Origin of the sequence: Photobacterium ganghwense (assembly GCF_017329545.1) — a bacterium.
In the GTDB taxonomy this organism is placed as follows: domain Bacteria; phylum Pseudomonadota; class Gammaproteobacteria; order Enterobacterales; family Vibrionaceae; genus Photobacterium; species Photobacterium ganghwense.
In genome coordinates this window covers 980416-1035300 of record NZ_CP071326.1, presented here as the reverse complement: position 1 = coordinate 1035300, position 54885 = coordinate 980416, and the positions used below count along the sequence as shown (strand labels likewise).

Sequence of the window (54885 nt, the reverse complement as noted above, 5' to 3'; positions counted from 1 at the left end):
GGTTGCTGAAGATCTGGCGTCTTTGGATAACTATCAGACACTGGCCGAATTTGACGGCCCTTTATTGGTGCTGATTGCTGGAGAGGATACGCAGGTACCGGCTGAGTTGTCTGCACGATTTTTTGCCGCGCAGCGTTCCTGGAAAAAATCAGTCGCCGTGATTGAAAATACTGATGAGCATGCGTTGTTGCACTCGGATGATGCATTAGCGGCTTACACCCAGTTTGTGAGAAAGCATGGCTGGGAAAATACACCGGATACAGTGAATTGATCGTTTGCGCTGTTTTGTATGTGAACCGTTCTGTTTGCCACGTGTGGATTGGGTTTCTTCTCGCCTCTCTTGGCATTGAGCGTGTTTTAAGAGACGGCATGATGATAAAGGGATACCAGAGGCCAAGGAAAGACGAGAGGACAGGGATCCACAAGGACATGATTAAAGCGAGAGTCGGCAAGGATACTTGTATGTCAAGGATGCTTATATAAAAATGTATGTCTTTCTTTTTCTCATATAACTAAAACCTCTTTGATAGAGTGAAAGCGAATTTCTCAATGCGTTGTCTTTGCACATAATTTCCATCAGAGATAACGCAGAGAAAGGCGCACAATATCGTGATACACGTTTGGTTAAGTATTGTTTTCGGATTATTGGCTATGTCGGTGGCGACGACAGGTGTGATCAGTGCGGTTTGTGTCATGCTGGCTTTCTTCATCGTGATATTGATCGCAGCGCTCGGAGACAGGGCAAGATCATCAGGAAAATAGTCTGAAAAATAACTGGCAAGTGAATCTTTTTCTTAATATGTAAAGCGGCTGATGGCTAACGTAAGAAAGTGAAAAACGCGAGGAAAAACGCGAGAGGACGAAGAAGATTGCCTTCAAAAAAACGGGCTACTGAAGATCAAAAATAGCCCGTTTTATCAGAGGATAGGTATCAGAAGACACATGGCCCGCTAAAGATATAGGCCTTGAAGGTAAGCCCCCCATTTTATGCTCAGAAACTACACGGCGAACTGGATGTAACAGAGGGAGCCGACACCTATACCCACCCAAAGCAATACACCTAAAAGCAGCGGTTTTAATCCTGCCGCGCGCAATTTCTGAATAGTGATACCAGAGCCAATCAGGAACAAGCAAACCACAAGCAGTCTTTTTGACGCTGAGAATATCCCGTCATAAATTGGTTGCAGGCTCGGCACAAAATGCGCGAACACAATCGCGGCACAGTAAAACAGAATAAAATAAGGCACGCCAATTTTCTTGCGGTTACCTTTGAACAGCATCGCACTGAGCAGGGCTACTGGAATGATCCACAAGGCTCGGGCCAGCTTCAGTGTCGTCGCGGTCTTTAGCGCTTCATCACCATAGGCGCCAGCTGCTCCAACCACGGATGAGGTGTCATGAATGGCAATGGCGGCCCAGGTGCCGAAAGCCTGCTGACTCATATCCAACGCATGGCCGATAACCGGGAACAAAAACAGGGCGATCGCATTAAGAACAAAGACCGTAGCCAGCGCCAGCGAGGTTTGATCATCTTTAGCATTGATGGCCGGCGCGACAGCGGCTATAGCGCTGCCGCCGCAAATGGCTGTTCCTGACGCAATCAAGTGGCCGGTTTTAGCTTCCAGGCGCATAGTACGGGTCAGCAGATAACCGAGTAATAACGTGGCAAAAATCGAAGTAACGATCAGGCCCAAACCATTCTGACTGGCTTCGATGGCTTGATTTAGGTGAATCCCGAATCCCAGCCCGATAATGGAGTAAGAAAGCAGTTTTTTGGTAAAAGCAGCAACATTAAACCGGTGAGGCACTAATCCAAATGTTGCCAGTGTAAACCCGAGTACAAGGGCAATGGGGGAACTGATGATGGGCAGCAGACAGAGTAAGGCAACAATATAGAAAATGGCGTCAGATTTGTTCGACTGCGAGAGAAAAGTGCGAACTGTTATCATAGCTTAGTCAATGCGTAGGGTAATAAAGCGCACAGTATAAGGAGATTTGGTGTTAAGAAGAATTATAAAAATCTGATGCCAGGGTTAAGGGAATCTGAACATTGGCTTTTGATTGCTTTTTACTTAAAGTTATTGCCTGGAGCAAAAGTTTATTTTTTGACCCACATTCCTGAAGGGTCCTGATAGTAATGTCCCGGTTCTGTTTTTTCCATCGCTTTTTTATGCGCCAAATGGCCGACCTCACGCACCGTGAGCCCGTGAGTGACGGCGATTTTCTGGTATTGTTCCTGTCGAACACGGTTAACCGCATTGACCAGATCCCTGATGGCGGGTGACGGTCGTGACGTAACAGGCGCGACAAAACCTGTATTGGCCTCACCAATGAGTCCCTGATCTTTTGCCTGTTGCAGGTCAAGCGCGTAGGCACTCAGCGCGAAAAACATCGAAATGATAAAAATCAGTATGTTTCTCATGGCCAAATCCCTGCCCACTCAGAAAACCTTATCATCTTTGAATAACTCATCAATTTCCTTATCGACTTTAATACGGATTTCGTGTTCGATTTTAACATTCAAATTCACTTCGATAGGTTTATCTGACGCGGCAACCTGAACGGTTGGGGTACAGCCGGGAAGGCTGATAAGCAGGATGAGTCCGAAAACGACCACAAACAAAGGTATGTAAGAAAGCTTCAATTGGATGTCCATTGGCTACAACCTTCAATCGGGCGATACAACTTCCTCAATTCAGTGAAAGAGTTAAGTGATAGCGCAGCCCAAATTTGAATACAAAAACAGCGCAACATAAAACGCTAGTTATCCACACCAATCTGCTTTAAAAACAAACTTTCCAGCTTAGAAGAATTAATGACACTGAGTGTCTTGAGTAGTGCCGGAATGTTTTCCTGAATGTTGAGGTTCAAATTAACGGGTTGGCCGGACAGCACGTCCGGATTATGCCCTTTGAACATCGCACTTACATCCAGATTTCCTTCTTTAGAATAGTCTAGAAGAATGGTGAGATTGTGGTAGTTATAATTTTTGAGAATCTTACTCACGACCAAGAGACTATTTTCGCCTGCGTTTTCTACATTCCTGTCTATATTTGAGCCTTCCTTGTATTTCAGTACCCCCCCGGATAGCGTGCATGCAGCTTGCCATGCTCGATAACGGGTTTGCCATTTGAAAAACTGAGGGGCAAAGTGCCGTCGAGAATGCCTGTCATGACAATATCTTTTCCATCCACGGCATCTATCAGCTGATTCAGCCTGATGCCATGAATCAGGATAGGGATAGCGGGAATTGTTTTCAGGCTGTTACTGGTAATCTGGTGGGTGCTGACAGAGCCGCCGAGTGTATTGGCATTGGCTCTATCTAGTCGGTAGAAAGATTTTTCAGTGTCCAGCTCAAAAACGGCATAGAGGTTTTCCAGCAATACTCCCATGTTGAGGTAACTGGCGTGCAGGCTAATAGGTTGCAAAGAGCGGAATCCGTTCGGCGTAAGCTCCGCGAGCAGGGACACGCTCAGATCGGCAAAATGAGTATTACCGACGTAACCGCCGAGTTCACTGGCATAAAGACCAAATCGTCCTTGCCACTGATATGCCTGTGCGCCTTTGGGCGGTCGGCTTCTGTTGTTCAGGTGTGCGTGATTCGAAAAATGGGCATCAAAACTCAGCGTACCGGAATGCAGGTCATAATCGATTGGCAGACCGGGCAGGTAATGTTTTTTCAGAGTCATCTTAGGGCTGAAATGGATTGAGTGACGCTGTAACGTGATGTCTGTGTTGTGCGTCGGAAAGTCATGCTGGATGAGAAAGCGCGCCAGCTCAGCATGCCTACCATTAAGGAGATTGGCTGAGATATTCACTGTATCGGGAACAAACGATACGTTTCCTTCACTGCGAATCATGGGAAGACGCTGGCCATTTTGGCTCAGCGTGATTCCGGCTTTGTACTGGGATGTCAAACTGACTGGTTTTTGATCGTCAGCCCGGAGAGTCGATTTCGCATTGGATCCGCGGGGCTGTCCTTTTGGCTTTGACGGGTGTGTGCCTTTGGGTCGGTAGGCAAGCTGTACTGCATTGAACTCGGCATTAAACTCACCGTCGTACTTCTGGACCGGTAGCTGGCTTTTGTCATCAGGTTTACGTCGTTGCTGACGTTGAGAAGGCTTGGTGAAAATTGTGGAAGTCGTGGCGTTGGTCAGATTATCGGATGTACCGCTTCCGGAAACTTCGGAAGCATTACTGGCCGTGTCCTCGGCAATGATTTGCTGACCGATCCAGCGGGCAGATACTGTCAGCGGAGAAGTCTCTGCGGAAGAAAGTGTGAGTTGCTGGGTTTCATCATCACGAAAACGCTGACTTAGTGTAAGGGCGTCTGCCTGTGCCACCACATTGTCCAGCTGATTTTCCAGCCAGACTTGCTTACGCGGCAACAGTATGTGTTTAGCCTGCAAAGTCGGCTGTTTCAGCACCATTGTCAGGGCGTTGTCACTCCATCGGCTTTCGAGTGTCGACTTGAAGGTCACGTTTTCTACCGTAACATCTTCTGTCGGATATAAGGCCTTTATTTCAGCCGCTAGCTGGCTGATTGAGTGACATTGTAACGTGCCAGGTTGACTGAGTTGGCTTGGCTGATGTGGTTGTTTTTGCTGAGTTGGCGAAATGGGTGTCTCCCGGATAGCTGATGAAACCAAAGAGGTTGTCGTATGAAGTGGCTTAGACGATTCGCCTTGTGTGCGGAGAGTGACCGCGCAGATTAGCTGATCAAAGACAAGATCGAGTTTATGGCCAAACTCTGTGTTGCTGAAGGACAGAGATTCATTTTGCGGAGCCAGGCTCAGAGAGAGCGTATCGCTTTGATAGTTGACATCAAACAGTAGTCGGCCATCAGTATTGAGTAACAGTGACTGTAGCGGTTTTTGTCTGACTTTCGTCAGGAGAGAATGCTTAAGCGCCAGCGCGCCCAGATTCACGCGAATGGCTTTCGGTAGTGTCAGAGAGAGTCGATAACTGGCCTTTTCGACTTCTCGGAACAGTTGAATGCCGGATCTGTTCGATTGAATAGGATCTGAAGGGTTCTCATCTGGTGTGTTGTCCGGATCCTGGTCAGATGCTGGGGGGATCTTTTTGCGTAGCTGAAGATCCGTCTGGACGGCAGATAGGGTGATGGGTTGATCCAATGTGGCGTCAGGAAGATCAAACAGCTTGAGCTTCTTGGTCAACGCCGCGGTCTGTTTGACATTGGCTTCGCAGAACAGCGACTTCGGTAGTGGGCTGATAAATGAAATATCTCCCTGACACGAAAGCCGATGGCCCTCTGGCGACGTCATTTCGCCTGTCAGATGGGCATCATTGGGGCCGGTATGCTTGATCTGAATACCGAGATCATATGGATCGGGCGCCAGCGCTTTACCGTTTAACTGGAATGTGGCTTTATGCGCGGGTTCATTCATCAGATAACGCGGTGTTTCAAGGTCCAGCCGGGCATCGAGAATCAATGAGCCGTAGGTAAGCTGGTTCACTTTCAGTGTCTGCAGAGGCAATTGAGACAAACCTGAAATCAGTTGTCCCAGATGCAACCCTTCATGAACCTGTTCGGGAGGCTTAATAAATTCCGGTAATTGTTTTGGGGGGGCCAGCATGAGCTTATCGGCCAGTATCTGAATACTGGTGGTGGGCTGCTGCAGGTTCATCATCACCGAAATATCACTGCCGGATTGCAAGACGTCGGCATCAACGGTTTCCCAGCCAGGCAGGACTTTCGCCAGATGCACCGTCAGTGGTGTTTTAAATGGTTGCCAATTGAGCGAAAAATGTCCCTGTTGTAACACCAGCGGATAAGGATAGTGTCGGATATCATGTGGGTGAATCAGCGTTAGATTTGCCTGGTTTACCATGCCTGTCAGAGCCACATAGGGAGAGGTTGTGAGAACCAGGCTCACGCCCTCCAGATGCTGAGGCACTTCATTGTCCCCATTGATAGTCAGCAACATATCGGCGGTTTCGGCCTGAGCACTGAACACATACGGCTGGGTGAGGTCGGTCAGAACGAATGCCGTATCCTTCAGCGTTATTGGACCAAAAGACAGATTTTGTTGCGCCAGTGCCGCCTGGATCTCGGGTGCAAGTCGAATGGTGAGGTTGGGCGAGAACAGGCGCCATGACGAATCGGCGATTGGGCTCTCATCATCGACAAAATGCTCCAGCGTCAGCTTTTCTATTGTCAGCAATGTTTTGTTGATGGACAGACTCAGTTTCTTAATAACGATGGTCTTGCCCAGTGAGATACCGGATATGGCGTTTATTTCGACCCCGCGGGATGCCAGCCAGGGAGGGATAAGAATGGCTGGTATCACTATGATACAGAGCATTAAAAAAATCCCATACGCAAACAGGCGTACCTTGCGATAGCGCCCATTACGTCGCCTTCCAGGCTTAGGCATCGCTTTCTTTGGGATCTTTTCCATTAACCGATTCGCGCAGCTTCCAGACTTTAACTATCTTTACTAAGCATAATCCGTGCTCAGCAAGTTGGAAATTTATCGCTTGAATCAAACACTTTGCTGAAATCGATATTGCACAATTTTCTCCTGATCACAAAAGGCTTTAATTGGTAGAGTAAAATTTTGTGATCTCTCGAAGTTTATGAAATAGCATGATTTTTTTATTGTTTTTTTCTACTGGTTTTCTGCAGATCTGGATAGTTGCAGTGGTTGGAAATGGAACATTCCTCCTTGATGTGTAAGGTGGTTGGTTTAATCAACTAAACATGCTGTCAGGCCATATTGATTATTGGTCGTAAAACTGAGAGAAAGGTGAATAAACAACCACAGTAAACACAACAAACATAAAAATCATCAGGAAGTGATTATGTCAGATAGCGTGCCAGTACAGCCAGTGGCTGAAAACAGCAGAAAATCCTATACACAACTTATCAAATCTTTAGGGCCGGGTATCATGATGGCGACGGCAGCTGTGGGGGGATCCCATCTGGTTGCCTCAACCAAAGCCGGCGCCATTTATGGCTGGCAGCTCGCCGGACTTATCCTGCTGGTAAACTTATTAAAATACCCATTTTTCCGTGCAGGTGTTCAGTACACAATGGGAACGGGCAACAGTCTGATTCAGGGTTATGACACCATGGGGCGGGGTTATCTTTGGGTGTTTACCGGTCTGAGTGTTATCTCCGGTATCGTCAACACCGCAGCCCTGTTACTTTTCAGTTCCAGTCTGCTGGGGTACTTTCTTCCGGTGACGCTGTCACTTCCTGTGTTATCAGGTATCGTGGTGACTTCGTGCCTGATCATTCTGGCCGCCGGGCACTATAAGGCGTTGGATGGGCTTTCGAAAATTATCATGAGTGTGCTGGTCATTGCCACCTTGTCTGCGGTTGTTATCGCAGCGGGTAAAGGCAGTGCCGCACCAGCAGATTTTCAGGCGCCATCTGCATGGAGCATCGCTTCTATCGGCTTTATTGTGGTGATGATGGGCTGGATGCCAGCACCGATTGAGATTTCCTGTCTGACCTCACTGTGGCTGAAAAGTCAGTGCAAAGAGCAGCAGGTGACAGCGCAGTCTGCTTTGTTCGATTTTAATGTTGGCTATATCGGAACGGCGATTCTGGCTGTTGTCTTCTTATCACTAGGTGCATTGGTATTGCATGGCACAGGGACGGAACTGAAAACCTCAGGGATTGGCTTTTCCCATCAGTTGGTGAGTATGTATGCCTCAACAATCGGTGAGTGGTCTCGTTACCTGATTGCACTGGTCGCTTTCTTCTGTATTTACGGCAGTACTATTACCGTTATTGATGGTTATGCGCGCTCTGTTGCCGAAGCTCAGTTATTGTTGCAGGGGAAACCGGTTGGACAGCGTAAATATCACAATGCCTGGATGGTCATTATGGCTGTGGCGGCAATGGGGATTATTCTGTTCTTCAGCTCTGCATTGATGCCGCTTCTGGACTTCGCCATGATTCTGGCCTTTATGACCACGCCGATTTTTGCCCTGCTGAACTACCGGTTAGTGTCTAAAACGGATTTGCCAAAAATACTGCAATGGAGTCGCAGTATGAAGGTACTGTCTTGGATTGGCCTGACTTACTTGTTTGGCTTCCTGGCGGTATTCATCTGGTGGAAATGGCTGATGTAAGCTTGCGATAGTTATTTATTGATGACATTTATTTAAGCAACCCTTTGTTTAAGAAACAATTTGATTAAGTAGCAACAGAAAAAGGCCGGATACCAACAAGATGACTGATGAAATCTGTCTGTGTATCCGGCAAATCACCGTTAATGTGAAACTGCGTACTTGAAATCGTATGGGTTACCCGAACACCGTCGGGCTGCTGAGTTCAGATTTTTCTTCCTCTACCTATAAAGTGCATTTATATGGCATGGGCGTGCTGCCTGATGGTTCACTGCATGAATCGCCGAAGCCAGAGATTGCAGTGCACTTCAGATATCCCCAATTAGCATTGCTTGCCGTACCTTGCCTGGTACGTTCTCTAACGCCTGCTACTGACTGAACCGGTTTACTGACGTGATCCACAGCAATCGCATAAATAGATATCCGTTCCTGTATCCAGTAAATAGCTGCATCCGCTGACTGGATGACCTACTCTGGCTGGTGGCCAGGGGGACGGACTATGTTTCAGATACCGTAAGCTGTCAGTCAGTGATTAAAAACATCAACCTGAATCAGACATTAAACTCAGACATGAATAAGCTTGGCTGAATGTGAAGCAATGTAGAGTATTGTTTGGACTGTGTTATTAGCTCAGATCAATTTTTGGCGTTTAATTTGGATGACATTCAAATGCTTAGTCATAATTTTGATTAATGCATCACTTTGGTATGAAATTTCTCGGGGATATAACACATGATTTTGAATACATATTCTTTTGACTGAATGGTTAATAATGATGTTATGTTTAAGTGGTTGCCAGCCTTGAACGGTCAGATAGAAGAATCAGCCGGATATTAGAAACAGACAGACACAAGGAACAGCTAGCTTTCATCGCCAGCAACGGTTTAATATCAAGAGAAAGAATATCAAGCATTTACTGGGAGAATGCGTGAACAAACTATTATCATTTGAAGCTTTGATGGTGCTGGACGCGATTGATCGACGTGGTAGCTTTGCAGCAGCATCGGAAGAGCTGGGTAGAGCGCCTTCATCACTCAGTTATCAGGTTCAGAAACTGGAACAAGATCTGGATTTGGTTATCTTTGACCGTTCCGGCCACAAAGCGGTGTTTACCAAAGCCGGTAAGTTATTGCTTGAAAGAGGGCGTTTACTTCTGACGGCTGCAGACGAGATGATTTCTGATGCCAGCGCACTGGCCCATGGCTGGGAGCTGGAACTGACTATCGCATATGATGGTGTGATTAAAGTCGATACCTTGTTTCCAATTGTCGAAGCGCTGGCTGAACGAAGTAAAACAAAGATCCGTTTTCGTGAAGAAATTCTGGCCGGCGCATGGGAGGCATTGGCGCAGGATCGTGCAGATCTGTTGATCTCACCTAACCCGAGTGTGGCACCGCATGATGTGAAAATTCAGCCATTGGGGAAAATGGACGCCGTGTGGGTTGCGCACCCGGATCATCCAATCCATAAACATGATAATCCTTTGGATCCTGCTGTTCGCAAACAATATCGCGGGATTGCCGTTGCAGATACGGCCCGTCACTTGCCGCCGTTGACCCACAATATTTTGGATGATCAGCCGCTGCTTACAGTTACTTCGATGCATGACAAACTTCAGGCACTCAAAGCGGGCCTGGGTATTGCAACCATGACATATAGTTACGCGCAAGAAGCCATAGATAAAGGCGAGCTAATGGTGATAGGTGATAACCCGGTGTTTGAGCTGGATATTGTACTGGCCTGGAACCGTAGCCGGATGGGTAAAGCGAAGAGTTGGTGTATCCAGTACATTGAATCAATGTGGAAGAAGCAACAGCACTAGTTTTTGTCGGGGTGATAACTCCGGTTTGCCTTATATCCAGTGCTTAGCTGGCTCGGATCGGCAGGGAAAACCATGCCGATCCTTGATGAGCAACGAAGTATCGAGTTTCTGTGTTTCTGTACGATCTTGATGTATCGACAGGTAGGTCAAATGATCAAAAGAAGCTTAAATCACCAATAGGAGAGCATGATTTACTCCAGCGGTAACAGCATCTCAACAATCCCGTCTTCCATTTGCACGTCGATCTCAAAACCCACTTTCTGTGCCAGCATGATCATTCCCCGGTTTGAAGGCATCGTAATACCAGTCATTCGCTTTAAGCCTCGCTCACGACTGTAACGAATGATCTTATTCATTAAAATGCTTCCCAATCCGATCCCCTTCAGATCTGAACGAACCAGAATGGCAAACTCGGCTTCAATGTTGTCAGGGTCGGATAATGCACGAGTCACACCGATGATCGACGGCACGGCTTCACCGTTTTTATTGATCTCTTCGCGAACCGCGACAAAAGCCATTTCCCGGTCGTAATCAATCTGGGTGAAATTGGCCAGCGCTTCGTGATTGAACTCACCGACGTCAGAGAAAAAGCGCTTGTATAAATCGTCCATAGAGACCCGCGAAATGAACTCGGCATGCATAGGTTCATCTTCAGGCAGAATCGGGCGCAGAAGGATCATGCTGCCATCTTTGAGGGCAACCTGTTCCTCGTATTCTTTTGGATACGGCCTAATGGCGAGTCGACGCTGGCGATCCCCTTCAAATTCACGCAGGGTCATGGAAGCGTCGATAACCGTCATTTCTTCTCCGGCAGCCAGCAGTGGGTGAATATCCAGATCCTGAATTTCCGGACAGTCGATAATCAATTGTGAAATTTTCACCAGTAGCTTGCACAACGCTGGTATATCTATGCGTTCCGGTAGGTTACGTTGACGAATCTTGCCGGTTTTAATGGCATTTATCACCATATAGCGCGCCAGCGCCATGTTGAGTGGCGGAATCCCAACAGCGGCATCCTTGTGGATGTCCCATTCAGCGGCATCTTCACCCAGTAAAATGACAGGCCCGAAGATAGGGTCATCGTAGACAGAGATTCGCAGTTCCTGTGCGCCCGCACGGCGAGCCATACGTTGTACCAGCAGGCCATCAATACGTGCATTAGGGTATTCGAGAGAGACGCGATCCAGTATGGCCTGCGCACCGTTAGCCACTTCAGCGGCGGTACGCAAATGCAGTAATACGCCATGTACTTCGGATTTATGACGAATGTCCGGTGAGCGAAGTTTTACCGCGACCGGATAACCAATTTGTTCCGCGATGTAAGCAGCTTCAGCCGGGTCATCGGCAATCCACGTCGGGAGTGTCTGGAAGCCGTAACTTTCCAGCACCGGACGTATTTCATGTGTTTCCAGCTGGTGGATACCCTGCGCCAGCAGGTGGTTAACAACATCCCTTACGTGTTTCGGGTTGGCTTGAATTTCACCGAAGGAAACCGGGGTTTCCATCAGTTGTTTCTGGTTTCGACGGTATTCCACCAGGTGCATGAAGGCTGAAACGGCACTTTCCGGTGTCCGATAAGCAGGAAAACCGGCATCGGTAAAAATCCGGCGAGACTCTATCGCTTCGTCTTCCCCAGACCAGTTAGTCAGAATATTAAATTTCCGTTTTCTTGGGTGCTGATTAATCACCTCAACCAGTCTTTTGGCGGTATTGTTTCCGCGGGCAATGGCGGATGGTGAGTGCATGATCAGCAGGGCATCGAAGTCATCGCTGTCCAGCAGGATGTTAATGGCTTTCTCGTAGCGCTGAATGTCTGCGTCACCAATAATGTCTATTGGGTTGGCCTTTGACCAGGTTGAGGGCAGGACTTCAGATAATTTCGCGATGGTTTGTTCGCTCAGCTGCGCCAGTTTACCGCCGCGGTCGGCCAGCGCATCAACAGCAAGGATGGCAGGGCCACCACCATTGGTCAGAATGGCCAGACGCTCACCACGTAATGGCACGGAGTGGGCAAGGGTTTCGACCGCAGCAAACAGCTCATGAGTGTTGTTTACCCGGAGCATACCGGAGCGTCGAATTGCTGCATCGTAAACGGCATCTAATCCCGCTGGCCCACCGGTATGCAATTGTGCCGCTGCGCTACCAGCTCGGGTACGACCGCTTTTTACGACCAGAATACGGCGGTTACGGGCGGCGGCTCGTGCTGCAGACATAAAACGGCGGGCATCTTTAACCGAGTCGATATACAGCAGAATGGCTTCTGTTTTGCTGTCGCGACACAAGTAATCCAGCAATTCAGCGAAATTCACATCGCAAGCGTCGCCCAGAGAGAGGAAAGTCGAAAAGCCGATATTTTTGTTTTTAGCCCAATCGAGAATGGTGGTGCAAACCGCCGCCGATTGTGAAATAAACGCAATATTACCCTTATGGGCTGAGATCGGAGAGAAAGACGCATTCAGATTCAGCCAGGGTAAAATAAGCCCCATGCTGTTCGGGCCGACAAGGCGCATGTTGTATTGTCTAGCAACCGCGTACATACGTTCTTCATCGGTTTCACCATCATGGAGGATTTGATTCATTCCTGCGGCCAGCACGATGGCAGCTTTTACGCCTTTTTCTCCGAGCTGCCTGATGATTTCTACGTTACGATGAGCATTGGTACAAACAATGGCAAGGTCTGGCACCCGAGGCAGGCTGTCTATGGTCGGGTAGGCCAAAACACCAGCAACCGCTTCGTACTTTGGAGTGACGGGCATGATGGGGCCATGAAATGAGCCTGATAATAAGTTTCGGATGACGACATTACCGGCGCGATTGGGATTATCAGAAGCGCCGATAACGGTGATTGATTTCGGTTTGAGAAGCTTATCGATTCCTTCCATGGCACCACTCTCCAGACAATTTCAGATGAGTGTAACGAATGCCGTCAGGAGTGTCTGACTAAAGTGCAGGAGCTGTGATCAACGGCAAGATATCTGGGTACTGTCAGCCTCTCATATCTATGAATATGCACAATAAAACAGGATCAAACTGCTAATGTATATTTGGTCGCCAAGCTGAAAATTGACTCGCTTCTCTGGAAAACACCTATCAATAATATCTGCCAATAAAACCTCTCGATAAAACGTCTTAGATACGCAAGAGAGCAGGATTACACTTCATAGCGGGATTTGTCCCCAATGTCGTAGTGCAGGGGCATACGCCATTTCGAAAAAGCCGCGACAGCCAGTAAGATAGCTCCAGCCATGCTGCAGGCAATCATCAATTGGGGAATGCTTAGCACTAAGCCGGCCCAGAATCCGGCCAGAACCAATGGGGTGATCAGCAGCACTTTCAGCTTGAAGCAGTAATACTCTTTGACCGCTAAGGCGCTGAAGGCAAACAAGGCCGCTCCCAGTCCCAGCGGAGCCCACAAGCCAGATAATTGCCACAAGGTGGCAAACAAGGCACTGCCGAGGATAAGCCAGCGGAAACGTTTGTCATAAATATGGACGGTGGTGGTTGCTATTAAAGCCGCCATAATCAGGCCGGTTGCTGCAAAATCGTTTTCCCAGGCGGCAACTGACATTAATCCGCTACCGGCTGTCAGCGCCGAACGATATAAAATAACGGTAAGCTTATCAATCGCATCCAGTTGGCACTGAATTTGTGGGTCAGCCATGGTAAAAGCTCCTAGAAAAGTGGTCCTGATACGTATCACGTGCAGTCAAAAGTCCGTATGCTGCAGTGGAATTTAACGTTACTTATTGATCTATCTTAAAGTTAGGGTTGAATGGGGCAAAATACAGCGGCAGAATAGTGAAATTCCACAGACTCTGGCCATATAACATGAAAAAAATCGCCGTATTCGCTGCAGCCGTTGTTCTTACCGGTTGTGCATCTGAGAATCAATCCACCCAGATTGTTGTATCGTCGGTTATCGAAGATACCCGTTATGATTTAACTGCCGAAACACAGCAAACCACTCCGATTAGAAAAGAGGATCTTGTTGTTCATCGTGCGGTTCAATTAAGCAAAGCGGCGGGTGTCATTGAGCAGGCGGCAGAACAGGAACGTACTAGCAGCACTGCCTTATCAGGATATACCATTCAAATATTGGCACTAAGGAAGGACGATGGACTACCTGATTACGCCAGTAAATTGCCATCTGGGCAGCCTGTTTGGTTAAATCAAAAGCAGCTCGATGGTGCTCCTTGGTTTACGTTGCTTTACGGCCGTTACGCAAGTAAAGAAGCTGCGCATAAAGCGTTATCTTCTTTGCCTGATTCACTTCAGACTTTTGGCCCCTTCATTCGCCAGCTTGATAGCATTGAAGATTCCGCTGCTTCATCAACGATGACACGCCTGAATTAATTTATTTTTTAAAGCCGCTTTAGCGGCTTTTTTGTTGTTTCAGCGGCCTGGTAGCCTATAAGCACCTCCACTGGACTGTCTCGCAACAAATCAGATTTATAAGCCCTCATTCATTAAAACAATTATTTATAAAAGGCAGCTTCCGTCACCTAAGCGATGGTGTATACTTATGACTATTGTTTCAATAGTTCTTGTAATATTGAAGTTATGAATACTGAACAAGCAACCACCCTTTTTGATTCTCTGTCATCAGGCGTACGCCTTGATGCCTGGCGTTTACTGGTTAAAGCTGGTTTTGAAGGCAAAGTGGCGGGAGAGATGGCCCGTGAAATGGACATCGCTCCGAATGCATTGTCGTTTCACCTTAAAGCGATGTTACATGCTGGGCTGGTATCCGTTGAACAGCAGGGGCGATTTCAGCGATATCGTGCCAATATTCCGGTGATGATGGATCTTATTGCGTATCTGACGGAAAACTGTTGTGCCGGAGAAACTGACACGGAATGTCATCCTGACAAGCTATCAGCCTGCTGCCCTGACAATCGTTCAAAACGTAACTGAGGCGCACTGACTTGGGAACAAGATCTTAGGTCTTTGGAATAGAAAGACGTTTGTTACAACGTGGGTTCAAGTGAAGCCAATGCCTAAGGGCAACTAACAACCGAATGAAAAAGATATAACGAGAGGATGACAATGGGCATTTTTGAACGCTTTCTGAGCGTGTGGGTCGGCTTGGGTATGCTGGCGGGGCTGGCAGGGGGTATGCTGTTTCCTGACGTATTTTCGCTGCTGGGTGATATGCAGTACGCGCAAATTAACCTGGTTATTGCGGTACTGATCTGGCTAATGATTTACCCCATGATGATGCAGGTCGATTTCTCTGCGGTTAAAAAGGTGCATCAGCGTCCCAAGGGGTTGATTATCACTCTGACAGTGAACTGGTTGATTAAACCGTTCACTATGGCGCTATTGGCCGTGTTTTTTATCAGACATGTTTTTGGGGACTGGATTTCGCCCGAGATCGGTGAAGATTACATTGCCGGTATGATTCTGTTGGGAGTCGCGCCATGTACGGCAATGGTGTTTGTCTGGAGTCAGCTGACTAAAGGCGATGCCAATTACACCTTGGTTCAGGTGGCAATTAATGACTTGATAATGGTGGTTGCCTTTGCTCCGCTTGCCGCGCTTTTGCTGGGTGTGACAGATATAACAGTGCCGTGGGACACGTTGATTCTATCCGTTTCACTGTTTGTGGTCGTCCCGCTGTTAGCTGGCGCGTTGACACGTCGTGTTGTACGTCAGCAGGAAACATTAAATCGTCTGTCTGCCGGGTTGAAACCGTTTTCAATTGCGGGATTGGTCGGTACTGTGATTCTGCTCTTTGGGTTTCAAGCTAAAACCATTCTGGCGAACCCGGTTGATATTGTTTTAATTGCGATTCCTTTGCTGCTGCAGACGTATCTGATATTTGCAATCGCCTATATCTGGATGAGAAAGTGGAAACAACCGCATGACGTAGCAGCGCCGGGGGCAATGATCGGTGCATCAAATTTCTTTGAACTGGCTGTTGCCGTCGCTATCAGTTTATTTGGGGTACATTCAGGGGCAGCACTGGCCACGATTGTTGGGGTTCTTGTTGAAGTGCCGGTGATGCTATCTCTGGTTGCCTATGCAAACAAGACCCGAGGCCAGTTTGCTGCAGTGTAAAGCTGGCTAACACCCAGACCCAGCAGACCCACCAATCCGTTGAACAGCGAGAAGCATCGCATCTATTATGCTACTGGAGAGCATATGGGGCGATGCTTTTTTTATGAGGTTTTGGACTTTGGGTTTTGGGCATTGCTCGATTTAAACAGGGGAATTATAGCGTTGAACTTCCCATGAGTGGTTAAACCGAGCATGATTGCTGGTAAATTGAGCTGATGAATGTCATTTCCGTGAAAGATATGGCGCTAGTTACCGATAGAAGGTGCAATAGCCGCCTTTTTTTTATTACTATTAGAACTAATTGAAAAAATGCACCACTCAGCGACTGAGTGAGAAGTGCTATTCGTGATTTAAAACTGGCACCTGTGGCCAGCGATAACAACAAGGGATGATAATGAGTTCAATCCACGTATTACTCCTGTGCGGTGGCGGAAGCTCCGAACATGAAGTCTCTCTCGTATCTGCTAACTTCATTGAGCAGCAACTCCAGCAGATTGACGCCATTACCTACACCCGTGTCGAAATGAAAAATGATGGCTGGTACAACGCTGAAGGCGTATTGTGCCGTTTGAATCTTGATCAGACATTGGTTGAGGGTGAAGTCAGCCGTAAAGTGGATTATGTCATTCCTTGTATTCATGGCTTCCCGGGGGAAACGGGGGATATCCAGTCTTTCCTGGAAATGGCAAAATTGCCATACCTGGGCTGTGGTCCGGAAGCGAGTACGAATTGCTTCAATAAAATTACCACCAAACTGTGGTTTGACACGTTGGGTATCCCGAACACGCCGTATATTTTTCTCAGTGAGAATAACGATGATGCCTACCATCAGGCTGAGCAGGCGTTGGATAAGTGGGACAAACTGTTTGTCAAAGCCGCGAGCCAGGGGTCATCAGTTGGCTGTTACCGTGTAACGAATCGCGATGAATTGGGGCAGGCGATCAAAAATGCTTTCACCTTCTCTAAACAAGTACTGATTGAAAAAGCAATTAAGCCTCGTGAATTGGAAGTTGCTGCGTACCAATACGGCGACGAACTGATTATTACAAAGCCGGGTGAAGTCACTTGTCCGGAAGATCAATTCTATAGCTACGAAGAAAAGTACAGCGCAGACAGTCATTCCAGTACGACAGTAGAAGCCGCTAATCTGAATGATGAACAGCTGGATCAGATTCGTGAGTATGCTCGTAAAGCGTTCATCCACATGAAGCTGAAAGATTTGTCGCGTATTGATTTTTTCCTGAGTGAAGATAACGAGATTCTGCTTAACGAAATCAACACATTCCCAGGGATGACGCCTATCTCAATGTTCCCCAAAATGCTTCAGCATTATGGACATGACTTTAAGGCATTTCTGGAACAGGCAATTAAGAACGCGGTGCAATAATCAGTCAGAGCCGGGGGAATTCCCGGCTTTTGCTCATTTTTAATCGTGAGAATTGTGAGCGAAACGGGCAACAGCTGCATCAGCTCCGGATTGCATTGGTTATAATCAGTTAAACTGGTTAGCAACCTGAGTGGTACATGGATGCCTATCGGATTATAAAGCCATGCTAACAGAAGAAGAAAAAAAGGCGCATTTTAAGCGTTTACAAAACAAGAATTACCGGGCCAGTTTGCGCTTAGAAGGGATTCATCTGGAAGGGGAAACCCATGACCCCGAATGCGTATTAAAGAGTGAATCAGAACAGATTGCAGACTTGACGTTACGGTATGCGAGATAAATATGATGTTGATCATGACCCTGATTGTTATCCTGGTTCCAGCGTCTTAATCAACCTGTTATCCATTAAAGATGAAGATGAACTTGAAGCCGCTGAACGTGACTTCACACGAGTTCGGGCGGAACACTTTGAGCCTGAATTCAATAACTTCACTCTCGATTACCTCCAAAAAATCCACCGAATTCTGTTTCAGGATTTGTACCGCTGGGCAGGACAACCCCGCCAGGTCGACATTACCAAAGGTGAAACGCGTTTCTGTCACTGGCAAAACATTATAAGAGAAACCAACAAGTTGTTGCAGTCTTTGGCTGAAGAAGGTTATCTCTGCCGACTACCTCTGGATGAGTTTATTGAACGCATTGCCCATTATTACTGTGAACTCAACGTTATACATCCTTTCCGGGAAGGGAATGGGCGAGTGCAGCGGATATTTTTCGAGATATTAGCGATCAATGCTGGCTATGAATTATGTTGGGAAGGAATCAACTTGTCGGAATGGGTTGATGCTAACCAAGCCGGTTATTTTGGTAACCTTACTCAGTTGAAAGGCCTTTTTGCACGAATTACTGTGCCTATTGATCGACAAGTTGGTTACCAAGAACACTGGACGGATGCACCGAAGGAAGAGTAACTGGGAAAAACGTTGCGAACCATGTTTAGTCACTATGTCTAATGCACTATAACTTTTTATCTGTTTATGAATCTAATATATCCCCACATTGTAAAAAGCCAGCTAATAACAACTAGCGTTCCCAGGGCTTGGGCTTAATATACTTCGCGATTTCTTTGTCATGCCTGTCTTTGTTACCGACATACTGAGCCGGCATTGCCGGGCTTTTCCAGCGGCCTTGTTCTTGAATATCTTTTATTGAGCATCCGGATTCAGCGAGATCTTGTGAGGCTCCAACCCGAGGAGACTGGCCGGAAAACAGAGAAGACTCTGGTTGTCCTAATTCGTCACTGGCTCGACGAAAAACACGATAAATCGAGGAGTGATCCAAAGGGGAATCTCCAATGTTTCCATGGCGGTCTATCCGGCGAAAAACAAAACCATTGTCTATCATTCCGGTCACTAACCACCGTTGCAGAGCTTTTGACGCGACAGAACTCAGCGCAATCACGTCATTTTTGATGCACAAATCAATCATCCCGTTTGGATGAATTGACAAATTTTCAACGGAGAGATTCGCCAGTTCGCTACGCTTTAACATAGCCTCAAACATCACAGCCCAAATTGCCAAATCTCGAATATCTTTAGGCTTGGTCGATAGTTCAAAGCGTAACAACAGAGACTGCAAATGCTCATCTCGAAATGCCGATGCGTTTTGATAATCATCGTGTTTCTCTAACTGCTGCTTTTTCATTTCAAGCCGAATTTCAGTTTGTGCACAAGGGTCGGGTAGTGTGTGACAACGGTGCACTAATGAAAGTGTGACAAGGTAACGTTTGAGACTGGCGAGTTTACGCGTCTTCGCCATTTGCTCGATGTAGCGATGAACTGTATCTGCTTTTGCTGGCAAAGCTGGAACCTTATGCTCAATACAGAAAGCAAGAAAGCTGTTCCAGTCATTTTTAAACGATACTAGGGTATTTTTTGCATATTGGCCCCGAGTCAGTTCGTTCAAAGGTTCAACACTTTCGAGAGGCTGGCGAAATATAGCCTGACTGTGTTGTGAGGTGAGTTCATCAGAAATTGGGGTTATCTGTTTTGCCATTATTTCACCTTAGCTAGCGCACCATAATTTTAAGAGTATATCATTCGGATTTATGTCTCGCGCTATCTACTATATAATTAATTCCAGATAACAATTATTCGTCTATCAATGACACACCACGTAGTTTGTTGGTGTTTTCATTCTGGTTGAATATGAGTGCAGTAACTCGCTGTGATGCCGGAATGTTTGTTAGGCTCCGAGTGATGAGGCAATAATGAAAAAAAGAGTATTCCATCGCGGCCACACTATTGAAAATGCGTCTGGCCATCCGGATGATTGGAAATGCATCATTGGGGGGCAGTCAGTTTCTTCGAAGCTGACATTAATAAAGAAGAGTATCGATTGGTGGTGTGAAACAAAGACCTTTATGCCACCTAACAAACTGGTAGCAGGGCAGAATAATCCGGCTCGACTCACTCAGACCAAAGTTGAAGAGTACAAGGGCTTCAAGCTAATGAACGATTCCGGAGAGAATAATCAATGGTACGTCATTATTGGTAGCCGGTTGTTGAAAGGCACCCCGGCTGCAATAAAACAGCACTTGGATATCGTGATACAGAAACGCCAGCAACTGCAAGCTCAGAACAAATGACTGTTAACAAAAAACGCCCTGATCGGGGCGTTTTTTGCAAACGGTCTGCGTGTAAAGTAGAGGTTAATCATCGCTATCTGATTTATCGACATCTACCAAGTAGTCGCCACTTAACCAGTTTCTACCTATCAACAATTTATATTCCAGCTTACTGCGATCTCGCAGGTTAACCGCAACCTCTTTGTGTTGGCCGTTCCAGCCCAAATCCATTTTTACCGCGTATCGACGTTCCACACCCTGAGCATTTCTGATTTTGCTGACTTTAACAATTTTTCCACGGTACTTTGCTTCTTCACCTTTTTCGTTTATTGAGGTGAATTCAACCGTGTGGCCTAGGTGATCACGCATTCTGTCGCTCTCACTCTCTTCACCAATCACTTTAATGTCTTTAGCGTGAATGGAAGTGGTTGCAGCACCAGTATCGATACGAGCAAGATAATCTAAGTCCAATCCGTGCACTTTAATCGTTTCTACTTGCCCCACAACAGATTTGTCTTTGACACTTTTGGCTTCTACAACAGACAGGCTGCTGCCCACACCAACCAGCGACGCTAACAAAACAACAGGGATAAACAGTTTCTTCACGAAAACTCCTAAGCGCTTGGTTCAAAACAAGTATTCTTACAAAACAAGAATGAACGTTATATGAATAACGGCCAACTATCTAGGAATCTTAGTTAATTTTCAGCAAATTTCGAATTTCAGCGCAGCTCTCTGATGGATTTTTAAACTGATAGACCTGAAAACCTAATTGACTAGCGGACGTTAAATTTGCAGGGTGATCATCGATAAACAATGATTCGGAGGGTTCAAGATTAAAACGTTGGACAAGCAACTCGAAAATCTCAGGTTCGGGCTTGATTAAAAGCTCTTTACCGGATACGAGACCACCATCAAATAGAGCATACAGGCCATGTTTTTCATTCAATTTTTCAAAAAACGCACTGCACATATTGGTAAGAAAATAGGCGTTAAAACCCATAGTAATCACTTGCTGGACCAACTGATAAGACTCATCAATCAAGGTCAGGCTGGTCTGTATATGTTCAATGAAGTCTTCAATTCTTGACTCATCCAATCCGGAACGTGAAGCAAACTTATGTTGAGCTTCGGCCATGAGCATAGTGCCACGGTCTAACGCTAACCAGTCAGGGTGATGGATAACATGGTTTAACAGACGTTCTTGTTCGTCCGTATCGTCCGTAAAAGTGGCCACAATTTTGCGCGGATTCCACTCAAACAATACGGCACCAAAGTCGAAAATAACGTTTCTGATCATAACTGTTTCCGTTACAGTGTCTAATACTGATAATATTCGCGAACGGGTAATGCGCAAATGGGATCATTGAAGATATTACCTGGTTCACAGATCCAACAAATGACGAGATTTTCCCCATGAATGACAACAGCCGCTTGGTGTTTTCGACAGAAACCGGCCGCATCAAAGAAGAAAAGCAAGCTCCAGAACGTCCTAAAGGTGACGGCATTGTTCGTATCCAACGTCAAACGAAAGGACGTAAAGGCAAAGGCGTGTGTATTGTCACAGGTTTGGATATGGAAGACGCCCAACTCAAGCTTCTGGCTGCGGAACTAAAAAAAGTATGTGGTTGCGGAGGTTCAGTAAAAGATGGCACCATCGAAATCCAAGGTGATAAGCGTGATGTCATCAAAGCAACGCTAGAGAAAAAAGGCCACACGGTCAAATTGGCTGGCGGTTAATATCAGCGCAAACGAACAAGCATCTGAGAACCCCAAGTTTAGTTTGGGGTTCTTTTCTAAGATAATTTGTTCAATGGAGCGAACCGTAAACGAAGTGATTAGCCGAGTTCGCTTAATTGCAAATTATATACTTTATGGTAAATCAGCCAATACTGTTAAATCCCAGCCCCATACCAATTACTCATCGTCAACGAATGAGAGAGGTGAGGCGAACTGAGAAGGACATTGCTGCCACATAGCATGTGATACTAATCCCTAGAAGCGTATTTAACATACATAATGCGCACTGAAGCTTCGGGTTGTTAAATACCAGCAGCCCAGTCATACCAAGGGCTAAACCCTTAAACCCTTGGCGGCTTAACTTTGCCGTGATGTCATTCCAAATCTGTTGTGCCTTGTAATTTTTGGCCTTGTCCGCCGCCAAAAAGATTAATGCTTCGTGCGGGTCGATATTTGAATTTTCAGCTAGAAAAATTGCTTCTGCATCAGTTAGATAGCGTTCACCTTTTCGAATTTTACTAATCTTCTGTGGGCTAATTGCCAAATCATGGGCGATTTGTTTGTCTTGGATGTAGTTTTTCGCTGTTTTATAAGCATCTAACAGTGTGTTTGCATACATAATTTTTCCTCCGTTTTATCTATTCTAGCGCGTTAATCCCGAAAATAGGCTATTTACAATCCCGATTATCGTCATCTAGGCTATACGGAATTCGGGATTAATAGGCGCTGAGGCACACATGACAATGAAGACCCCTGCACAATTAGCGGCTGATTGGCTGGTAAATGATTGCGTCATTCTGGATACCGAAACCACGGGCTTGGATAACCAAGCTGAAATCTGTGAAATCTCTATCATTGATGCCTCTGGTGCTGTCCTGTTTGATACGTTGGTTAAGCCGGTCCGCCCAATTCCTGCTGAGGCTATCGCGATTCATGGCATTACCAATGACATGGTGGCCGATGCGCCAGCGTGGGCTGAAATCTATCAGGATGTGTTAGCTCTGCTGGCTGGTCGTTGCGTGGTTATTTATAACGCGGCATATGATTTAAGGCTCATTGCTCGATGCACTTTGCGTGCTGGTGTTGATGTGAGTTCGGGTTTGGATATTGATGACGTTGCTCGCCTTCTTAAGGGGATTGAGGGCAATGCTCAATGTGCCATGCTGACCTATGCCGAATTCTACGGTGATTGGGATGACTACCGTGATAATTACCGCTGGCAGCGTTTGACCAATGCGGCTGACCAGCAAGGCGTTGTCGTTGATGGACAAGCTCACCGGGCTTTGGCGGATTGTCGAATGACGCTTGGTGTCGTTGAGGCTATGGCTCAGGGCAAGTAGTTATGACTCATCAGCTCTATTACGAAATCAATGATGACGGAACGGGATTCGCCTTTATCAGTGGCGAGCCTGAATACTTCCGAAATTGGAACGAGCTGCACGAAATTGGTCGCGAATTTTACCCTGCCGGATATGAACTGCACCTTGTAACGGCGGATAACTGGCAAGAACTGTATGACATGGGGGCGTTTGATAATGAGTGCGATTATTGATTATTTGTCCCTGTCTTGGTCGCCAGAAGAATTAAGCCAGATTGTTGAACTGGCAAAAATGGGCGCTTCTATCAAGGCCATTCGTGGTTTTGAGTTTAACGAATACGGTGACGCCCTAAAGCACGATGCACTAGATACGGGTGCGATTGATTATGCGGCGGCTGTCCGTGCGCAGTTTCGAGATACTGAGTTTGCGATTGGGTCTGACTCTCGCAAGTTTCATGAGGTCAAGCGCGACCTGTTCGACCACTTCGGCCTGAATACGTTGGATTGTTTGTGTCGTGGTGAAGTGACCCGCTTTATCAACCGTCTTAATCACGGTTTGGGTCTGTTTGGTAATGAATGGTCATTTGAAATGCGTCCGGGTGGCTTCTCTGGCTATAAGCATTCCGCCAACATTTTAGTTAACGGTCAGCAAGCTGGCCTGTGTGCTTGGGGCGCAAAGAACCACGGCTGTTATGTCTCGTTCTCCGGTACGGGTACGGCGGTATTGGATTTACAGGAAATGCACAAGGTTCTACACGAATTGCCAGGTGCGAAAATTACCCGTGTGGATATCGCCTTTGATTCGTTGGACGGCAAATATGACATTAAGACTGCTCGCAAAATGGCTGAGCAAGGTCAGTTTGTTACGCGTGGTCGTCCGGCTTCATATTGTTATATCGAGTCAGGTCATTTGTCCAAAGTGGTCAGTTATCAGAAAGAATCCGGTAAATCGGAGTCTCTGAAAAGCCGTTATGGCTTCGTGGCGGACAAAGGGAAATCGTTTTATGTCGGCTCGCGTGATGCAGGAAAAATGCTGCGCGTGTACGAAAAAGGCAAACAACTGAAATCACATCATAAGGATTGGGTGCGCTGGGAACTGGAATTACGCTCTAAGGATAGAGTGCTGCCGTTTGATGTGTTGATTTCGCCGGATAAGTACCTGACAGGTGCTTACCCTGCCCTAGCCTTTGTTGGTTCGGCTGAGCAATGTGTTATTGCTACTCACAAGCGCAAGTGGTTCACCAGTGTCGATAATGCCGTGCGTAACGGTGCGACCCAATGCGGCAAACTGGTTAATTTCATGCGTCAATGTCTGGATTTAAGCGATTCGCAAATTGTGAATATGCTGACCAGTCATTTAGAAGATTTCGAAATACCAAGCAGATTAAATCAGCCTGTGTATCAAGATACGGCTGATTCAAGTGAAATTAAATTACGATGTATGCGGTTAATAGAGCCGGATAATCACGATATATATTCCATTGCTTAATTTATTCTCCCGCCAAACATAGGCGTTTTTAAAAAGGAAAAGTGTCATGTCTACTCTGAATGTATTTGTTACTGCGGTAACTAAAGGTGCTGGTATCTCTAAAAAATCTGGCGCACCTAAGCCTTATTCTTTTGCGCAGGTTCATTATCTGGTGCCTGCAAAGGGCTTTGTGAATGATGACAATAATATTCAAAAGCTGGGCTATGAAGAAAAAACCATTTCGATGAAAGATGACCAGTCTTTATTTAATCAGTTCGGCTCTGTTCAGTTCCCATGCAATCTGCAATTGATTATGGAATCTGACCCTGAAAACCCTTCGCGCAATATTGTGACGGACTTTTCCGATGTGGCGAAATGATGATTTATTTGAATCGCAGTTTTTCACTGCGGTTCTTAAAGCGGTAAATAGTTACGGGTATTTATCGTTAGAAACGTTGGCAGATTCGCAAAGGAACTGCCGTTTAAATTCCTCCAGGTCAACATCGTTTCGGCCTGTAGAAAAAGCAATAACGGTTTAGGGTGGCATCATGGCAACTGACAATGTTTGTGTAACGGTAAACGAACAAGGTTTTCTGTATGCCACCTCTCAGCCAATTTCGGAGTGTGCCAGCTATGTGATGGTGAGCCGCTCCACCTATGACAGCTTTATTGCTGATATGTCGGTGACGGGTGAGCAGCTTACAGAGGCGTTTACCTATGGTTTTGCTGCCGTCATCGTGTTTGGCTATTTTGCTGCGTATCCTGTCGGAATTGCGAAAAAATTGATTCGCAAAGTGTAATGTAATTAATTGGAGAAAAAGAAATGACTGATATTTTTGCTGCTGTTGAACTGGGTGACGTTGCGACTTTCGTTGGTACAACTGGCGTTATTATCATCGGTATCGCAATGGCGTTTAAAGGGATTTCCCTTGCTAAACGCGCCGTTAACAAGGCTTAATTAATGACCGCCCTATTGCATGATTTAATTATTACCGTCTGGTCATTGATTGGGGCTATAACGGGGTATGCCGTCTTGCAAGGTTGGCGGTAAATAACGGCATATGAATAAGGCGGCTTCGGTCGCCTTTTTTATTGGTGAGAAAATGAAAAGAATATTTCTTTTATTCCTCTTGGTTTTTTATTCTAGTTATTCTTATTCAGCCTACTATTACGTTGTCGCTTCGTCGGCCAGTGGTAATTATTCGAGTTTAGACCAAGCTATTTCTAAAGAAAAAGCCTATTTGCAAGGCTTTAATGAGATTGTTGGTGAGGTGGAAGTTAAGGAAAGTACGGCCATTAAAAATCATGGCTCAGTTTATATTTATTATAAGCCTTATGAAAGTTATTCATATTATATGAAACATTCATTCACTTGGTGGATTAAAGAGGATTATTGTTCTACTTCGTCTGCTCGTTCGGATTTAAATAATAAAATAAATGAGTGTTTTGATAATACTCCGTTAAATAATGAAGCATCACACAATTATTATTGTAGTGAGGATGCGGTTACTATCCTTGGTTCATGTACTTATACGCCAATTGAGGGTGAATGTACTGGTGATGCCTGTGGAGGTGATGGCTCTGGTGAGGGCGGTGAAGGTGGTGATGGTGGTGATGGTTCAGGCTCCGGTGGCGATGGTTCAGGTTCCGGTGGTGATGGTTCAGGTTCCGGTGGTGATGGTTCAGGTTCCGGTGGTGATGGTTCAGGCTCCGGTGGTGATGGTTCAGGTTCTGGTGGTGATGGTTCAGGTTCTGGTGGTGATGGTTCAGGCTCCGGTGGTGGCGGTTCAGGCTCCGGTGGTGGCGGTTCAGGCTCTGGCGGTGATGGTTCCGGCTCTGGCGGTGATGGTTCCGGCTCTGGTGGTGACGGTTCGGATGGTCAGGGTTCGGGTAGTGTGGATTTGTCCCCTGTCCTCAATAAATTGGGCAGCTTGCAATCTACCGTTGACCAAAACGCGTCAACTATCAAGGCAGCTTTGAAGGATGCGCAAAGTGCGAATACTTCGGCTTTGGCAGATATTGAATCGGCTACTCGCGGCCTTGGGTCTGACCTTGCTGGCATTGAATCAGCTACTCGCGGCCTTGGTGGTGACTTGTCTGATATTGCTGATAGCACGGCCTCTACCGCAACTCGGGTTAACAATCTGGCGGAATCAAACCGAAATGCGTTAGCAGGTGTTGAGCAAGCGACCACGGATGCAGGTAACAAGTTAAGTGTTGACCTGAATAAAATCCTTGATGCTGATAAGAAAATTAACGCCACGTTGGAAGAGCAATTAGCGCTATACAACAAGTATATGGAAACGGCTGAACAGTCCAGAAGCTCTCTTGAGCATATGGCGCAATTTACGGAGGAGGAATTAGCGGTTTTGCGTGAAATGCAAGGTCAGTTCATGACGAATTTCGACCGCCAGTATGACCAGTTGGCGGGGATTCATTCAGCGGTTGGTGATATGGCGCAGTCCATTAGTGACGACAATCTGACAATGATTAATCAGGCCGTTGATGAATTTAAGCAACTGGAATCACTCAATAACACTGCCCGGCAATCGGCGGATGAACTCGCCAACATTGCAGACTTAACCAAGGGGCTTGGCGACAGCCAGGTGCAAACCAATGACAAGCTGGATGGTGTCAAAGATGCTGTTAATCAGGTCAATGATACTTTGCTTGCCAATGAACAGCAGGAATCGGCTAGAGCGCAAGAAATGATTGATGCCATTCGTGATTCGGCATTACCGCAAGGTGAGTTAGAGGGGCTTCGCAATAGCGTTGATGCGATTGGTGATGATGTGGCTGACATTGGTGACACGCTCGATGGCATAGCCGCAAATCAGGATGCCCTTGCTAATCTGGATGTGTCCGGTGCGGGTGTGGTGCCGTGTTTTCAATCCAATGATTGTCATGGCTTCTACACCTCCAAGTACCCTGACGGGATTAGCGGCATTATGACGGCCTTCACCAATGATTTACGTGCCGGCGATTCGTTTGCCTTCCTTGACCAATTTAATGTGGATATTGGTAATGCGGCTGCACCGGATTTTGAAATGAATTTCAATCTGGGAAAAATGGGTAATTTCGGCACCCATAGTTTCAATATCAGTCCGGATGTGTGGCTGTTTATCCGGCTTTGTATCATGTTTGGCGCGGCCATTCTGGCGCGTGCGTTAGTGTTTGGGGGTTAATATGTACGATTGGATTGTTGAGTTGTTCAATACCCTGCTCGACTTCCTGTATCGGCTGGTCTTGTCGTTGGTCGAGATGATGAAAGATATGTGGTTCGCTATCTTCGAGCAACTGCTTCAGGCTGGCAAGGGTCTGATTGCGTTGGTGTCGTCTATGCTCGCTCCGGTGGATTTGTCGCAGTATATGACGGGCTTCCCGCCCGGTGTGTCGTGGGTCTTGGGTCAAATTGGTCTGCCGCAAGCGTTGGGCATTATTGTTGTTGCTATCACTATTCGCCTGATTCTCCAGTTGATACCGTTCGTCCGTTTGGGGTCTTGATATGATTAACCTGATTGTTGGTCGTCCCGGTGGCGGCAAAAGCTATGAAGCGGTGGTTTTCCATATCATTCCGGCCATTCAGAACGGGCGCAAGGTGGTGACTAACCTCCCCTTGAATATTGACCATTTCGTCAAGGTGTTTGGTGAAGATGCCCGGTCACTGATTCGCACCATTGATACCAAGCTGGATGACTTCGGTAACATGAACCGCGCTTTCAGCAAGCCGGAGGATTATCAGGACGACTGGAAAAACGACAAAGGGCAAGGTGTGCTGGTTGTCGTGGATGAGGCACATATGGTTTTACCCTGCTCTGGCACCTCTAAGGAGGTGCTGGAGTTTCTGAGCTTACATCGCCACTACGGGATAGATATCATTCTGATTACTCAGTCTGACCGGAAATTACATCGTGATGTGCGGGATATGGTTCAGCTGCTTTATCGCTGCTCTAAGAATACGGCACTCGGCAGCAATGACAGTTACACCCAAAAGGTCAAGGATGGTGTGCGCGGGGAAATTGTAAATACCAATATCCGGCGCTATAAAAGTTCTTATTTCCCGTTCTATCAGTCTCATACGGCGTCTAATGCTGCGGTTAAAGAGGCAATGGCCAATGACGTTAAACCACTCTGGCAGCACTGGAGTTTTATCGGTGCGGCGTTGTGTTTGGTGTTTGTGGTATTCATGTTCGCCACTGGTGCGGTAAAAAATCCGTTGGCTGTATCTGAGCCAGCCAATAAGGCTGACCAGCAAGTTAAATCACATCCTCCAGGTGCAAATGAAAATACGGCGGTGCCTGTAACGCCAGCTGCTCCGGCCAAACCGAAAACCAAACATCCCCTATCGGATTATTCATTGTTTGTGACAGGCTTTGCTAAGCAAATCGCAATCCGGACGGATAGCCGTTTTGATTTGGATTTGTCGTTTGACCGGGTTTATCTGGTTGCCTTCCAGAATAACGTTCGTCAGTTCGCGCTCGATTCCGGTGATTTGCAGCGTTTGGGGTACACCTTCCGGCGTTTGGGCGATTGCATCTACAGTCTTGAGTTCGAGGCATTTTCAAGCCTTGTGGTATGTACCAGCAATGACCAATACCGCCCGGACGAAACTGTCCCTCAACTAATGCCAATATAAGTGCGCGGAACGGGAGGGGTTCCCCGCCTTGCGGGGAGGGGCTCGTTACCGCCGCACTCTCTATCGCTCTTATCCCGCAGGGATGCTAAGGGCATCAGCACCCTAGCCTTTACTTTCCTCACACCTGATATGCCCGAGCCCAGCTCCCGCCGATGGAATCATAAAAAGCCTCCATACTGCTAAGCCTGAATACTGGGTTGCGCTCCCTTAACGGCGCGAACGGTTATCGATCGTCGGAGACACTATGAATCAATAGCTTGCACCATTATGCTCTCAAGTGTATAGATCTCTGGCCGTTATTAATTAGCATTGAGTGATAGAAATGGAATTATCTATACAGACTGCATTATTTGTTGCTGTGGGCTTTATCGTTGTATCAGCTGTTGTGGGTTTACTCATTCGTTCTAAAGGCACTACGGATGACACCACTGATACTCAATACCAGCCCATCAAACGACTTCTAACTCCTGCGGAACGTTCGTTTTATGGTGTCCTGTCCACCTGTTTAAAGGATGATTATTTAATTTTTTGCAAAGTAAGAATTGCCGATGTAATTAAGCCAGTTTCTGGTCTGAATCGGTCGGAGTGGCAGCGCGCATTTAATAAGATATCTAGTAAGCACCTTGATTTTGTTATCTGCGATAAGAAGGATTTATCAATTTTATGCGCTGTTGAGCTTAATGATTCTAGTCATGAAAAGGCAACTCGTGCCAAAAGAGATGCGTTTGTTAGCAAATCTCTGGAGTCTGCGGGCGTTTCTTTTACTGAATTTTCAGCAAAGAAGTCGTATAGCATTAGCGATGTGTCTGAGCGTTTATCTACCTACCTGAAAGATGCTGACAAATCAGTTAAAAAGAGTGAAATGGATTCTGTTGCTGATGACTGTGCTTTGTAACAAGCACCTAAGTGCGTGGTTTGTCTCGTAACATGGCCTTTGTAGGCTATGTATCTATAAACAAGGCTGCTAGCCTACTCTCAACATTCATTTTTTGCGGTTTCAGCCCCTGCACAGCTCCCGTTAAATAAGCTTGCTGTTACCGCCAAATTCCCGCCAAAACTGCCACTAATTTCTATGCATCAATGTACATTTATGTGCAATAATCTTCGCCTGTGTACGTTATCAAGCCAAGGTCGAGGTTTTGGTTACTGAAATCGGCTGTATAACGTAATGGGCGTAATATGTACAAATATGTGCAAATAACTTACTTGGTTGCTGTATGACTCAATCAATTTATAACAATGAGACTTTGACGGAGTCGGTACAGGCAGAAGGGTTGCTTACGGCACCTACTGTGGGTACTTGGCAGGAGGACTTTAATTTGTCTGAAGCTGACTTTGTAAGGTTAAAATCTGGTAAACCTGTAACATTTAACTGGGCTAATAGTATTCTATTAACTTCTATTGGTTGGGGTTTTAATATATTGTCAAAGTGGTTCCCAACTTTTAAGGACCCAGCAGTACAAAGTAAAATAACGGATGGGGAAATATACACATTGGTGGCTGGTTGTAGTCTTGCCGTAATTCTATATTTAATTGGTTTAACAATGCCAAACGATAGAAAAACTGTGATGAAATCTATAGAAACACATTTTAAAAATGCAGAAAAATCAAAGCATGTGAGGAAAAGCTAATGATTACAACAAGTAATTTCCCTCCATTGTATAAGCCATTGGATGAACTTGAAATATGTAGCAATAAGTTGATTGGTGGTGGTAACTTGATTTCTATTGGTGATGTTCTGCCGATTCTAATTGGAGCCGGAAGGAAGCCTAAGGTTTGGTTACAGGCGATGCAAAATAAGACTAGGGAATCATTCGTTACTATCGTTGATAATTCTAAATCAATGCATCCTTTTGTTGACGTTAAAAATAAAAATAAAATTACAGAGTTTTATGTAAAGGATATCCTTATTTTACGTGTAAATAATAGAACTCGTACTCGAGCTGTTGTTGATTACGTTAATTTACAACCTTTAGGTATTAACGTAATTGGAGATAAAAGTAAATTAGTCGCGGGTAATGCAACTTTTAGTAATTCTACTTTCATGAACGTAGGCACAGTTCTTAATTTTGATATCTTCTAGAACACCCCGCCTAGTAATACGGGGTGAAAGGTTTTGGAGGATTGCAGACTGTCAGCGAGTACCCTTTCGGACTGTCCACAACCTCCAGGCTAATTTATCGAGATACCTTCCTTAACAGTCTGGCGGCCTTCATGATGGCCGCCTTTGTCTTTCTGTCATCTTCCGCATTGATTTCGAGTAGCGCATTACCCGTCACTATCCTATCTGGTGTCAGTGACCAGCCGTTCGGCGTAACCAGTTCACCGTGTTTTATCTTCCAGCCTCTCCAATTCTCGTTTATGGCTTCCAAATCACGGCAACTGTACAATTTCATTAATCTTCTACACACGGGCGGTATCTCCTGCCCCTCATCCCAACGCGTGACCGTTCTCACAGTTTTGAAACATAATTCAGCGGTCTCTTCTCTGCTCAAGCCACAAGTGAATTTCCGAAAAATGTAGTTGTTCGTTATTTTTTTGGACATGGTGTCACTTTTTGCATTCCTTGTTACACAAGGATTTGCATAGTAACGGCATGAATATAGCGGCTTGAACGGTTTCATGACTTATCTGTTATTTACCATAACATGGTCATAATGCGCACTGGCGTAACGTATTTTAACATTTGATGTGTCAGTAAGGAAACGTCCCGCGAAATCACAAAAATAAGCTTTGGAAACAGTTAGTTAATTCAAATCATCACGGTTTTCTTAGCGCCCAATTCTCAGTAGATTCCAGCGCTCGATAACAACGATGTTTTGGTCATGATGTCAGATTTTGCTGTTTTGCGCTTTTTGATAGCTATCGACGATTGAACCCCGCGTTATCAATCGGAATAAACAAACAATCAAGATTAGAAATTGTGAGGTTCATCATGCTGCATGAATCGTTCGTGAAGCTGTTTTGGCGCCACTTCGACTCAATTAACCAGGCTGCCGCGTGGTTTCATGTTCGGCCTATCACCATCAAGCGTTGGCTGGATGGTGAAATCGACGTAAACCCAATGGCCGAAAAACTACTGATTATCCGTGCCCGTGGCTACCTGCCTGACGACACCCGCTGGATGGGATTCCGGGTTGATGAAGAACGCTGCATTATCATCACCCCCGAAGGTCGCGTGTTCAGTCCAAAGGAGCTGGATTCGTGGGCACTCCGTTTTGATGAATACCACGCGTTAAAGCGGCTGTATGAACTGGACTATGTGCCGGTACGCTCCAACGTGGTCACACCGTTGCCGTTTCGTGGTGGTCGCCGGATGACGGAGCCTCAACAGCAGACCGTGACCAAGGATAAGAAAAAGGAAGTCAGGAAAGTTCAGGCTAAACGTGCGAACCGGACAAGTGCATCCTAATATGAAAAAGCCCGCGATTGCGGGCTTAAATGATTTGGCTAAGCTGCATTTTCAGAAGAAAGTAATGACAACCACCGCTCATAACAAATTGACAGAATGTTTTTGGATAACCATGTTAAAGCTGGCACGCAAACTGCGTCACCCATGGCGAAATATGCTTTTGTATCATTTTTCGAAAGGATAAAACTATCGTCCACCCCCTGTAATCTTGCATATTCTCTCGGGGTCAAGAATCTCACCCTAACTTTTCCGTTACCCGCCGCCACTAAAATTTGCTTAGATGACCCCCCTTTAGGGGTTCGCAGACATCCAGCTATACCGTCCGTTCTTAATTCTGCCATAGATATAGAGTTTCGAACTCGACGATAAACGGTACCATAAGTAACTTTATTCTGGTTCATCATATGGTTAAGAGTTTTAGAGTGGTTAGCACTCATCTGAGCGCATAGTTTCTCAACTCTATCATTAGACCACCAGTATTTATTGTTATGGTCTAAATCCTCAACAATATCATGAAGTTTCAGTTTAGTGTCTTCTAGTGAGGGCAAATCAAACACCCCTAGAGAACACTTGCTGTTTTGGATGTAAACACTCTGAACTTTTTTCGTGTAGAACTGGGCGTTATCAAGCAACTTGGCACTAAAATGCTCATTGGCTGAGTGCTGATTAGTAACCATAACACTAGGAGCAAGTTGTGATAGTACTGCGACAACGAATACTCTGGGCCTTGATTGTGGGGTGAAATACCGTGCATCTAACTCTACAATACTGACCACATATCCAAGCTTATTCAGTTCATTTATTGTGAAAGATACGTCTGCTCCTTTATGAGAGGTCAAAAAGCCTTGAACATTCTCAAGCAACAGAACTGGAGGCTTATCATTTAACTTCTCTATTATCTGAAGGAAGGCAATTAGTGTCCCAGATGCTTCTCCTTTTAAACCTTTTCGAGAGCCAGCGACAGATAAATCTGTGCAAGGAAAAGAAGCTGTAGCTAAAAATGCCTCAGATGGTAGCTGTTCGGTTCTTTTGGTTAATTCCCAAATATCTCCTAACAAAAAATCGCCAGCACCAAAATTGTCGACGTAAGCGCTTTGCTTATCAGGGCATATGTCATTTGCCCATAGACATTTCCAACCATCTTTTTCAAGCCCTTCCCTGACGAGGCCAGTCCCAGCGAAAAATTCTATAAAGTGCTTGTTATATGCAGTTTTATTCATTGGTGTTGTGCGTTGTTGTGCTGTATAAAAATACAGTGGATTATAAACAAGTATCAACCAGAAGTATACTGCAACTCACCGTCAACAATTTCTAGTATCAGTGTTCCATTGCTCACGACAAACCTATAGCTCATTGAGCGCCTAAACCGTTGTTTCCTTTGTTTGGGATCCTTTATTGAGTAATTTTCTTGATACAGTGGCATCCAAGTCATAAAAGTGTCACTGACTTGACTTGGTTCTAGTTTGAATACTGTCACTCGGCTATAATCTTGTGAGTAAGAACAATATAAATGACTAATTTTACAGTCATCGTAAAGCTTGTCTAAGCCGGTATTTAAATGATATTGGTATTCAAAGTTAGAGCCCTCTTTGGCTGACTTTACCTCAAACCCGTCTAAATCGGCACCGTAACCATCCCTACCTCTTCTACCCGTTAGCTTTGAACAGAACATTTCCCAATAAGTAGGGTGAACAGTTCCTGAAACATTAAAGTTATATAGTCTTAACTCCTCAAAAAGATCCGGTTGATAAATGTATCTTCTGTAGAAATCGTAAGCATCATCGTAGTTAAGTGTTATATCCATAACCTATCACTCATCTTAAAAATAACGGCAAGTTATGGATTTTAAACAAATAGTGTATATATTCCTATTTACCATCTCTCAAAATTTATGCTCTATAGCCTTGATTCTATTTTCATGTGCTTCGATTATCTTTTTAATCCAAGCAATATCCGTCTTCATTGCGATACCCGTCCCGAAGGCTGAGAAAAAGCCGGTCGCCGCAGCGACCAGCACAGTCTGGTAAACGTCCATAAACCTCCTAGCCTTGCTCTTTGCGAACCGTGTCGAACAGACCAATCAGTGCCGCCGCGATGGTCGGAATCAGGCCGCCGATTTGCGCGCCGTTCTCACCGATGGTGACCTGGACTAACTCGCTGTTGCCGGTGATAAGACCGGCGGCCACGCTACCCAGCAGTAGCAATCCAGTTTTGGTGCTGGTTTCTTTCAGATTAATCATAGTAATCCCTGTTTACGCAAAAACTTGATGGTGTATGCGCCTGCGACCATGCCCGCGACGCTGATGCCGATTTGAATGGCGATGCTTTTCTTGGTCATGCCAATGCGACTCCTTCCATGACTTCGTGATAGCTGTATTTCTTGCCGACTTCCATCCGTGCCATTGCTTTGATGATCTCCGTTGCCGTGTGGTCGTCGTTCATGTCCAGCCGGTCATTTTTGCCGTAGCCCGTCCACTTGGCGACCATGTTGGCGTAATGGTTGCTGTTGTTTTCGTGGCTCGGCGCGAACGTGTGGACGATGCTGTGAATCGTGTTGATGCCGCGCTTCTGGTAGCTGCGCAGAATACGGGCGGCGGCGCGGAATCCCCACTTGTCATGCTCGAAAATGGAAAATCGTCCGTCGCTGCCGACCTGGCCGCGCCATTTGTTGCGGGTGCTGTACTCGATATTCAGCGGGTTTTTGTTGCGGATACCGCGTGGCTGACTGGTATCAATCACGTCTGTTGCTCCTTCAATAATGCCAGTCCATGACATGCCCGAATCCGTGCCGGTGTTGATGGCACCTGAATCGGTTGTGCCCTGGTTGGGAATGTTGGTAACGGCGGGCGGTTGGGAAAGCCCGCGATAAATCAGCCATGCCGCAGCGCCCAGCGTGGCTGTTGCTCCTGCAAACACGGCGATTTTCATGTGTACAGCCCCCGTCGCATCGGCGTTTGGGTGTAACGCAGATAAACCTGCATCCCGCCGCAGTTGCGCACCAGGTCTGCATTGGCCTGAGATAGCTCAATTGTGACGGCGTCACCGTTGAAATCTGTCACGGTAATACCCTCATCCAGTTTGCCGGTTGAGTCTACATCCCCGCTTGTCACGCCATTGACGCCGCCCCAGAAATACAAATTGGTGTAGGTCGCGTGCTGATGGATACCCAGCGGGCAATGCAATGGCGAACCGGGCTTTTTCGGCTTGAAGGTAAAGCGGTTTCCGGCCACGGCGGTGTCATTACAGACAAACTCAATCAGTTCGTTGAAACGCAGATGGCCGTAACCGTCCGAGTCCATATTGATGATCCCGTTTTCGACTGGCTTGCCGTCCTTGTCCACTTCAATCACCTGCATCCCCAGCAGCATCAGGCTGTTGCTTTCGCCTGGGTTGGACATGATTTCAAGGCACACAAACGTGTCGCGCTGGTCAGAGCCGTGATGCCTGAAAACCTCGGACTCCAACACTTTCACGTTGTAGCCGGTGCTTGGTGCCGGTCCATACATGCCGCCCGTTGTGACCTGGCTGGTATCACTGCGCATACCGCCCATGGTGGACGTATCGGCACTGCGAAAACCGAGTGTCACCGTCATGCCGTCCACTGCGGCAAAAATGGCGTGCGCCTTGTAGTAGCTGTCTGTTTTCGGCAAGTTCAACTGCTGGTAAATGGTGCCCTTGCAGTTTTTGGCCGCCACCCAGATGTCATGGGCTTTGAACGGCACCGACGCTAAAAACGGCGCGAAATGTAGGTTGCGGTGAACCCCGAACGCGGCGTTTATCGCCTGGTCTAACGGCGTGCCGCTTTGCTCGAAGTGCCAGCCATCAGCAAAGGTGCCCGCGTTCTGGTTGGGACTGCCGACGCGTGAGCCTGGCAGATAGACGCCAGTGAACTTGGTTTCCTGTGCCTTGTTGCTGGCACTGTCGAGGAACGCCGGATTTTTCACGTAGTTGGTCATGCGGGCTTTGCCCAGCTGGCCGAGCAGTTCAAGGCCGTGTTGCAGTTCGTCGGCCAGAAACTCAATCTTGTTGCGGGGGCTGCCTGCGGGCAGCAAATCGCGCAGTGTCTTTCCTGTCATCGAAGTACCTCGATAATCTGAATGGTGTCACCGTCGGCACCGGCAAACGCCAGCGCGGCGGTGGTTTCAAGTTTCAGTTGTTCACCGGCGGCCAGCTCCCAGCCGTCAGCCAGTGTGACCGGCTGGGTATTGGCCGGACTGGCTTTCAGCAAAACGTGACAACGTAATGGGTTCGCCGCCTGCTGCGCCGTACCGGTGGCAATGGTCAGCAGGCTGCCCGCCAGTGAGGCCGCGACAACCGGCGCGGTTTCCAATGGCTGGTCACTGGACACCCGCACTGCCTGCTCCGGTGCCAGGGTGATTTCCGGCAGGCTGGACACCGCCAGCTTTTGACCGGCAGCCAACTCGATGGCCGGTAGCTGCGCCACCGTTACCGCCTGGTCAGCGTCCAGTTGTACCTTCGGCAGCTTGCTGATAACGACGGGTTGGCCGTCAACCAGTGCCACCTTCGGCAACAGACCGATATTGACCTGCTGGTTCGGTGACAGGGTCACGGTCGGCATTTGCGTGACGGCGACCTGCTGGCCGTCAGACGGCGGGATATAGCGCCCATAGCCACACACAATTGAAACGGTGCCCGCCTCGCCCATGTTCTCCACCGTGACACGACCGGTCAGGCGCGGGTCGATAATCTGTGCGCCCTGCTTTAAACGGTAATCGCCGCGCTCGGTGGAAATCTGCACCGCATCGGGACAGGCTTCGATATACAGGAACTCACCGACCGCCTGAAACTGCTGGCGCTGGCGGGGCTGCATGATTTGATGAAACATTATTTCCCCTTCTTGAAGATGGTCATCATGGCAAGGAAGAAGAACACCAGGCCGACCATGATGGTCATCTGCTTGGTGGTTGCCACCTGCCCGCCGTCGCTGTTCATGGCTGCCAGGTCTTTCAGCGCCGCCAGATTTTCACTGTTCTGTGATGCCTGGTTTCCGGCCAGTCCCGCGATCATTTGCAGGTTTTCATGGTGCGCATTGCTCACATCATTGATGGCCTGCATCGACACCTGGCTGTTGTAGTCCAGTGCCGATTCCCCGAAAGCAAACGCCTGGTCCATGGCATCGTTGCCGAAGCTCAACGCCTCCGAGCCGAAATCCAGCGCCCGGTCAACGGTTTCGCTCCCCATCCGTAGCGCCGCCTTCGACACATCGGTGTTACTGTCGAGCGCATCCCGTGCCATCTGGGTGTTGGCGGTAATTGCCAGCTCGCCCATTTCCGACGCCCGCGCAATCGCGCCGTGGTCGGTCATATTGACGTTGATGTTGGAGCCGTTAACACCGGAAATGGCGACGCCAAGGTTATCGCCGTCAATCCCGTTGGTGCCCGATACATTGGTGGTATTCGAACTCTTTTTGGATTTTGAACGTCCCATTTACACCTCCAACTCATGCCAGGTGCAGAGCCGCCCGTTTTCCTGCCACTCGTTCTGGGTTTCGCGAACCTCCCCAAAAAAACGGCTCAACCGGCGCATGCCCGTTTTGGCCGTGGCGTAGGTGATGGATTTCAGCCCGGCCTGCTTGATGCGTTTAAGCAGTTCGGCCACACCAGGACGAAAGCCTTTACCGGCAATCGCCCACACGTAGTAGCTGTGCCCGTCTATCTCACCGACAATCGACAAATCCGCCCCGTCACCGGTAGCGTGATACAGGCTCAATGTGCCCGCCGATAACTGGCGGCACATGTCCTGATAATCGTCCTTCGGCGTATCAATGGCCGAGAACGCCGCGGCAAGCCGCCGGATATGGTGGGCGTAGTCGGGATGCTGCGGACTGATTACGAGAAATTGCATAGCCCTATTTTCCTTTCAGTAAGAGCCAGACCAGCCCGGCGACCATCAGCATCAGAAACCAGCTCGGCATACCCGCCCCGAAAGACACGTTGCCACCGCGAAAATTGACTTCTTCATTGCCGCCGACCGAACTGGGCCCCGCTCCGGCATTGATAGGCATCGAGCCGCTGTTGGTTAAGCCTGGAATACTAATCACTTGTTTTTCCCCCAGACGATATCGAACAGCCACAGCCCCATGACCACAGCGATAAGAATGCGGAGCGTTTGCCCCACTTTCTCACCAGTAAACAGCCCGCTGACATAACCAACGGTTCCGGCCAGCAACGGCCAAAACAATAACGGCATGTTTCCCCCTTAGCGCTTACTGATGCGCGGCACGAAACCCGCTGCGCCAGTCTGTCGAATTTCACCCAGGCCTTCGCGGCGGTTGTCGCGAAAGGCCGGTTGGCGCTTCAACTGTTTGGTCTGTTGTTGCAGCCGGTAATGCTGGACGCGCAACGGGTCAGACCGCACTTCCTTCGGCATATGGGAAAAGGCAGGCAGTGACCGAATACCGCGTCGTGAACGTCGTCCCATCCTTATTTCCCTCGCAACATCAGAAACATAAACAGCATCAGAACCAGCACCCCGCCGCCCGCGACCATCAACGTCTGGTTGTTGGTCATGCCCGGCCAGATTGGCTGGCCGTTCGGTTGCTGGGCAGGTTGCTGACGGTCAGGCACCCGGTTTTCCTCCGGCGCGGCAGACGAGACCTTATCGGCCTCGTTGTTAAACCAGGCATTCACCCAGCTGTTGCCACCTTCCACGGCTGAATCCCAGATACCCCCGAGGGATTCCCCCAGGTTGTCCAGTAAATCATTCATGCCGTCCCCTTATGCCTTGGTTGGTAGCGGGTTCACCTGCTCCACGGCTTCAACAATGACCGGCACGCTGCCGACCTGAGATTTGTCCAGCTCAAACGCCAGCTGGCTACGGGCTGCCGTGTTCAGCATGCCATCGGCACCGAAGCCGTAACGGATGAAGTCGAGGCTGAACCAGCCCTGGTTCTGCTCTTTCTTCGATTGCGCCAGGTCGAACGCGTTATCCGCTTTGGTGATGTTCATTTCTTCGAAGGTGTCACGCAGCACGCGGACACGCTCCACCGAGTCATCAAGGAAGTGAATGCGCTTGAGGTTCAGCGCCGGACTGCGTTCAGCAAAGTCGAACGGCGTGCGGCCAGTGGCTGAGGCAAACCAGGTCAGCTCATAAATGCGCGGCATGTAGTAGCGTGTTGATTGGGCTGGCAACACATGCGCACGGGCACGGATGGACGGCGTGGCCGTGCCCGCCGGTTTGGCTTTCAGGGTGATGTAGACGAACCAGATTTCACCCTGCAAGGTGACAAGGTCAGTCTGGCGCACACCGACTTTGGTGCGCAGCGTGGGATCACCAAATGAAATCACATAGCGCCCAGGCTGGGCGTAGTTTTTGCGGTGGGCTTGCAGCTTCACCAGCGTTTCGGCGGTCACGTTTACCTTTGGCGAACCGTTCAGCGACACTTCAACACGTTCAATGTCTTTCGGGTCGGTAATGTCTGTGACCAGCTCAATGCTGTGATAAGTAGGACCGGAAATCAGGCGCAGTGAGGCACGGTTGCCCCAGCCCACGCCCTCGACAGGGTCTAGCTCTTTCGGACGCGGTGCGAACGGAGTGGCGAGTAATTCCATGCTCTCGCCCCCTTAGCCGATTGCGTCTTCGACGGCGTCAACGTTGTTTGACGCCCAGACCACGCCAGCGGCGACCAGTAACGCAATCACTCCGGTGATCACATAGCCTTTGGTTTTTGCACTCATATCGTTTGCTCTCTGTTGGTTGATGAATCATCTGATTCGTTGAAATGCCCCAACAGAAAAGCAAGCGATTTGGTTTTTAGGCAAACACAAAAAAGCCCGCTAAACCTATAGGTTTGCGGGCTGTTGACTATGTGCAACTTGTCACACTTATTAGGAACATCGAATGAACAAAGGATACTTCGAGGACACTTTTATTGTAGTCAGCAAGGCTATCCTTTGGGGGTAATTTGGCTGTCAGTTTAGGATTTGAGAAAACTATCTTAAAATAAGCCGCTCCTCTAAGCTGAGTGACGAATAGAAGCTTAATTTAATCCCGCTTTTTGGCGTAGGATGCTTTCAACGTTAGTGACATTTTTCGCGCAATCAAATTTTTTCAAGAAAGTACTTACATCAGATAAGTTTGATTCATTACAGACTTTAGATAATTCATTGACTAGCAGGTTAAATGTTGAGCTACTGCCTAACTGACCTGATGCTTCAGCCTTCGCAACGATGCTTTTGATATTTGTATTTGAGTACATATTAATCCCCTTCAATAAGACAACAGAACTGCACAATAAGATATAAGCCCCTAGGGGGTACAAATCAAGTTTATATGTTTATTCATCCAGTGTTATTACCAACGTATTTCTCCTTTTTTCCACGCTTTCCCATCCTGCAACACATACTCCAGTATCTCCAATTCCGTGATCACTTCCGCTGGAATCCCTGTCTTGCGTTGCAGGTAATACGCACTATCTTCCGCTTTCTGCATCATCACGCAGGCGAACTGGCAGTTGTCGATAATGGTTTTCGAGACTTCCTGCCCGCGTTGGAACATGTTGATGGAGTGCAGACCGAATTTGCGCCCTAGCCTCAGAATCTTGCCGTGGTAGCCGGTTGCCTTGCCTGCGGTGTTGGAATGCTCAGCCACTTCTTCACAAATCACCTTGAGCGGTTTTTTGTGCTTGCCGTCACCCATGCCCCAAACCACCATGCAGAACTTGTCAAAATCCGCCTCGGTGGTTTCGTGTTTTGGCGTATAGGCAATTTTGAATCCCTGCGTGGTTTTGCGGCCAGCGATGAGCGCAGCGGCAAAGGCTTTCAGGCTGCTGTAACTGCGCACCTTACGCCCGGCAATTTCGCCTTCGTAGTCGTTGAGCGGGTCAAAAATGGCGACCTGGTCTGTCGGCTTGATAAACAGCTTTTTGGCTGCGGACGTTTTGCCGCAGCCTGACATCCCGACCGCATACGCATGATGGTTGTTCAGTGCGTTGTTTTGGTTTACGGGTTGGAGTTTCACGCCACCTCCTGACTGTAATCATCGTTGGCGGCTTCTGCTGCCCGCTTGGCCTGCTCGCGGCGGGCAGCGGCCAGGTCTTCTGCCTTGAGCTGGCGAACCTGCATGTAACTGGACAGACTCAGCATACCGATGGCTGCCACGGCCATGATTTCGTCCATGTATTTCGCCATCCACGGTGGCGGGTTGCCGCCGTATTTGACGATCAGCGGTGCCACTTTGTAGGCCACTTTTTCGGACTGCTCAGGGTCAAAATTGAAACGCGGGTGCACCATGCCTTTCATGGTTTGCTCCAGCGTCATCAGGCCAACAAACACAATCCCCGCCGCGGCATCGACTTCCATGGCTTTGGTGTTGGTCTGCTCGGTCGCCGTGGTTGGGTCGAAATCTTCATCTAGGCTGTTGATGAAGGCTTTTTCTTCCTGCTCGGTGTGGCCTTGTACGGTTTCCAGTTCGGTATCGTTTACCGGTGTGTTTTCGGTTTCCATCGGGTTTCCTTGTGGTTAGATACGGGTAATCAGGCCGCCGGTCAGACCGCCCAAGATGATGCCTGCCAGAATGGCTTTCCATGCGCCTGGTTTCGGCTCGGTGTCGGTTTCCGATTTGCGTGGTTGTGGCTCCGGCACGGAGACTGATTCGGTTTGAATCGGTTCCGGTTTTGGCTCGGGTTGTGGCTCTGGTTCGGGTTCCGTGACCGCGTCACAAACCGCAGTCTGACTGGCTTGTTCGGCTTGGTGCAGGTCTGCCAGCGTGGCGTAATGGACGTTGAATTTTTCCTGCCAGTATTGGCCGGTCTGCTGGTTGGTGCCGCAGCTATCGCAAATCGAATACAGGAATTTCGCCCGCTTGCCGCGGGCGCGATGAATGGTGCGGACACTGCCGCACTCACAACGGTTAATGCCTTCGACTGGGTTGGTCGAGGTGCGTACCGGCATCACATCAGCCATGTTTGCCCCCTTGCTCCAACTCACTCAGTTTTTCGTTAACGCCGTTCATCCAGACCAGTACCAGGCGCAGCGGTGTCATCACTTTGCTGGCGAACGGGTTGCGCGCCGCCTTATCGACTTCGCCCTGTAGTTGTTCAGTAATTTGGTTCAGTTTGTCCATTGCCTTTCCTTTTACGCTGCTAATTGCCATTGTTCGTAGTGCTCGCGGGCTGCCATTGCGCTGGCAATCTCGCGGTCAGTCGGTTCCCTTGGTGGTGCAAGTGGGTCTCTAAACACGCTTTGCCAGTACGCCCTTCGGTCTAAGTGCCGCAGGTATTGGCCTGCGTATTCCGATTGGGCGACGGCTCTGGCTTCGGTGACGCTGTCGGCCAGCTCGGTTTCGTCGTCAACCAGGGTCATGCCCCAGCCCCGCGCACCGGCAGCCCACAGCAGAAAATCAAAGGCTTTTTGCTCGGCCTGCTCGCCGTCAAATGCCATGCAAAACACGTTTTTGGTACTGGCGTGCACCTCTCGGCTTTTTATCGCCTTGCGGGTTGCCCGCATTTGGTTCTCAAGCCGGATAATGCGGGCGGTCAGCTTGTTGATGGCCTGCTCGTCCTGTTTGGCTTGTTTCGCTATGGCTTTCGCCTTAATGGTTTGGTCTAGCTGTTTTTCCAGTCGCTTGAGGCGGCGGTTAATGGGCTTGCGCCATTGCTCTAACCGGTAGCCGCACTCTTTGATGATCGCGGCCATGTTGTCGGCCTGAAAACTGGCGATACATTCCCAAGCGGGAGCGCGGCTGCATCGGGCGATGTTGTAGCGGTTGCCGCGAATCAGCCCCTGGTCAGCGTTATCGCCTTTGGCGGCATAGCCCACGGCTTTGATGATGTAACTGCCGGCGGCCATCGGTTTTTTGATGCGCTCCAGGTGCGCGAACCCTTTACCCCACAGATTTTCGAGGCGCAGCGCCCAGGCTGGAAACAGGTTTTGTGGTACCGCCCAATTCAGCAAAACGTGAACATGCGGGTTTGGCTCGCCGTCGTCATTGGCCGGACATTCCGCCACCCAGATGTAGTGGAAATCGGCGGCTTCACGAGTGGGACCGAACTCACTCGGCTTGCTGTGGCCAGGTATGCGCTTTTCGGTCAGTTGGGAATATTTGGCTCCGGATTCGGCGTCGATTTCCTGTGTGTGGTTGGCTACCCAGCCGCGCTGGTACATTTTCTTTGCACCATCAAGGAATCGGGACACCTCTTTGCCGATGGTGGTTTCGGCGGTTTTGGTGATGGTGAACAGCTTTTCCGGTTTCAGGAACGTCGGCGTGTAGGCTCCGGCGATTGTGCCGTCGGCATTCATCACTTTAACCGTGCCATCATCCAGAATATCGACGGTCGCTGCCGGGTCGTCGGCAGTGGTGTCGATGTAGCAATAGGCACCGGCAATGTGTGGGACACACTCGGCCATGTTGCGGGTAATCAGAACCGGTGTGTGGTCGCCGTTCACGTCGTCAGCTTCGACCATGCTGGAAAAGATACGGGCGCGCTCGGCCTGGCTGAATGTCAGGGTCAGGAAGGTGCAGAACCCGCCGTGACAGGTCGCCACGTAGGCACCCGCCTCAAAGATTTTGCTGACGGCGCGCTTGGTCAGTTTTTCGGTGAAACGCTCACCCTGCTGTGCATCCGGCGCGGCACTGCTCGGCGTCTGGGTGTAATACTGGATTTTGCGCTGTCCTGACCAGTCGCGTTTCATCAGGCGAACCACGTTTGGGGTGATAGTCGGCTCGGCTACCTTGGGTTTGCCTTTTGGCGGCAGCACGCGGGCACGGTTTCCGGCTTCTGTCAGCCCGTACAGCGTGTCATGGTTGTAGTAAGCCTCGGAGCTACCCAGTTCGTCATCACGCGTTTCCAGCTTGCGCTGCTGCGCCATCAGGCGGTTTAAACTGGCCTGTTGTGGGTGTGTCGGACTTTTGCGCCCTTGGACAAGCCTATTGTTTTCGGCACTGCGTGCCGCCGCTTCGCGGAGGTGTTCAGCGCAAACATACGGCAAAGATTCGGCATGCTCATTTTGCTTGCGAGCATAAAAAGCGGTGTCTCGGTTTACCCGATTCAAGTACCAAAGTGTCTCCGGCGTGATGGGTTCAGGCCGTGGACCACAAAAATCGAATCCTAAAAAACCAGCATCATAGCTGGCTTGGTGGTCATGGGTGATGTTTGCGGGTTGAACTGCACCCGCCACGAATAAGAGATCGTTAGTTGGGAGCATGCAGAACTCCCAACAACTCCAGGCGACTTTCTGCCGCATCATTGAGGAATTGAATAGCCAGGCGACGTTCACCAGATAAACGGTAGCTGCGCGCCAGTTGGATACTGGCGCGAATGTCATTTTTTAATAGAATTGCTTTCATTGCATATTCTCTAGTTTACGTAGAGCTTGGCTAAGCTGGATATATGTTTTTCCAAATTCAATGCTTTGATTTAGAAAGAACCTACTAATAGTCCGTCTTCCCTCCAAGCGGTTTTTTCTAGTAATCTGTAGGCACTTCCTTGCCTCATTTAAAGCTAAACCACGAAATGAATGAGCTACTACTGAGCTATGAATTTCTATGTCTGCAATAGCCGCCGCCCCCGAAGGGGCTTTGGTTACTTGCTTAGGGAACTGAATCACGCTCATGGCATCACCTCTAACTGCTTATTCACTGCCATAATGACTCGGCGTGTAATCTCACAGTCAGCTTTAGCGCGGTGTGCACTTAAATCAGAAATATCAATGGCTTGTTGACGTGCGGCATTGGTTAGGCTTTGCCATTTATAATTGCCACGGTACTCATTCCATTCACCGTAGAACTCTGCATACCACTCCATGACGCATTGTGTTTTAAATGGAAAAACAGTAACGCCATAACGCTTCATACTTTGCTGAATCAAACGCATATCGTAGTCAGCGTTATAAATCAGCACATCACGGCCTTTGACGATTTCAGCTAGATCTTTAAACACCTTTGGAAAGGTTGGCGAGCCAGAAACCTGACGGTTGGTAATGCCGTGAATGGCGATCGCTTCTGCCGGTATGAGTTGCACTGGCATCACTAACGTATCAATCAACACTTTGCCAGATACGGCTTCAATCACAGAAATTTCTACAATTTCAGCATTGGAATCTAAACCGGTTGTTTCCGTATCCAGGATGACGGCATTCTCAAGATTAATAGGTTTCATGCAACACCCCCTTTCGCTTCAAGAGCACGGCGGCACTGAATTTGGAAAGTGCGGCTGTAACGAAAGTCAGCGCAGCCTTTCGGCAGTTGCTTATTTGTGTTCTTCGGCTGAACGGTCGTTACGCGCAGTTGTTTGAATTGCTCTTTCAGTTTGGCGAGGTGTTGCAGTCTGTCCATGTCTGTATCCCCATACAAGCAAGTGTGTTTTTTATGCAAACAAATTCTTACTTAACTTTTGGTTTTACACAACGTGGCCGCGGGTATGGGAATGATCAAATTGATCGCCTATTATTTAACAATTCAAGGGATTTCGACGGTGTCAGAATGACTTACACAAATGAATTATTGGATATGGTGAAATCCAAGTATTCTTTGGCTTCAGAGTACAAACTAGCTAAGAAGTTAGGCGTTAGTGAGTCTCGCCTGTACAAATGGCGAAAAGAATTGAATTCTATGGACTGGGATATGGCATTCCAAATAGCTGATTTACTTGGAATTAATGATCAAATTGTAGTTCACAGCCTCCTTGAAGATAAATATGAAAACCCACGCTTAATCAATGCGTTGCATGAAGGGCGCCCCGCTTAATCGGGGCGTTTTTAGTTTTACCCTATGGTACATAATGCGCACTGAGCTATCACTCTAAACTGACCAAATCCAGCCAAGGAAATGGCCGAAAATCCAATCCCAAATGTTTGAAATCCTTGGCTATTTAGCTTTTTTGCAATCTCTTCCCATAAAGCCTTAACGCTGCTGTTCTGAGTGCGGTCAGCGTGAATTGCCACTAAAGCCTCTTTCGGGTCAATATTGCATTCTTGTGCTAGAAAAACTGCTTCAGTATCAGACAGATAGCGTTTACCTGTGCGCATTTCAGAGATTCTTTGTTTAGGTAGCCCCAAATCAGCTGCAATTTGCTTGTCTTGTATGTAGTTTTTCGCAGTTTTGTAGCTGTCTAGCAGTTTTGTCTGATACATAACCCCTCCAATATTTCCATCATTGTAGCGTCAAAGTCACGTTCTGGCGTGTCTTGCAGTCACGAGTACCCGTGTTTATAGTCATGGCAAATCGTGACTGACAAGCACTGAGGCTCACATGACAAAGCGTATTTTGGTACATGACTTAGCAACTGATTCGTATGAGTACGTCAACTTTCTGCACGCTCAAACGCTTTGCTCGTCGTACTCTCGCCCTGATACTGCTAATGCTGTGCCATTACCGGGTTATGTCGACCATACCCGTCCTGATAGTGATTACGCAGCAGCGTTCCTTCGCCGTCAAGCATTGTCTCAGCCGATTCATTCTTATGATGTTTCGGACAATATCAAACCTTCTTTTGCTTCACCTTGCATGGATGTGATTCGGTTAACCAAGCCGCACCGTGCTTTTGGTCCGGTGATGTCTCGTGCGTATTTGAATATGTCCAAAAAGGTCGGCCAACTTGAAGCGATGCGTGCACTTGAGGCAGCCAGCAAGCGCCTAACTAAGATGGAGTTTCGCTATACCGCTTCTGATGAAGAGCTTTGCGATTTTGCTAAATCCAAATCTACTCAGGTGATGCGCCAGGTGGCGAAAATTGATGATGAAGCTAAGGCGTTTGAGCGTGTGTGCGAAATTCTTGCGGATTACGGCCTGGCCTTTCGTCCCGAGCAAATCAAGAAGGCTGAGGAAAATGGCGAATTGAATAGCCTGATTAACCGAGCCACGAATGAGCTTTGGTGGCGTCGTGCTTTGCGTAAACGTGCTGCAATAGAAATTGAACGTGTTGCCCGTGACCTGACGCTGGTACACAAACACGGTCAAGCGTATTGCTCGAATTTTTCGCTGACTCGTCGTCGTCAACGTGATGCTGATAATGCCGACATGTTGAAAAACACGGTTGCTTACGATGAAGATGATGCTGAGAACTGGTTCTCTTTGTACGAGCTGTCCAACAAATCTATCTCTAATCCTGAAATCCGCCGGGCAGAAATGTTCGTGCGTCTGAAAGGTTTCGAGAATATTGCCAAATCTTGTGGCCATGTTGCCATGTTCTACACGCCGACGTGCCCTAGCCGCTTTCATTCTGTTTCTAAGGGCAAGATCAATCAAGCCTGGCTCGATGCGGGTCGCCCGACAACTCGGGATGCGCATCAGTATATGACCAGTGTGTTTAACAATTTCCGCAAAGCCATCGATAAGGCTGGGATTAAGGTCTACGGCTTGCGTGTCGTCGAACCTCATGCGGATGGTTGCCCACACTGGCATGTGTTGCTGTTTATGGCTCCCGCTCACCGTGACGCGGTAACAAATGCATTTCGTGCGGCGGCAATGGCTGATTCACCTAATGAGCCAGGAGCAAATACATACCGATTCAAAACGGAATCCATTGACTGGTCGAAAGGCTCTGCCGTTGGCTATGTCGCTAAGTACCTATCAAAGAATATTGATGGTCAACATATCCCGACCGATTTGGCGACTGAACTGGACGGCTTAAGTGCGGCAGAGCGTGTTGTTACCTGGGCGCGTGTTAATGGTCTGCGCCAGTTTCAATTCATTGGTGGGCCATCGGTCACTGTTTGGCGTGAACTGCGCCGCTTGAGAGAAGAATTTAAAGAGGATGACGCCGTGTTTAAACACCTTGATGCCGGTGAATGGCTAACGCTCGAAAACGTTCGCCGTGCGGCGGATGCCTCCGACTGGGAAGCGTTTTGTTTAGCAATGGGCGGTGTTTTCGTTCGTCGCCAAGACCAAACGATTCGCCCTGTATACCAAGTGCCACAAATCATGGAAAAGCTCATTGACGAATGGGGCGAGGAATACACAGCTTCCCTAGCCTCTAAAACCCGCTATGGCGATGTGGCCGGTGCGCGTGTTGTTGGCGTAGTTTTCCGGGCGGCATTCTTGGCTACCCGTACTCGCAATTGGAAAACCGAAAACAAGGAAACGTTCCTTCGTGGTACTAAGCGCATCATGACCGGCGTTACAGATGTCTTTGAAGCTCTGGAGCGTGAGCAGGAATACCATCGTATGGCCGATGAGCAATACGAGCAATACCAGAATTATTTGGAGCGTGTCGATGAACTGACCGCTCTGGCTTTTGATGAGTCGGAATGGCCTGCGTTCGTGGGCGTAGCCCATGACGTAGGTCAGGCCGATTCATTCTTGGACTTGTGTCAATAACTGTCACTAAAAGGAAAAATCATGATTGTTACTGCCCGTATTAATGATTCTGACGATATCGAGAAGAAAACCAATACCAACACGAATACAGGCGAAAGCCGTGATTCAGGTATCGTCCGCTTACAACTATTTCAGCCATCAGAAGTGATTGAGTGCCGGGTCTCCCCTGACCTTTGGGATTCTATGGGTGGCGGTGCGGACCTGAAAAAATTAATTGATAAAAAGGCTGAGTTTAAGATTCAGCATACAGAACGTTCCTTTGCTGGTGACGGTGGCAAACATGTGTCATTCAGCGGATGGAACCTATTGGGTATCCCGTCTTCGGATAACCAGGCTAAAGCAACAGCTTAACTGACTGGACTTAATTATGCTGCCTTGTGAACTTCAAAATTCAACGTATACCTGGAGATTTTCAGATGGACTTTGCAACGGAATTTATGATGTTAGTTCTTATAATATCGTTGATATTTATTGTACGTTGAATGGCATTTATGATGATGCAAAACAGATTCAACAAGGCACGTATAAACTGGATGGTCAGTTTGCTGATGGCTGTTTAAATTCCTCCCTAGATGTGATTATAGATAAATCAACACAGCCTGTTATTAATTCGCAAGTATATACATCAGAACAATACATGTTTGTATCAAGTTCACTATTACTGTTGGCTGTGTTTTTTCTGGTTGGATTTAAGGTATCTAAATAACAGTGAATATATCAGACCCATTGACTTGGTATGCCTTAATTTCATTCATCGGTTTTGGCTCTGGCGTTATAGCCGGATTCGTATCAAAGGCATTCACACTGTCTGCCTATTAAACAAGGAAAATGTAATGAAAAACTTCATGCAGAAATACTTCTCTAAACAAAATATTGCCGTTGCTACAACTGTTCTTATTTCGTCTGGTATGGCGATGGCAACGGCGGAAAATGGCGCAGGCCCTAGTGCGACGGACTTTGATTCTCTAAAAGAGGCTATTCTCACGCTTATTGCTGGTTTAGGTGCATCTGCTATCGCGATCATGGTCGCTTCTCAAGGGTGGACTATTGCACTTGGCATTGCGAAGAAATTCTTCAGTAAGGCAAGCTAATTTTATTTAGCTTGATATTTGAAGGTGGATTAATTTCCACCTTTTTTATAGTTACACATTCATAATAATTACCAAAAGTATTTTATTCCTTTTTATCAAATGATGTGTTTTTTACATGGCACTCTTGGGGTGATTATGTTCAGGCTCACTCTCCTTTTTATTGTTACGTTTTTTTCACTATCTGTGAATGCACAATCCTATATTGCGCCTAATGGAAGTTATTACTACAGTGCCTCTTTGAAGAAAGTTAGCTCTGATGCAAATTATATTGCGGGGCTTGAATGTGAATCTGAAGGGAGCCGGTGCTCACATTTTGAATACGTAAGCGGCCATGGTGAGAATTACATTAAATTCCAAGCCTATTACCCAAATGAAAAGTATGACCCAAACAAGGAAGGCTCTGTTGAGTTTTATCCTGGTAAGCTTATTTCAGTAGCAATGCTATCGTGCTCAATTGCAATAGCACCTGGTGTTTCTGATTTGCCGTCTTGCAAGACTGGGCCAGAGCCCGACAAGTGTGAAGCATATGCAGGTGAAACAACAACAATATATGGCCAAGGTGGAACGGGTATTAAGCAGGTTTGCGTTAAAGACCGTGACTGTAAAGCCAATCTTCAAGCGGGTATCTGCTGGGGTGAAGGAACAAATGAATGTTCTTTTGAAGCAACATTCACTGGTGAAAGCTGTGATGGAACCGAAGGCGATCTACCGCCACCTATAACATCAGGTTTCTGTGATACACCGGAAGCTACCACAGAGCTTGAATCCTTCCGTAAGGCTTGTGAGTCTAAAGGCGGTACATTTACGGGTTCCTGTGATGCAGATACTCAGAAAATCATTCATCACTGTGAACTGGATTCGACTCCTCCTGAACCCAATCCTGACCCCGATGCGAAAGAAGTTGTTCAGGCTATCAACGACGTAAAAAGTAGCATCAATTCCGGCAATGAAACGCTTGATAAAATTCATACCAGCACTGTTACGAACACCGGGCACCTGGAAGAAATAAAGACTGAATTGACCCACACTCGGGAGGATGTGGTCAGAAATTTAGAGTTCGTCCAGGAGAATATCACTAACCAAACCTCAGCCATTGCCGCACTAACTGACGGCCAAAATGCTTTGATTGGAGCTTTGGCTGGGGATGTTGTTTCTGTGCGCGACGCTGTTGAATCCAATACTGCTGAACTAGGTGAAAAATTGGATGGCATTCAAGAAGCATTAGCCAGTGCTTCTGGTGGTGAGGGTACTTTTGAAGGCTTAACCCAAGAGCAGTTAAAGGGTGTGTTAGATGGCTATAAGCAAGAATCTGAGGCTAAAGGCACTGAGTTGCAAGGGTTACTGGATGAGCAACGTGGAGCTGTAGACAGTATCTACTCTGAAATTGATAACATTCTTAACGACTCATCGAATCCACTAGACGGCCAAGTATTCAGCAATCCATTAGAAAATGTCTTTAACTCAAATGCTGCGGATAAGTGCCCTACTTTCCAAATCACAATATTTGGCGTCACTGGCGTCATTGAAGATCACTGCCGGGCACTGGATGTACTCAATAAGTTTCTGGTCATTGTCATGTGGGCCTGGTGTGGTATTGCCATATTCAATGATGCGAAAGTTATCTACTTACGTGTGACAACAGGAGTTTAAGTCATGCCATATTTTATTGGCTATGCCCTATACGAAGCTATCAAGTGGCTTATTGAGAGAATGGGTAAAAAAGTCGCTTACTTCACTCTGTACTCCACCATGTTTTTTGCTTTAGCTGTGGGCTTTTTCTCTGCAATCAACTCAGCCTTGGGGATGGTATCCAGCAATATTGGCCTTGGATTTAGTGAACTTAATGCAATGCTGCCAAGCGGCGTGACTACCGTTATGAGTTTTTACTTCTCAAGTAAGGCCGTTATGTGGGCATTCCTGGCGCAATACAAGTACATGAATATGAAGTCCATTTTGTTTAAATAATTGAGGTGTTGCCATGGCTGATTTCGCGGTTGTTGGTTTTAAAGGAAGTGGTAAGGGATTACAGGCGGTATCTAAAATTCAGGATGCGGTGAACAATGGCTGCCGGGTGGCGACAAATCTTGATATTTTTCCTGAGCACCTCGTATCAAATCCAGAGAACAATATCCCTATCACTCGCCTGCCTGATTATCCCCGTTTTGTCGACTTCCAGGCGATTGGATATGGTTGTGAGAAAAAGGAAGGCGAAAAGATTGATGAATCAAAGTTCGGAGTAATTGTACTGGATGAGATCAGCATTTGGATGAACTCCAGGAACTGGAATGATAAGACTCGCCTGCCAAGTATCGCCTGGTTAAGACAGGCCCGGAAGTATCGTTGGCATGTCTACTATTTGGCGCAATCAGTTGATTCGGTTGATAACCAGACCCGAGAATTATTCGAACATGTCGTCGAGTGCCAGCGTTCTGACCGTGCCTTTGTGCCTTTCATCGGTCGCATACTCAACGTTTTCAATGATCATTGGGGCCGCTTACCAAAGGTACACTCTGCGAGTGTTACCTATCGCGGCAACGGTAAAATCAAAGTCGATAAGTGGGTATTACAAGGCGTCTTACTGAAAAGCATCTTTAAGTCTTATGATACTGAACAAATTTTCCTACCCGATGAGATGGTTAAAAATGACGGTAGTATTGTCGATATGCGTGCCACCTACTCTATATTGCCAGCTTCATACCTCAATCAATGGTACAAGGAAGAAGCGCCGAAAAATGGGGAAAAGCCAGAAAAGTTTAAATGGTCATTTAATCTAAAGCATATGGCTTTGCTGTTTTTTTCGCTTTTTCTGCTGTGGTATTTCTTACACAGCTCGGAGCCCGCCCCTGCATCCGTACCAGAGAAAACAGCGAAAGTAGTAAACCGCGTGCCTTCCGTTGTTGTGGGCTCTTATATTAGCGGTACAGTGAAACATGTATCTAAAGGGGTGATTCGCTATGAATACGCGATAAATGGCGCTGACCATAAACCCTTTTATCCCCTGGATTACAATTTTGCAGTCGTGCCAAGCTCAATGTGCAGCGCCACTATAAAAGGGCAAGAATTTAACTATTCATTGACTTGTGGGGGGCGTTTTGTACCTGAAGCAATATTGCCGAGTGAAGCCTCGCCATCTGAGATTTTTAACATAACTAAATTGAACCCATTTGAAACACAAGAAGTGACAGAAACGAGCGCTATGTAAGAACTCACACGGTACATTGCGCTATGCCAAAGGCATACTAAGGCCACAGCTCGAAACCTGATATTTTCACCGGCTCAAACTGGCCGAGCCCGAACAAAATAAAAAGTGCGCCGCCTCCTCATCCTGCCAAGCCATTAATATGGGGAGAACTGATAGCAAAGCGAGTGTTGTCATTGATAGTCGGAGACAACTGAATACAAGCGAGTGTGCGCCCCCCAAGTGTCAATAACGGTTAGTTTTGCGCGCCCCAACCTTTTGATGGTCACTGGTTTGTTGACATTTGAGGGGCCACTTCTGAATGGGTTGCCCCCCAAGTGTCAATAACGGCTAGTTTTGCGCGCCCCAGCCTTTTGATGGCCACTGGTTTGTTGACATTTGAGGGGCCACTTCTGGATGGGATGCCCCCCAAGTGTCAATAACGGCTAGTTTTGCGCGCCCCAGCCTTTTGATGGTCACTGGTTTGTTGACATTTGAGGGGCCACTTCTGAATGGGTTGCCCCCCAAGTGTCAATAACGGCTAGTTTTGCGCGCCCCAACCTTTTGATGGCCACTGGTTTGTTGACATTTGAGGGGCCACTTCTGGATGGGATGCCCCCCAAGTGTCAATAACGGCTAGTTTTGCGCGCCCCAGCCTTTTGATGGTCACTGGTTTGTTGACATTTGAGGGGCCACTTCTGAATGGGTTGCCCCCCAAGTGTCAATAACGGCTAGTTTTGCGCGCCCCAACCTTTTGATGGCCACTGGTTTGTTGACATTTGAGGGGCCACTTCTAGATGGGATGCCCCCCAAGTGTCAATAACGGCTAGTTTTACGCGCCCAACCTTTTGTTGGCCACTGGTTTGTTAACATTTGAAGGACTACTTTTTGTTTTTCTTTCCAGTATTTTGCTCCAACACAGGTCGTTAACTAGTACAATGTGCTCTCGTGCATTGTCCCTTTCACGTTGATATCTGCTCGCATCATTTTCAGCAGCTCTTAATTCTAAACGTAACTGATTTACTCTAGCTTCTTCTGTCTCGAGCTTCATTCGTATTTGCCTTAGTTCTTCTTCTTGCTCTTTTATCTTGGCTTTAAGTGTTTGCTGTTCGGGAACGTAGCGGTGTTTTGCTAACTCGATAGCAGATTTCCACACTTCGTCCTTTAACTTCCCTAAAACTTTCTCTTCTATGTCGCGTATTTCTGTTGGTGTGACCTGGTCTGAATTGGCCATAAATGATTTCCCTTTAGGAGGTATATTTAATCTCGGTTAACCATATCACAGGGCTGTACAACAAATGCCGCTCTGAACACATGGCCAATAGACTCATTTGTACTAAGGGGTGTTCATGGCTGTGCTAATCTTTTCCTGACTGGTTGGTAAAGTTTCCTAGGCTAAATTCTGAGGATGTGCCAATGACTAGAATTGCTAGATTAACTCTACCTGCTCTTGCTTTACTTCTTGTGTCTGTTACACCGAACTTGTCATACGCCAGTGATGATGATTTGGAAGAGTCCGCTCTCAGGTCTTTGGTTCGCAACCATGCGGCCGTCACTATCTTTTTGATTAACGGTGTCAAACTGCAAGGCCAAATCGAGAATTTTGACGAAAGGATTATTGTGCTCAAAAACTCGAATGACGATCGTCAGTTTGTGTACAAGCACGCCATCTCAACAATTGCCCCATCAACTCCAAACTAGAACGCTAATGATGGGCACCAATGGTGCCCACAAGTGTTGTAACCCATACTTTCAGCAGCTTTAGCACCAAA

69 protein-coding genes and 1 pseudogene (1 of these 70 only partly in view) are annotated in these 54885 nt (G+C 47.5%); 33 read left to right on the top strand and 37 right to left on the bottom strand.

Features of this window, described 5'->3' with window-relative positions; all coding sequences use genetic code 11:
• Positions 1-271 carry the 3' portion of an alpha/beta hydrolase gene (locus FH974_RS20820; RefSeq protein WP_207103727.1) on the top strand. It extends 623 nt beyond the left edge of the window, so the window shows 271 of its 894 coding nt (coding positions 624-894); its start codon lies beyond the left edge, outside the window; the stop codon is at positions 269-271.
• Positions 272-998: 727 nt separating this feature from the next.
• Here FH974_RS20820 and FH974_RS20815 read toward each other — a convergent pair.
• From FH974_RS20815 to FH974_RS26405, 4 genes and pseudogenes are all read right to left on the bottom strand, one after another.
• The gene (locus FH974_RS20815) at positions 999-1949 is read right to left on the bottom strand and encodes a YeiH family protein (RefSeq protein WP_047885757.1); all 951 of its coding nucleotides are present in this window, start codon (positions 1947-1949) and stop codon (positions 999-1001) included.
• 149 nt (positions 1950-2098) lie between these two features.
• On the bottom strand, positions 2099-2422 hold the full coding sequence (locus tag FH974_RS20810) for a YdbL family probable chaperone protein (protein ID WP_047885756.1): 324 nt from the start codon (positions 2420-2422) through the stop codon (positions 2099-2101).
• A gap of 18 nt (positions 2423-2440) precedes the next feature.
• Positions 2441-2656: a YnbE family lipoprotein gene (locus FH974_RS20805; protein ID WP_047885755.1), complete on the bottom strand. Its 216-nt coding sequence runs from the start codon at positions 2654-2656 to the stop codon at positions 2441-2443.
• Between the two features lie 104 nt (positions 2657-2760).
• Positions 2761-5285: pseudogene (locus tag FH974_RS26405) on the bottom strand (intermembrane phospholipid transport protein YdbH family protein).
• 1540 nt (positions 5286-6825) lie between these two features.
• Between FH974_RS26405 and FH974_RS20790 the strand changes: the two are divergent.
• Complete coding sequence (locus FH974_RS20790; protein ID WP_047885753.1) at positions 6826-8106, top strand: NRAMP family divalent metal transporter; 1281 nt, start codon at positions 6826-6828, stop codon at positions 8104-8106.
• 955 nt (positions 8107-9061) lie between these two features.
• The gene (locus tag FH974_RS20785) at positions 9062-9925 is read left to right on the top strand and encodes a LysR family transcriptional regulator (protein ID WP_047886304.1); all 864 of its coding nucleotides are present in this window, start codon (positions 9062-9064) and stop codon (positions 9923-9925) included.
• A 191-nt stretch (positions 9926-10116) separates the two neighbouring features.
• Here the strand turns inward: FH974_RS20785 and FH974_RS20780 are convergent, their stop codons facing one another.
• Both FH974_RS20780 and FH974_RS20775 read right to left on the bottom strand, forming a co-directional pair.
• A complete protein-coding gene (locus FH974_RS20780) occupies positions 10117-12807 on the bottom strand; it encodes a bifunctional acetate--CoA ligase family protein/GNAT family N-acetyltransferase (RefSeq protein ID WP_047885752.1) in 2691 nt (896 codons plus the stop codon).
• 269 nt (positions 12808-13076) lie between these two features.
• Positions 13077-13586, bottom strand: coding sequence for a DUF2301 domain-containing membrane protein (locus FH974_RS20775; RefSeq protein WP_047885751.1), 510 nt, complete (start codon positions 13584-13586; stop codon positions 13077-13079).
• A gap of 167 nt (positions 13587-13753) precedes the next feature.
• Between FH974_RS20775 and FH974_RS20770 the strand changes: the two genes are divergently transcribed.
• From FH974_RS20770 to FH974_RS20745, 6 genes are all read left to right on the top strand, one after another.
• On the top strand, positions 13754-14278 hold the full coding sequence (locus FH974_RS20770; RefSeq protein ID WP_053061859.1) for an SPOR domain-containing protein: 525 nt from the start codon (positions 13754-13756) through the stop codon (positions 14276-14278).
• A gap of 207 nt (positions 14279-14485) precedes the next feature.
• Positions 14486-14839: an ArsR/SmtB family transcription factor gene (locus FH974_RS20765; protein WP_084712585.1), complete on the top strand. Its 354-nt coding sequence runs from the start codon at positions 14486-14488 to the stop codon at positions 14837-14839.
• Between the two features lie 132 nt (positions 14840-14971).
• A complete protein-coding gene (arsB, locus tag FH974_RS20760; RefSeq protein WP_047885750.1) occupies positions 14972-15985 on the top strand; it encodes an ACR3 family arsenite efflux transporter in 1014 nt (337 codons plus the stop codon).
• A gap of 394 nt (positions 15986-16379) precedes the next feature.
• Entirely contained in the window at positions 16380-17372 is a 993-nt protein-coding gene (locus FH974_RS20755; protein ID WP_047885749.1) for a D-alanine--D-alanine ligase, read from the top strand.
• 163 nt (positions 17373-17535) lie between these two features.
• Entirely contained in the window at positions 17536-17709 is a 174-nt protein-coding gene (locus FH974_RS20750) for a YhfG family protein (protein ID WP_084712584.1), read from the top strand.
• Complete coding sequence (locus FH974_RS20745) at positions 17699-18340, top strand: putative adenosine monophosphate-protein transferase Fic (protein WP_207103725.1); 642 nt, start codon at positions 17699-17701, stop codon at positions 18338-18340. Before FH974_RS20750 ends, FH974_RS20745 begins: the two co-directional genes overlap by 11 nt.
• Positions 18341-18452: 112 nt before the next feature.
• Here FH974_RS20745 and FH974_RS20740 read toward each other — a convergent pair whose 3' ends face one another.
• A complete protein-coding gene (locus tag FH974_RS20740; protein WP_047885747.1) occupies positions 18453-19424 on the bottom strand; it encodes a tyrosine-type recombinase/integrase in 972 nt (323 codons plus the stop codon).
• 214 nt (positions 19425-19638) lie between these two features.
• Here FH974_RS20740 and FH974_RS20735 point away from each other — a divergent pair, with 214 nt between their 5' ends.
• Positions 19639-20016, top strand: a complete 378-nt coding sequence (locus FH974_RS20735) for a DUF3319 domain-containing protein (RefSeq protein WP_047885746.1) — start codon at positions 19639-19641, stop codon at positions 20014-20016.
• Between the two features lie 63 nt (positions 20017-20079).
• Here the strand turns inward: FH974_RS20735 and FH974_RS20730 are convergent, their stop codons facing one another.
• Together FH974_RS20730 and FH974_RS20725 are read right to left on the bottom strand one after the other, a co-directional pair.
• The gene (locus FH974_RS20730; RefSeq protein WP_053061858.1) at positions 20080-20601 is read right to left on the bottom strand and encodes an ATP-dependent zinc protease family protein; all 522 of its coding nucleotides are present in this window, start codon (positions 20599-20601) and stop codon (positions 20080-20082) included.
• An 88-nt stretch (positions 20602-20689) separates the two neighbouring features.
• A complete protein-coding gene (locus FH974_RS20725) occupies positions 20690-21295 on the bottom strand; it encodes an HAD family hydrolase (RefSeq protein WP_047885745.1) in 606 nt (201 codons plus the stop codon).
• A 116-nt stretch (positions 21296-21411) separates the two neighbouring features.
• Between FH974_RS20725 and yciH the strand changes: the two genes are divergently transcribed.
• Positions 21412-21735 carry a stress response translation initiation inhibitor YciH gene (gene yciH, locus FH974_RS20720; RefSeq protein ID WP_047885744.1) on the top strand — a complete coding sequence of 108 codons (324 nt, stop codon included), beginning with the start codon at positions 21412-21414 and terminating at the stop codon, positions 21733-21735.
• Positions 21736-21922: 187 nt separating this feature from the next.
• Here yciH and FH974_RS20715 read toward each other — a convergent pair whose 3' ends face one another.
• On the bottom strand, positions 21923-22354 hold the full coding sequence (locus tag FH974_RS20715) for a DUF3693 domain-containing protein (protein ID WP_207104211.1): 432 nt from the start codon (positions 22352-22354) through the stop codon (positions 21923-21925).
• 118 nt (positions 22355-22472) lie between these two features.
• Here FH974_RS20715 and FH974_RS20710 point away from each other — a divergent pair, with 118 nt between their 5' ends.
• The 12 genes from FH974_RS20710 (at position 22473) to FH974_RS20660 (ending at position 31240) form a co-directional block, all read left to right on the top strand.
• The gene (locus tag FH974_RS20710; protein WP_242551869.1) at positions 22473-23075 is read left to right on the top strand and encodes a 3'-5' exonuclease; all 603 of its coding nucleotides are present in this window, start codon (positions 22473-22475) and stop codon (positions 23073-23075) included.
• A 2-nt stretch (positions 23076-23077) separates the two neighbouring features.
• A complete protein-coding gene (locus FH974_RS20705; RefSeq protein WP_207103652.1) occupies positions 23078-23287 on the top strand; it encodes a hypothetical protein in 210 nt (69 codons plus the stop codon).
• Complete coding sequence (locus tag FH974_RS20700) at positions 23271-24542, top strand: replication initiation factor domain-containing protein (RefSeq protein ID WP_207103653.1); 1272 nt, start codon at positions 23271-23273, stop codon at positions 24540-24542. Before FH974_RS20705 ends, FH974_RS20700 begins: the two co-directional genes overlap by 17 nt.
• A gap of 46 nt (positions 24543-24588) precedes the next feature.
• Positions 24589-24900 carry a hypothetical protein gene (locus FH974_RS20695; RefSeq protein WP_207103654.1) on the top strand — a complete coding sequence of 104 codons (312 nt, stop codon included), beginning with the start codon at positions 24589-24591 and terminating at the stop codon, positions 24898-24900.
• Between the two features lie 169 nt (positions 24901-25069).
• Positions 25070-25321, top strand: coding sequence for a single-stranded DNA-binding protein (locus tag FH974_RS20690; protein ID WP_207103655.1), 252 nt, complete (start codon positions 25070-25072; stop codon positions 25319-25321).
• 23 nt (positions 25322-25344) lie between these two features.
• Entirely contained in the window at positions 25345-25479 is a 135-nt protein-coding gene (locus tag FH974_RS26375; protein WP_277991783.1) for a hypothetical protein, read from the top strand.
• 103 nt (positions 25480-25582) lie between these two features.
• On the top strand, positions 25583-27706 hold the full coding sequence (locus FH974_RS20685; RefSeq protein WP_207103656.1) for a coiled-coil domain-containing protein: 2124 nt from the start codon (positions 25583-25585) through the stop codon (positions 27704-27706).
• 1 nt (position 27707) lies between these two features.
• The gene (locus FH974_RS20680) at positions 27708-28025 is read left to right on the top strand and encodes a DUF2523 family protein (protein WP_207103657.1); all 318 of its coding nucleotides are present in this window, start codon (positions 27708-27710) and stop codon (positions 28023-28025) included.
• A 1-nt stretch (position 28026) separates the two neighbouring features.
• Positions 28027-29157: a zonular occludens toxin domain-containing protein gene (locus tag FH974_RS20675; protein WP_207103658.1), complete on the top strand. Its 1131-nt coding sequence runs from the start codon at positions 28027-28029 to the stop codon at positions 29155-29157.
• Between the two features lie 322 nt (positions 29158-29479).
• Positions 29480-30052 carry a DUF2726 domain-containing protein gene (locus FH974_RS20670; RefSeq protein WP_207103659.1) on the top strand — a complete coding sequence of 191 codons (573 nt, stop codon included), beginning with the start codon at positions 29480-29482 and terminating at the stop codon, positions 30050-30052.
• Between the two features lie 322 nt (positions 30053-30374).
• A complete protein-coding gene (locus tag FH974_RS20665) occupies positions 30375-30788 on the top strand; it encodes a hypothetical protein (protein ID WP_207103660.1) in 414 nt (137 codons plus the stop codon).
• Positions 30788-31240 carry a hypothetical protein gene (locus tag FH974_RS20660; protein ID WP_207103661.1) on the top strand — a complete coding sequence of 151 codons (453 nt, stop codon included), beginning with the start codon at positions 30788-30790 and terminating at the stop codon, positions 31238-31240. Before FH974_RS20665 ends, FH974_RS20660 begins: the two co-directional genes overlap by 1 nt.
• Positions 31241-31334: 94 nt before the next feature.
• On the opposite strand, the gene FH974_RS26255 is transcribed toward FH974_RS20660, so the two are convergent.
• Positions 31335-31553: a DUF3653 domain-containing protein gene (locus FH974_RS26255; RefSeq protein WP_242551870.1), complete on the bottom strand. Its 219-nt coding sequence runs from the start codon at positions 31551-31553 to the stop codon at positions 31335-31337.
• Positions 31554-32092: 539 nt separating this feature from the next.
• Between FH974_RS26255 and FH974_RS20650 the strand changes: the two genes are divergently transcribed.
• Positions 32093-32569 (top strand): phage protein, encoded by a 477-nt coding sequence (locus FH974_RS20650; protein WP_207104210.1) that lies wholly within the window; start codon positions 32093-32095, stop codon positions 32567-32569.
• 38 nt (positions 32570-32607) lie between these two features.
• Here FH974_RS20650 and FH974_RS20645 read toward each other — a convergent pair whose 3' ends face one another.
• The 24 genes from FH974_RS20645 to FH974_RS20530 form a co-directional block, all read right to left on the bottom strand.
• Entirely contained in the window at positions 32608-33846 is a 1239-nt protein-coding gene (locus FH974_RS20645) for a DNA cytosine methyltransferase (RefSeq protein ID WP_207104209.1), read from the bottom strand.
• The gene (locus tag FH974_RS20640; RefSeq protein ID WP_207104208.1) at positions 33843-34373 is read right to left on the bottom strand and encodes a hypothetical protein; all 531 of its coding nucleotides are present in this window, start codon (positions 34371-34373) and stop codon (positions 33843-33845) included. The genes FH974_RS20645 and FH974_RS20640 overlap by 4 nt, the downstream gene beginning before the upstream one ends.
• A 78-nt stretch (positions 34374-34451) precedes the next feature.
• A complete protein-coding gene (locus FH974_RS20635; protein WP_207104207.1) occupies positions 34452-34604 on the bottom strand; it encodes a hypothetical protein in 153 nt (50 codons plus the stop codon).
• Between the two features lie 7 nt (positions 34605-34611).
• Positions 34612-34809, bottom strand: coding sequence for a hypothetical protein (locus FH974_RS20630; protein ID WP_047886634.1), 198 nt, complete (start codon positions 34807-34809; stop codon positions 34612-34614).
• A 94-nt stretch (positions 34810-34903) separates the two neighbouring features.
• A complete protein-coding gene (locus FH974_RS20625) occupies positions 34904-35497 on the bottom strand; it encodes a hypothetical protein (protein WP_053061912.1) in 594 nt (197 codons plus the stop codon).
• Positions 35494-36645: a hypothetical protein gene (locus tag FH974_RS20620; protein WP_207104206.1), complete on the bottom strand. Its 1152-nt coding sequence runs from the start codon at positions 36643-36645 to the stop codon at positions 35494-35496. Before FH974_RS20620 ends, FH974_RS20625 begins: the two co-directional genes overlap by 4 nt.
• Positions 36642-37415: a hypothetical protein gene (locus tag FH974_RS20615; RefSeq protein ID WP_242551977.1), complete on the bottom strand. Its 774-nt coding sequence runs from the start codon at positions 37413-37415 to the stop codon at positions 36642-36644. The genes FH974_RS20620 and FH974_RS20615 overlap by 4 nt, the downstream gene beginning before the upstream one ends.
• Positions 37415-38017, bottom strand: a complete 603-nt coding sequence (locus tag FH974_RS20610) for a chemotaxis protein (RefSeq protein WP_207104205.1) — start codon at positions 38015-38017, stop codon at positions 37415-37417. The genes FH974_RS20615 and FH974_RS20610 overlap by 1 nt, the downstream gene beginning before the upstream one ends.
• Entirely contained in the window at positions 38018-38434 is a 417-nt protein-coding gene (locus FH974_RS20605) for a hypothetical protein (protein WP_207104204.1), read from the bottom strand.
• A gap of 4 nt (positions 38435-38438) precedes the next feature.
• On the bottom strand, positions 38439-38630 hold the full coding sequence (locus FH974_RS20600; protein WP_207104278.1) for a hypothetical protein: 192 nt from the start codon (positions 38628-38630) through the stop codon (positions 38439-38441).
• Entirely contained in the window at positions 38627-38779 is a 153-nt protein-coding gene (locus FH974_RS20595) for a hypothetical protein (protein WP_207104203.1), read from the bottom strand. The genes FH974_RS20600 and FH974_RS20595 overlap by 4 nt, the downstream gene beginning before the upstream one ends.
• A 9-nt stretch (positions 38780-38788) precedes the next feature.
• Complete coding sequence (locus tag FH974_RS20590) at positions 38789-39010, bottom strand: hypothetical protein (protein ID WP_207104202.1); 222 nt, start codon at positions 39008-39010, stop codon at positions 38789-38791.
• A 2-nt stretch (positions 39011-39012) separates the two neighbouring features.
• A complete protein-coding gene (locus FH974_RS20585) occupies positions 39013-39297 on the bottom strand; it encodes a hypothetical protein (protein WP_207104201.1) in 285 nt (94 codons plus the stop codon).
• A gap of 9 nt (positions 39298-39306) precedes the next feature.
• The gene (locus FH974_RS20580) at positions 39307-40140 is read right to left on the bottom strand and encodes a major capsid protein P2 (RefSeq protein ID WP_207104200.1); all 834 of its coding nucleotides are present in this window, start codon (positions 40138-40140) and stop codon (positions 39307-39309) included.
• 428 nt (positions 40141-40568) lie between these two features.
• The gene (locus FH974_RS20575) at positions 40569-40787 is read right to left on the bottom strand and encodes a hypothetical protein (protein ID WP_207104199.1); all 219 of its coding nucleotides are present in this window, start codon (positions 40785-40787) and stop codon (positions 40569-40571) included.
• 95 nt (positions 40788-40882) lie between these two features.
• Positions 40883-41485, bottom strand: a complete 603-nt coding sequence (locus FH974_RS20570; protein WP_207104240.1) for an ATP-binding protein — start codon at positions 41483-41485, stop codon at positions 40883-40885.
• Between the two features lie 59 nt (positions 41486-41544).
• The gene (locus tag FH974_RS20565) at positions 41545-42033 is read right to left on the bottom strand and encodes a hypothetical protein (RefSeq protein WP_207104198.1); all 489 of its coding nucleotides are present in this window, start codon (positions 42031-42033) and stop codon (positions 41545-41547) included.
• Between the two features lie 15 nt (positions 42034-42048).
• A complete protein-coding gene (locus tag FH974_RS20560) occupies positions 42049-42492 on the bottom strand; it encodes a hypothetical protein (protein WP_207104197.1) in 444 nt (147 codons plus the stop codon).
• Positions 42485-42652, bottom strand: a complete 168-nt coding sequence (locus tag FH974_RS20555) for a hypothetical protein (RefSeq protein ID WP_169776011.1) — start codon at positions 42650-42652, stop codon at positions 42485-42487. Before FH974_RS20555 ends, FH974_RS20560 begins: the two co-directional genes overlap by 8 nt.
• A gap of 11 nt (positions 42653-42663) precedes the next feature.
• Positions 42664-44733: a hypothetical protein gene (locus FH974_RS20550; RefSeq protein ID WP_207104196.1), complete on the bottom strand. Its 2070-nt coding sequence runs from the start codon at positions 44731-44733 to the stop codon at positions 42664-42666.
• Complete coding sequence (locus FH974_RS20545; RefSeq protein ID WP_207104195.1) at positions 44720-44875, bottom strand: hypothetical protein; 156 nt, start codon at positions 44873-44875, stop codon at positions 44720-44722. Before FH974_RS20545 ends, FH974_RS20550 begins: the two co-directional genes overlap by 14 nt.
• Complete coding sequence (locus FH974_RS20540; RefSeq protein WP_207104194.1) at positions 44872-45141, bottom strand: hypothetical protein; 270 nt, start codon at positions 45139-45141, stop codon at positions 44872-44874. The genes FH974_RS20545 and FH974_RS20540 overlap by 4 nt, the downstream gene beginning before the upstream one ends.
• Positions 45138-45686 (bottom strand): 3'-5' exonuclease, encoded by a 549-nt coding sequence (locus FH974_RS20535; protein ID WP_207104193.1) that lies wholly within the window; start codon positions 45684-45686, stop codon positions 45138-45140. The genes FH974_RS20540 and FH974_RS20535 overlap by 4 nt, the downstream gene beginning before the upstream one ends.
• Positions 45683-45862 carry a hypothetical protein gene (locus FH974_RS20530; RefSeq protein WP_207104192.1) on the bottom strand — a complete coding sequence of 60 codons (180 nt, stop codon included), beginning with the start codon at positions 45860-45862 and terminating at the stop codon, positions 45683-45685. The genes FH974_RS20535 and FH974_RS20530 overlap by 4 nt, the downstream gene beginning before the upstream one ends.
• A 33-nt stretch (positions 45863-45895) precedes the next feature.
• Between FH974_RS20530 and FH974_RS20525 the strand changes: the two genes are divergently transcribed.
• The gene (locus FH974_RS20525; protein WP_415721600.1) at positions 45896-46273 is read left to right on the top strand and encodes a hypothetical protein; all 378 of its coding nucleotides are present in this window, start codon (positions 45896-45898) and stop codon (positions 46271-46273) included.
• Positions 46274-46290: 17 nt separating this feature from the next.
• Here the strand turns inward: FH974_RS20525 and FH974_RS20520 are convergent, their stop codons facing one another.
• A complete protein-coding gene (locus FH974_RS20520) occupies positions 46291-46659 on the bottom strand; it encodes a DUF3693 domain-containing protein (protein ID WP_207104191.1) in 369 nt (122 codons plus the stop codon).
• A 118-nt stretch (positions 46660-46777) separates the two neighbouring features.
• Between FH974_RS20520 and FH974_RS20515 the strand changes: the two genes are divergently transcribed.
• The 7 genes from FH974_RS20515 to FH974_RS20485 all read left to right on the top strand — a co-directional run bounded on the left by FH974_RS20515 (position 46778) and on the right by FH974_RS20485 (position 53137).
• Entirely contained in the window at positions 46778-48844 is a 2067-nt protein-coding gene (locus FH974_RS20515) for a replication endonuclease (protein ID WP_207104190.1), read from the top strand.
• 21 nt (positions 48845-48865) lie between these two features.
• Positions 48866-49195, top strand: a complete 330-nt coding sequence (locus FH974_RS20510; protein WP_207104189.1) for a hypothetical protein — start codon at positions 48866-48868, stop codon at positions 49193-49195.
• Between the two features lie 16 nt (positions 49196-49211).
• Complete coding sequence (locus FH974_RS20505) at positions 49212-49550, top strand: hypothetical protein (RefSeq protein ID WP_207104188.1); 339 nt, start codon at positions 49212-49214, stop codon at positions 49548-49550.
• 127 nt (positions 49551-49677) lie between these two features.
• Positions 49678-49935 (top strand): hypothetical protein, encoded by a 258-nt coding sequence (locus tag FH974_RS20500; RefSeq protein ID WP_207104187.1) that lies wholly within the window; start codon positions 49678-49680, stop codon positions 49933-49935.
• Between the two features lie 135 nt (positions 49936-50070).
• The gene (locus tag FH974_RS20495) at positions 50071-51585 is read left to right on the top strand and encodes a methyl-accepting chemotaxis protein (protein WP_207104186.1); all 1515 of its coding nucleotides are present in this window, start codon (positions 50071-50073) and stop codon (positions 51583-51585) included.
• 3 nt (positions 51586-51588) lie between these two features.
• Complete coding sequence (locus FH974_RS20490; protein WP_207104185.1) at positions 51589-51900, top strand: DUF5455 family protein; 312 nt, start codon at positions 51589-51591, stop codon at positions 51898-51900.
• 13 nt (positions 51901-51913) lie between these two features.
• Entirely contained in the window at positions 51914-53137 is a 1224-nt protein-coding gene (locus tag FH974_RS20485; RefSeq protein ID WP_207104184.1) for a zonular occludens toxin domain-containing protein, read from the top strand.
• 808 nt (positions 53138-53945) lie between these two features.
• Here FH974_RS20485 and FH974_RS20480 read toward each other — a convergent pair.
• The gene (locus FH974_RS20480) at positions 53946-54347 is read right to left on the bottom strand and encodes a hypothetical protein (protein WP_207104183.1); all 402 of its coding nucleotides are present in this window, start codon (positions 54345-54347) and stop codon (positions 53946-53948) included.
• A gap of 182 nt (positions 54348-54529) precedes the next feature.
• Between FH974_RS20480 and hfq the strand changes: the two genes are divergently transcribed.
• Complete coding sequence (gene hfq / locus FH974_RS26370) at positions 54530-54814, top strand: RNA chaperone Hfq (RefSeq protein WP_207104182.1); 285 nt, start codon at positions 54530-54532, stop codon at positions 54812-54814.
• Positions 54815-54885: the final 71 nt, after the last annotated feature.

Coding starts and splice junctions, on each gene's coding strand:
- FH974_RS20630 (WP_047886634.1), bottom strand. CDS start 34,809: ATGATTAATCTGAAAGAAACCAGCACCAAAACTGGATTGCTACTGCTG.
- FH974_RS20605 (WP_207104204.1), bottom strand. CDS start 38,434: ATGCAATTTCTCGTAATCAGTCCGCAGCATCCCGACTACGCCCACCAT.
- FH974_RS20505 (WP_207104188.1), top strand. CDS start 49,212: ATGCTGCCTTGTGAACTTCAAAATTCAACGTATACCTGGAGATTTTCA.
- hfq (WP_207104182.1), top strand. CDS start 54,530: ATGACTAGAATTGCTAGATTAACTCTACCTGCTCTTGCTTTACTTCTT.
- FH974_RS20620 (WP_207104206.1), bottom strand. CDS start 36,645: ATGACAGGAAAGACACTGCGCGATTTGCTGCCCGCAGGCAGCCCCCGC.
- FH974_RS20530 (WP_207104192.1), bottom strand. CDS start 45,862: ATGGACAGACTGCAACACCTCGCCAAACTGAAAGAGCAATTCAAACAA.
- FH974_RS20715 (WP_207104211.1), bottom strand. CDS start 22,354: ATGTATGCAAACACACTGTTAGATGCTTATAAAACAGCGAAAAACTAC.
- FH974_RS20745 (WP_207103725.1), top strand. CDS start 17,699: ATGCGAGATAAATATGATGTTGATCATGACCCTGATTGTTATCCTGGT.
- FH974_RS20585 (WP_207104201.1), bottom strand. CDS start 39,297: ATGAATGATTTACTGGACAACCTGGGGGAATCCCTCGGGGGTATCTGG.
- FH974_RS20610 (WP_207104205.1), bottom strand. CDS start 38,017: ATGGGACGTTCAAAATCCAAAAAGAGTTCGAATACCACCAATGTATCG.
- FH974_RS20805 (WP_047885755.1), bottom strand. CDS start 2,656: ATGGACATCCAATTGAAGCTTTCTTACATACCTTTGTTTGTGGTCGTT.
- FH974_RS20520 (WP_207104191.1), bottom strand. CDS start 46,659: ATGTATCAGACAAAACTGCTAGACAGCTACAAAACTGCGAAAAACTAC.
- FH974_RS20560 (WP_207104197.1), bottom strand. CDS start 42,492: ATGGCTGATGTGATGCCGGTACGCACCTCGACCAACCCAGTCGAAGGC.
- FH974_RS20725 (WP_047885745.1), bottom strand. CDS start 21,295: ATGATCAGAAACGTTATTTTCGACTTTGGTGCCGTATTGTTTGAGTGG.
- FH974_RS20545 (WP_207104195.1), bottom strand. CDS start 44,875: ATGAAAGCAATTCTATTAAAAAATGACATTCGCGCCAGTATCCAACTG.
- FH974_RS20615 (WP_242551977.1), bottom strand. CDS start 37,415: ATGTTTCATCAAATCATGCAGCCCCGCCAGCGCCAGCAGTTTCAGGCG.
- FH974_RS20790 (WP_047885753.1), top strand. CDS start 6,826: ATGTCAGATAGCGTGCCAGTACAGCCAGTGGCTGAAAACAGCAGAAAA.
- FH974_RS20580 (WP_207104200.1), bottom strand. CDS start 40,140: ATGGAATTACTCGCCACTCCGTTCGCACCGCGTCCGAAAGAGCTAGAC.
- FH974_RS20495 (WP_207104186.1), top strand. CDS start 50,071: ATGTTCAGGCTCACTCTCCTTTTTATTGTTACGTTTTTTTCACTATCT.
- FH974_RS20690 (WP_207103655.1), top strand. CDS start 25,070: ATGGCAACTGACAATGTTTGTGTAACGGTAAACGAACAAGGTTTTCTG.
- FH974_RS20625 (WP_053061912.1), bottom strand. CDS start 35,497: ATGAAAATCGCCGTGTTTGCAGGAGCAACAGCCACGCTGGGCGCTGCG.
- yciH (WP_047885744.1), top strand. CDS start 21,412: ATGAATGACAACAGCCGCTTGGTGTTTTCGACAGAAACCGGCCGCATC.
- FH974_RS20510 (WP_207104189.1), top strand. CDS start 48,866: ATGATTGTTACTGCCCGTATTAATGATTCTGACGATATCGAGAAGAAA.
- FH974_RS20535 (WP_207104193.1), bottom strand. CDS start 45,686: ATGAAACCTATTAATCTTGAGAATGCCGTCATCCTGGATACGGAAACA.
- FH974_RS20770 (WP_053061859.1), top strand. CDS start 13,754: ATGAAAAAAATCGCCGTATTCGCTGCAGCCGTTGTTCTTACCGGTTGT.
- FH974_RS26255 (WP_242551870.1), bottom strand. CDS start 31,553: ATGAAATTGTACAGTTGCCGTGATTTGGAAGCCATAAACGAGAATTGG.
- FH974_RS20515 (WP_207104190.1), top strand. CDS start 46,778: ATGACAAAGCGTATTTTGGTACATGACTTAGCAACTGATTCGTATGAG.
- FH974_RS20660 (WP_207103661.1), top strand. CDS start 30,788: ATGATTACAACAAGTAATTTCCCTCCATTGTATAAGCCATTGGATGAA.
- FH974_RS26375 (WP_277991783.1), top strand. CDS start 25,345: ATGACTGATATTTTTGCTGCTGTTGAACTGGGTGACGTTGCGACTTTC.
- FH974_RS20640 (WP_207104208.1), bottom strand. CDS start 34,373: ATGGATATAACACTTAACTACGATGATGCTTACGATTTCTACAGAAGA.
- FH974_RS20590 (WP_207104202.1), bottom strand. CDS start 39,010: ATGGGACGACGTTCACGACGCGGTATTCGGTCACTGCCTGCCTTTTCC.
- FH974_RS20710 (WP_242551869.1), top strand. CDS start 22,473: ATGACAATGAAGACCCCTGCACAATTAGCGGCTGATTGGCTGGTAAAT.
- FH974_RS20575 (WP_207104199.1), bottom strand. CDS start 40,787: ATGTACTCAAATACAAATATCAAAAGCATCGTTGCGAAGGCTGAAGCA.
- FH974_RS20665 (WP_207103660.1), top strand. CDS start 30,375: ATGACTCAATCAATTTATAACAATGAGACTTTGACGGAGTCGGTACAG.
- FH974_RS20735 (WP_047885746.1), top strand. CDS start 19,639: ATGAAAAAAAGAGTATTCCATCGCGGCCACACTATTGAAAATGCGTCT.
- FH974_RS20525 (WP_415721600.1), top strand. CDS start 45,896: ATGCAAACAAATTCTTACTTAACTTTTGGTTTTACACAACGTGGCCGC.
- FH974_RS20555 (WP_169776011.1), bottom strand. CDS start 42,652: ATGGACAAACTGAACCAAATTACTGAACAACTACAGGGCGAAGTCGAT.
- FH974_RS20670 (WP_207103659.1), top strand. CDS start 29,480: ATGGAATTATCTATACAGACTGCATTATTTGTTGCTGTGGGCTTTATC.
- FH974_RS20775 (WP_047885751.1), bottom strand. CDS start 13,586: ATGGCTGACCCACAAATTCAGTGCCAACTGGATGCGATTGATAAGCTT.
- FH974_RS20540 (WP_207104194.1), bottom strand. CDS start 45,141: ATGAGCGTGATTCAGTTCCCTAAGCAAGTAACCAAAGCCCCTTCGGGG.
- FH974_RS20700 (WP_207103653.1), top strand. CDS start 23,271: ATGAGTGCGATTATTGATTATTTGTCCCTGTCTTGGTCGCCAGAAGAA.
- FH974_RS20650 (WP_207104210.1), top strand. CDS start 32,093: ATGCTGCATGAATCGTTCGTGAAGCTGTTTTGGCGCCACTTCGACTCA.
- FH974_RS20810 (WP_047885756.1), bottom strand. CDS start 2,422: ATGAGAAACATACTGATTTTTATCATTTCGATGTTTTTCGCGCTGAGT.
- FH974_RS20485 (WP_207104184.1), top strand. CDS start 51,914: ATGGCTGATTTCGCGGTTGTTGGTTTTAAAGGAAGTGGTAAGGGATTA.
- FH974_RS20480 (WP_207104183.1), bottom strand. CDS start 54,347: ATGGCCAATTCAGACCAGGTCACACCAACAGAAATACGCGACATAGAA.
- FH974_RS20780 (WP_047885752.1), bottom strand. CDS start 12,807: ATGGAAGGAATCGATAAGCTTCTCAAACCGAAATCAATCACCGTTATC.
- FH974_RS20570 (WP_207104240.1), bottom strand. CDS start 41,485: ATGTCAGGCTGCGGCAAAACGTCCGCAGCCAAAAAGCTGTTTATCAAG.
- FH974_RS20550 (WP_207104196.1), bottom strand. CDS start 44,733: ATGCTCCCAACTAACGATCTCTTATTCGTGGCGGGTGCAGTTCAACCC.
- FH974_RS20765 (WP_084712585.1), top strand. CDS start 14,486: ATGAATACTGAACAAGCAACCACCCTTTTTGATTCTCTGTCATCAGGC.
- FH974_RS20755 (WP_047885749.1), top strand. CDS start 16,380: ATGAGTTCAATCCACGTATTACTCCTGTGCGGTGGCGGAAGCTCCGAA.
- FH974_RS20680 (WP_207103657.1), top strand. CDS start 27,708: ATGTACGATTGGATTGTTGAGTTGTTCAATACCCTGCTCGACTTCCTG.
- FH974_RS20490 (WP_207104185.1), top strand. CDS start 51,589: ATGCCATATTTTATTGGCTATGCCCTATACGAAGCTATCAAGTGGCTT.
- FH974_RS20595 (WP_207104203.1), bottom strand. CDS start 38,779: ATGCCGTTATTGTTTTGGCCGTTGCTGGCCGGAACCGTTGGTTATGTC.
- FH974_RS20740 (WP_047885747.1), bottom strand. CDS start 19,424: ATGGCAAAACAGATAACCCCAATTTCTGATGAACTCACCTCACAACAC.
- FH974_RS20565 (WP_207104198.1), bottom strand. CDS start 42,033: ATGGAAACCGAAAACACACCGGTAAACGATACCGAACTGGAAACCGTA.
- FH974_RS20695 (WP_207103654.1), top strand. CDS start 24,589: ATGTCTACTCTGAATGTATTTGTTACTGCGGTAACTAAAGGTGCTGGT.
- FH974_RS20815 (WP_047885757.1), bottom strand. CDS start 1,949: ATGATAACAGTTCGCACTTTTCTCTCGCAGTCGAACAAATCTGACGCC.
- FH974_RS20750 (WP_084712584.1), top strand. CDS start 17,536: ATGCTAACAGAAGAAGAAAAAAAGGCGCATTTTAAGCGTTTACAAAAC.
- FH974_RS20675 (WP_207103658.1), top strand. CDS start 28,027: ATGATTAACCTGATTGTTGGTCGTCCCGGTGGCGGCAAAAGCTATGAA.
- FH974_RS20685 (WP_207103656.1), top strand. CDS start 25,583: ATGAATAAGGCGGCTTCGGTCGCCTTTTTTATTGGTGAGAAAATGAAA.
- FH974_RS20705 (WP_207103652.1), top strand. CDS start 23,078: ATGACTCATCAGCTCTATTACGAAATCAATGATGACGGAACGGGATTC.
- FH974_RS20635 (WP_207104207.1), bottom strand. CDS start 34,604: ATGGACGTTTACCAGACTGTGCTGGTCGCTGCGGCGACCGGCTTTTTC.
- arsB (WP_047885750.1), top strand. CDS start 14,972: ATGGGCATTTTTGAACGCTTTCTGAGCGTGTGGGTCGGCTTGGGTATG.
- FH974_RS20785 (WP_047886304.1), top strand. CDS start 9,062: ATGGTGCTGGACGCGATTGATCGACGTGGTAGCTTTGCAGCAGCATCG.
- FH974_RS20500 (WP_207104187.1), top strand. CDS start 49,678: ATGAAAAACTTCATGCAGAAATACTTCTCTAAACAAAATATTGCCGTT.